At 73.9% G+C, this 57671-nt stretch carries 40 protein-coding genes (2 of these 40 cut by a window edge); 28 read left to right on the forward strand and 12 right to left on the reverse strand.

From position 1 onward, the window contains the following. From CP968_RS32125 to CP968_RS32165, 9 genes are all read left to right on the forward strand, one after another. Positions 1 to 3585: the 3' portion of a non-ribosomal peptide synthetase gene (locus tag CP968_RS32125; protein WP_150521319.1), read on the forward strand. The gene continues 369 nt to the left of window position 1, outside the view; the window shows 3585 of its 3954 coding nt (coding positions 370-3954); the start codon falls outside the window, past its left edge; its stop codon occupies positions 3583 to 3585. Then, positions 3585 to 4250 (forward strand): 4'-phosphopantetheinyl transferase family protein, encoded by a 666-nt coding sequence (locus CP968_RS32130; RefSeq protein ID WP_150521320.1) that lies wholly within the window; start codon positions 3585 to 3587, stop codon positions 4248 to 4250. Before CP968_RS32125 ends, CP968_RS32130 begins: the two co-directional genes overlap by 1 nt. Before the next feature lie 12 nt (positions 4251 to 4262). After that, positions 4263 to 5333, forward strand: a complete 1071-nt coding sequence (locus CP968_RS32135) for a winged helix DNA-binding domain-containing protein (RefSeq protein ID WP_150521321.1) — start codon at positions 4263 to 4265, stop codon at positions 5331 to 5333. 88 nt (positions 5334 to 5421) lie between these two features. Further along, a complete protein-coding gene (locus CP968_RS32140) occupies positions 5422 to 6702 on the forward strand; it encodes an MFS transporter (RefSeq protein WP_150521322.1) in 1281 nt (426 codons plus the stop codon). Positions 6703 to 7035: 333 nt separating this feature from the next. Next, on the forward strand, positions 7036 to 11127 hold the full coding sequence (locus tag CP968_RS32145) for a non-ribosomal peptide synthetase (RefSeq protein ID WP_167536893.1): 4092 nt from the start codon (positions 7036 to 7038) through the stop codon (positions 11125 to 11127). Then, positions 11120 to 14476 carry a non-ribosomal peptide synthetase gene (locus CP968_RS32150; protein WP_150521324.1) on the forward strand — a complete coding sequence of 1119 codons (3357 nt, stop codon included), beginning with the start codon at positions 11120 to 11122 and terminating at the stop codon, positions 14474 to 14476. The genes CP968_RS32145 and CP968_RS32150 overlap by 8 nt, the downstream gene beginning before the upstream one ends. Continuing rightward, a complete protein-coding gene (locus tag CP968_RS32155; protein WP_150521325.1) occupies positions 14476 to 15879 on the forward strand; it encodes a condensation domain-containing protein in 1404 nt (467 codons plus the stop codon). Before CP968_RS32150 ends, CP968_RS32155 begins: the two co-directional genes overlap by 1 nt. Positions 15880 to 15889: 10 nt before the next feature. Next, entirely contained in the window at positions 15890 to 17080 is a 1191-nt protein-coding gene (locus tag CP968_RS32160) for an acyl-CoA dehydrogenase family protein (protein WP_150521326.1), read from the forward strand. Next, positions 17077 to 18237, forward strand: a complete 1161-nt coding sequence (locus CP968_RS32165; protein WP_150521327.1) for an acyl-CoA dehydrogenase family protein — start codon at positions 17077 to 17079, stop codon at positions 18235 to 18237. The genes CP968_RS32160 and CP968_RS32165 overlap by 4 nt, the downstream gene beginning before the upstream one ends. Before the next feature lie 121 nt (positions 18238 to 18358). On the opposite strand, the gene CP968_RS32170 is transcribed toward CP968_RS32165, so the two are convergent. The 6 genes from CP968_RS32170 to CP968_RS32195 all read right to left on the reverse strand — a co-directional run bounded on the left by CP968_RS32170 (position 18359) and on the right by CP968_RS32195 (position 27446). Beyond that, positions 18359 to 18940, reverse strand: coding sequence for a GNAT family N-acetyltransferase (locus tag CP968_RS32170; protein ID WP_150521328.1), 582 nt, complete (start codon positions 18938 to 18940; stop codon positions 18359 to 18361). Positions 18941 to 18966: 26 nt separating this feature from the next. After that, on the reverse strand, positions 18967 to 20040 hold the full coding sequence (locus tag CP968_RS32175; protein WP_150521329.1) for a threonine aldolase family protein: 1074 nt from the start codon (positions 20038 to 20040) through the stop codon (positions 18967 to 18969). Then, positions 20037 to 20726, reverse strand: a complete 690-nt coding sequence (locus CP968_RS32180; RefSeq protein ID WP_150521330.1) for a DUF2461 family protein — start codon at positions 20724 to 20726, stop codon at positions 20037 to 20039. The genes CP968_RS32175 and CP968_RS32180 overlap by 4 nt, the downstream gene beginning before the upstream one ends. After that, the gene (locus tag CP968_RS32185; RefSeq protein ID WP_150521331.1) at positions 20723 to 22129 is read right to left on the reverse strand and encodes a serine hydroxymethyltransferase; all 1407 of its coding nucleotides are present in this window, start codon (positions 22127 to 22129) and stop codon (positions 20723 to 20725) included. The genes CP968_RS32180 and CP968_RS32185 overlap by 4 nt, the downstream gene beginning before the upstream one ends. Then, complete coding sequence (locus CP968_RS32190) at positions 22126 to 25491, reverse strand: non-ribosomal peptide synthetase (RefSeq protein WP_150521332.1); 3366 nt, start codon at positions 25489 to 25491, stop codon at positions 22126 to 22128. Before CP968_RS32190 ends, CP968_RS32185 begins: the two co-directional genes overlap by 4 nt. Before the next feature lie 92 nt (positions 25492 to 25583). Beyond that, positions 25584 to 27446 carry an AfsR/SARP family transcriptional regulator gene (locus CP968_RS32195; protein ID WP_229886433.1) on the reverse strand — a complete coding sequence of 621 codons (1863 nt, stop codon included), beginning with the start codon at positions 27444 to 27446 and terminating at the stop codon, positions 25584 to 25586. 211 nt (positions 27447 to 27657) lie between these two features. Here CP968_RS32195 and CP968_RS32200 point away from each other — a divergent pair, with 211 nt between their 5' ends. Beyond that, positions 27658 to 28020 (forward strand): hypothetical protein, encoded by a 363-nt coding sequence (locus CP968_RS32200; RefSeq protein ID WP_150521334.1) that lies wholly within the window; start codon positions 27658 to 27660, stop codon positions 28018 to 28020. 99 nt (positions 28021 to 28119) lie between these two features. Here the strand turns inward: CP968_RS32200 and CP968_RS32205 are convergent, their stop codons facing one another. The 3 genes from CP968_RS32205 to CP968_RS32215 all read right to left on the reverse strand — a co-directional run bounded on the left by CP968_RS32205 (position 28120) and on the right by CP968_RS32215 (position 33658). Then, on the reverse strand, positions 28120 to 31071 hold the full coding sequence (locus CP968_RS32205) for an AfsR/SARP family transcriptional regulator (protein WP_244330586.1): 2952 nt from the start codon (positions 31069 to 31071) through the stop codon (positions 28120 to 28122). 156 nt (positions 31072 to 31227) lie between these two features. Beyond that, positions 31228 to 31740, reverse strand: a complete 513-nt coding sequence (locus CP968_RS32210) for a MarR family winged helix-turn-helix transcriptional regulator (protein WP_150521336.1) — start codon at positions 31738 to 31740, stop codon at positions 31228 to 31230. A gap of 145 nt (positions 31741 to 31885) precedes the next feature. Continuing rightward, positions 31886 to 33658: an NlpC/P60 family protein gene (locus CP968_RS32215; RefSeq protein WP_150521337.1), complete on the reverse strand. Its 1773-nt coding sequence runs from the start codon at positions 33656 to 33658 to the stop codon at positions 31886 to 31888. Positions 33659 to 33777: 119 nt separating this feature from the next. On the opposite strand from CP968_RS32215, the gene CP968_RS32220 reads away from it, so the two are divergent. The 12 genes from CP968_RS32220 (at position 33778) to CP968_RS32275 (ending at position 48098) form a co-directional block, all read left to right on the forward strand. After that, the gene (locus tag CP968_RS32220; protein WP_150521338.1) at positions 33778 to 34212 is read left to right on the forward strand and encodes a VOC family protein; all 435 of its coding nucleotides are present in this window, start codon (positions 33778 to 33780) and stop codon (positions 34210 to 34212) included. A 242-nt stretch (positions 34213 to 34454) separates the two neighbouring features. After that, the gene (locus CP968_RS32225) at positions 34455 to 35753 is read left to right on the forward strand and encodes an MFS transporter (RefSeq protein ID WP_150521339.1); all 1299 of its coding nucleotides are present in this window, start codon (positions 34455 to 34457) and stop codon (positions 35751 to 35753) included. Next, positions 35750 to 37585, forward strand: a complete 1836-nt coding sequence (locus CP968_RS32230; protein WP_229886435.1) for a S9 family peptidase — start codon at positions 35750 to 35752, stop codon at positions 37583 to 37585. Before CP968_RS32225 ends, CP968_RS32230 begins: the two co-directional genes overlap by 4 nt. Before the next feature lie 240 nt (positions 37586 to 37825). Beyond that, the gene (locus CP968_RS32235) at positions 37826 to 39727 is read left to right on the forward strand and encodes a RiPP maturation radical SAM C-methyltransferase (protein ID WP_150521340.1); all 1902 of its coding nucleotides are present in this window, start codon (positions 37826 to 37828) and stop codon (positions 39725 to 39727) included. Positions 39728 to 39802: 75 nt separating this feature from the next. Next, positions 39803 to 40462 (forward strand): DUF5825 family protein, encoded by a 660-nt coding sequence (locus CP968_RS32240; RefSeq protein WP_150521341.1) that lies wholly within the window; start codon positions 39803 to 39805, stop codon positions 40460 to 40462. A gap of 233 nt (positions 40463 to 40695) precedes the next feature. Continuing rightward, complete coding sequence (locus CP968_RS32245) at positions 40696 to 42000, forward strand: extracellular solute-binding protein (RefSeq protein WP_150521342.1); 1305 nt, start codon at positions 40696 to 40698, stop codon at positions 41998 to 42000. A gap of 14 nt (positions 42001 to 42014) precedes the next feature. After that, positions 42015 to 42986 carry a carbohydrate ABC transporter permease gene (locus CP968_RS32250; RefSeq protein WP_150521343.1) on the forward strand — a complete coding sequence of 324 codons (972 nt, stop codon included), beginning with the start codon at positions 42015 to 42017 and terminating at the stop codon, positions 42984 to 42986. After that, positions 42983 to 43861, forward strand: coding sequence for a carbohydrate ABC transporter permease (locus CP968_RS32255; protein WP_150521344.1), 879 nt, complete (start codon positions 42983 to 42985; stop codon positions 43859 to 43861). Before CP968_RS32250 ends, CP968_RS32255 begins: the two co-directional genes overlap by 4 nt. Positions 43862 to 44075: 214 nt before the next feature. Beyond that, positions 44076 to 45485, forward strand: coding sequence for an MFS transporter (locus CP968_RS32260; RefSeq protein WP_229886437.1), 1410 nt, complete (start codon positions 44076 to 44078; stop codon positions 45483 to 45485). Positions 45486 to 45647: 162 nt separating this feature from the next. Then, positions 45648 to 46493 carry an ABC transporter substrate-binding protein gene (locus CP968_RS32265; protein ID WP_150521345.1) on the forward strand — a complete coding sequence of 282 codons (846 nt, stop codon included), beginning with the start codon at positions 45648 to 45650 and terminating at the stop codon, positions 46491 to 46493. Then, positions 46490 to 47290: an amino acid ABC transporter permease gene (locus CP968_RS32270; RefSeq protein WP_150521346.1), complete on the forward strand. Its 801-nt coding sequence runs from the start codon at positions 46490 to 46492 to the stop codon at positions 47288 to 47290. The genes CP968_RS32265 and CP968_RS32270 overlap by 4 nt, the downstream gene beginning before the upstream one ends. Positions 47291 to 47297: 7 nt before the next feature. Next, a complete protein-coding gene (locus tag CP968_RS32275) occupies positions 47298 to 48098 on the forward strand; it encodes an amino acid ABC transporter ATP-binding protein (RefSeq protein WP_373304071.1) in 801 nt (266 codons plus the stop codon). A gap of 128 nt (positions 48099 to 48226) precedes the next feature. Here the strand turns inward: CP968_RS32275 and CP968_RS32280 are convergent, their stop codons facing one another. Further along, on the reverse strand, positions 48227 to 49933 hold the full coding sequence (locus tag CP968_RS32280) for a carbohydrate binding domain-containing protein (protein ID WP_373304072.1): 1707 nt from the start codon (positions 49931 to 49933) through the stop codon (positions 48227 to 48229). Between the two features lie 451 nt (positions 49934 to 50384). On the opposite strand from CP968_RS32280, the gene CP968_RS32285 reads away from it, so the two are divergent. From CP968_RS32285 to CP968_RS32295, 3 genes are all read left to right on the forward strand, one after another. Next, a complete protein-coding gene (locus CP968_RS32285; RefSeq protein ID WP_150521347.1) occupies positions 50385 to 51215 on the forward strand; it encodes a PP2C family protein-serine/threonine phosphatase in 831 nt (276 codons plus the stop codon). A gap of 77 nt (positions 51216 to 51292) precedes the next feature. Next, positions 51293 to 52291 (forward strand): MASE1 domain-containing protein, encoded by a 999-nt coding sequence (locus tag CP968_RS32290; RefSeq protein WP_150521348.1) that lies wholly within the window; start codon positions 51293 to 51295, stop codon positions 52289 to 52291. 58 nt (positions 52292 to 52349) lie between these two features. After that, positions 52350 to 52661 carry a hypothetical protein gene (locus CP968_RS32295; protein ID WP_150521349.1) on the forward strand — a complete coding sequence of 104 codons (312 nt, stop codon included), beginning with the start codon at positions 52350 to 52352 and terminating at the stop codon, positions 52659 to 52661. A gap of 259 nt (positions 52662 to 52920) precedes the next feature. Here CP968_RS32295 and CP968_RS32300 read toward each other — a convergent pair whose 3' ends face one another. Both CP968_RS32300 and CP968_RS32305 read right to left on the reverse strand, forming a co-directional pair. Then, complete coding sequence (locus CP968_RS32300; RefSeq protein ID WP_150521350.1) at positions 52921 to 54111, reverse strand: MFS transporter; 1191 nt, start codon at positions 54109 to 54111, stop codon at positions 52921 to 52923. A gap of 114 nt (positions 54112 to 54225) precedes the next feature. Next, positions 54226 to 55452 (reverse strand): phospholipase D-like domain-containing protein, encoded by a 1227-nt coding sequence (locus CP968_RS32305; RefSeq protein WP_150521351.1) that lies wholly within the window; start codon positions 55450 to 55452, stop codon positions 54226 to 54228. A gap of 216 nt (positions 55453 to 55668) precedes the next feature. Here CP968_RS32305 and CP968_RS32310 point away from each other — a divergent pair, with 216 nt between their 5' ends. The 3 genes from CP968_RS32310 to CP968_RS32320 all read left to right on the forward strand — a co-directional run. Then, positions 55669 to 56955, forward strand: a complete 1287-nt coding sequence (locus tag CP968_RS32310) for a DUF2264 domain-containing protein (RefSeq protein WP_167536894.1) — start codon at positions 55669 to 55671, stop codon at positions 56953 to 56955. Continuing rightward, the gene (locus CP968_RS32315; RefSeq protein ID WP_341873847.1) at positions 56850 to 57359 is read left to right on the forward strand and encodes a DUF2264 C-terminal domain-containing protein; all 510 of its coding nucleotides are present in this window, start codon (positions 56850 to 56852) and stop codon (positions 57357 to 57359) included. Before CP968_RS32310 ends, CP968_RS32315 begins: the two co-directional genes overlap by 106 nt. 118 nt (positions 57360 to 57477) lie before the next feature. Next, a protein-coding gene (locus tag CP968_RS32320; protein WP_150521354.1) for a MazG-like family protein crosses the window boundary here: on the forward strand, positions 57478 to 57671 show its 5' portion. The gene runs 166 nt beyond the window's last position; the window shows 194 of its 360 coding nt (coding positions 1-194); it begins with the start codon at positions 57478 to 57480; the stop codon falls past the right edge of the window.

Raw genomic sequence — 57671 nt, forward strand, 5'->3', positions numbered from 1 at the left:
GACCTCGCCCCGCGGATACCGGGCGGCGTCCCGCTGGCCGAGGTGCCCACCGCGGGCCGCGGCCGGCCGGACACCGCACCCGCCGTGGTGACCGGTCCGGACACCGTCAGCCACCTCATCTACACCTCCGGCTCGACCGGCACCCCGAAGGCCGTCCTCGAACGCCACGGCGCGCTCACCAACCTGGTCCACTGGACCCGGCGCGCGTACGGCGTACGGCCCGGCGACCGGGCCTCCTGGACGTCCACCCCCGGATTCGCCGTCCAGATCATGGAGTGGCTCGCCTACCTCCCGGCCGGCGCCGCCATCCACATCCCCGAGGCCGGGCAGGCCCAGACGCCGGAGCAGATCCGCGACTGGCTGGTCCGCGAGGGCATCACCCACACCATGCTGGTGGCCGCCCTGGCCGAGCCGGCCTGGCAACTGGAGTGGCCCGCGGACTGCGCGCTGCGCATCCTGGTGACCACGGCCGAGCGGGTGCACAGCTGGCCGCCCGTCGACACCCCCTTCCGGGTCGTGATGACGTACGGCACCACCGAGACCACCAACGTGCTGTCCTGCCTCGACCTCGGCACCGGAACCGACTTCACCAGCCAGGCCACCTCCGACGAGGTGCGCGCCACCCGGCAGGTCCCGGTCGGCGTGCCCATCGCCAACCTCCGCGTCCACCTCCTCGACGACGACGGCCGCCCCGTCGCCGAGGGCGAGGTCGGCCGGCTGCACGTGTCGGGCGCCGGAGTCGCGGCCGGCTACCACGGCCGCCCGGAGCTCACCGCCGCCAGGTTCCATCCCAACTTCCTGCCCGACGACCCGCACCCGGTGCTGTACGAGACCGGGGACCTGGCGCGGCGCCGCGAGGACGGGGCCGTGGAGCTCCTCGGCCGGTCCGACTCCCAGGTCAAGATCCGCGGCTTCCGCGTGGAACTCGGCGAGGTGGAGACGCACATCGCCCGCCTCGACACCATCGCCGAGGCCGTCGTCGTGGTCCAGGAGCGCGGCCCCGGCGACAAGCGCCTCGTCGCCTACGTGTCCCCGGCCGCCGCGGACGGCGCCGCGTCCGCCCTGCCGGACTCGGCCGCCGTGCGCGCCGAGGTCGCCCGCACCCTGCCCTATTACATGGTCCCCGCCTCGGTCGTCGTCCTGCCCGCCCTGCCGCGGCTGCCCAACGGCAAGGTCGACCGGCGCAGCCTGCCCGAGCCGCCGGAGGGCCGCGACGGGGTCGGGGCCGGCTACGAGGCCCCCCGCAACGAGATCGAGGACGGCCTCACCCGGCTGTGGGCGGAGGCGTTCCGCACCGACGGCATCGGCATCCACGACAACTTCTTCGAGCTGGGCGGCCACTCCCTGCTCGCCTTCCAGCTGATCGACGAGATCCGCCGCCGCTACAGCGTCGAGCTGAGCCTCTCCGACCTCTCCACCTGCCCCACCGTCGCCGAACTCGCCGCCCTCGTCACCAGCGGGCGCACCGGCGCGCACGGCTCCTTCGGCGGCCTGCCCGCCATCGTCCCGGACCCCGCCGGACGCTTCGACCCCTTCCCCCTCACCGAGAGCCAGCAGGCCCTGTGGATCGGGCGCGGCGGGCTGGTCGAGCTCGGCAACGTCGGCTGCCACGGCTACTTCGAGTGGGAGAGCGAACAGCTCGACGTCCCCCGCTTCGAGGGCGCCTGGCGCCGGCTCGTCGAACGCCACGACGCCCTGCGCACCCGCGTCCTGCCCGACGGCACCCAGCAGGTGTTCGAGGAGATCCCGGCGTACGAGATCCCCGTCACCGACTTCGGCGCCCTGGCCGAGGACGCCCGTACGGCCGAACTGGCCGCCCTGCGCGAGACGCTGTCCCACCAGGTGCTCGACGGCGACAGCTGGCCGCTGTTCGACGTGCGCGTCAGCCTGCTCGGCGGCGGCCGGGCCCGCATCCACCTCTCCCTCGACTTCCTGGTCGCCGACGCCTGGAGCTACTTCCAGGTCCTCATCCCCGACCTGGTCACCTACTACGTCGAGCCCGGCGCCGAACTCGCCCCGCTGGAACTGACCTTCCGCGACTACGTGCTCGCCGTCGGGGACTCGCTGCGCGACAGCGAGCTCTACCGCCGCTCCGAGTGGTACTGGCGCGACCGCCTCGCCACGCTCCCGCCCGCCCCGGCGCTCCCCGAGCGCCCGGCCGACGCCCCCGAGCTGCCCGTGCGCTTCGAACGCCGCAGCCACGTCGTCGCCCCCGAGCTCTGGACGAGGATCCAGGAACGGGCCCACGCCCGCGAGGTGACCCCGTCCGGGGCCCTCGCCGCCGCCTACGCCGAGATCCTGGGCACCGCCTCCGGCCAGGCCCGCTTCACCATCAACTTCCCGCTCTTCAACCGGCTGCCGCTGCACCCGCAGGTCAACTCCCTGCTCGCCGACACCACCACCACGCTCCTGCTGGCCGTCGAACAGCAGGACGACACCTTCGCCGGACGCGCACAGGCCGTCCAGCGCAGGCTCTGGGCCGACCTCGAACACCGCTACTTCAGCGGCGTGCAGGTCCTGCGCGAGCTGACCCGGATGCGCGGCTCGCTCGCCCCCGCCATGCCCGTCGTGATGACCAGCCTCGCCGGCCACCCGCCGCAGTACGAGGAGACCGAACTCGGCGCACCGGTGTACGGGATCTCCCAGACGCCCCAGGTGTCCCTGGACTTCCAGGTCTTCGAGAAGCCCGACGGCCTCACCTTCAACTGGGACTTCCTGCCCGCCGTCTACCCGGACGGGCTCGTCGACGCGATGTTCGACGAGTTCACCACCCTGCTGGAGTCCCTCGGCGAGGACGAGGCGTGGGAGCGGCACTCCCCGCCGCCCGGCGACGAAGCCGCCGCCCCCGGCCGCACCGAGGCCCGCGACACCGGCGACGCCTGGGAGCGCTACTGGGCCGGCATCCGGCGCACCGGCCGGGGCGGCGACGTCATCTGGGACGCCGACAGCGGAGAGGAGTTCCACTGGCTGCTCGGGCAGGCACAGCGCCACTTCGAGCCGGGCCTGCCGGTCATCGACCTCGGCTGCGGCAACGGCCGCTACAGCCGCGAACTCGCCCCGCACTACCCCTCGGTCATCGGCGTGGACGTCTCCGCCAGCGCCATCGACCACGCCAAGCGCGAGGCGCGCGGCACCGCGAACGTCGACTACCTCGCGATCGACATGACCGACGCCGAACAGGCCGCGGTCCTCGGCGACGGCCCGTACAACATCTTCGTCCGCGGCGTCTTCCACGTCCTGGACCAGGAGGCGCGGGCCCGGCTCGCCGCCGTCGCGGGCCGCCTGCTCGGCAGCGGGGGCACGCTGATCGTCCACGAGCCCGACTACTCCAGCAACTCCTTCGGCTACCTCGGCTTCGTCGGCGGCAAGCGGGGTCGCGCCGAGGACCTCGTCGGACCGCTGGAGGCGGCCGGCGTCCGGCACTCGAACCGCTTCACCCGGCCCGAACTGGCCGAGGCCTTCGGCGCGGACGCCTGGGAGGTCGTCGAGGACGAGGCGATCGAGCTCCACGCCATCGACCCCCAGTCGGACTCCGAGGCGCTGCGGCTGCCCGGCTACTACGCGGTACTGCGCCGCAAGCCCTGATGACGGGCGGCGCACCGGCCGGCGTCGCACTGGCCGGACCGACCGCGGCGGTGCTGGCCCGGGCCGGAGACGTACGGGAGCTGCTGACCCGTACCGAACTGGCCCGGGCCGGCGCCCTGCGCTCGGCGGGCGACCGGGACGACTTCCTGGCCGCCCACGCACTGGTCCGGCTCTGCGCCGGGCGGCTCCTGGGCCGCCCGGCGCACAGCCTCACCGTCGTGCAGAGCTGCGGCCGCTGCCCCCGCCCGCACGGCCGCCCGCGCCTGGCCGAGGCGCCCGGCACCGGGGTGAGCCTCGCGCACACCCCGGGCTGGGTCGCCGCGGCCGCGGCCTCCGGGCCCGTCGGCGTGGACCTGGAGACCGTGGACGGCCGCCCGCCGGACCCGCGGACGACCGCCCTGGCCTGTACGCGGGAGGAACGGGCCGCCCTCGCGGCGGCCGACCACCCGCAGCGCGCGTTCCTGCGCCAGTGGGTGCGCAAGGAGTCCCTGGTGAAGGTCGGGGCCGGCACCCTCGATGAGGCGGCCCGCCTCGACCTTCCGGTGTACGGGCGGGCGCCGGCCCGTTGGCGGGGCTGGCGGCTGCTGGACTGGGACGCGGAAGGAGAACGGGTCGTCGGATGTGTGGCGGCCCGCGAAGAGATGCGGCTGCGGCTGCTCGGCTGAAAGACTGGACCCGTGGAACGACGTACGACCGACCGGCTGCTCAGGGCGCGCGCACAGGCGATCGGGGGCGGGGTCCGGGAGGACACCGTCGCCGCCGTCCTCGACCGGGTGCTGGCCGTGCAGGCCCAGGACCTGCCCGCCGCGGAACTCGGCCTGCGGGTGCGCGCCCGCGGGCTCACCCTCGACGCGGTGCGCCGCGCCACCGACATCGAACGGAGCGCCGTCCGCGGCTGGTTCATGCGCGGCACCCTCCACCTGGTGCCCGCCGCCGACGCCCGCTGGCTGCTCGCCCTGTTCGGGCCGATCTACCTCGCGCTGGCCGCCCGCAGACTGCGCGAACTCGGCCTGGACGAGGCCCTGTGCCGACGTTCCGAGCGGCTGATCACCGACGCGGTCGCCGCCGAGGGACCGCTGACCCGCGCCCGGCTCACCGAGCACCTCACCACCCTCGGGGTCGAGCCGAAGGGCCAGTCCGCCTTCCACCTGATCCGCCGGGCCGCGCTCGCCGGTCGGATCTGCCACGGCCCGCAGCGCGGCGGCGAGGCCACCTTCGTCCTCCTCGACGACTGGCTGCCCCCCGCCGGACCGCTGCCCTTCACCGGCGCCGCGGCCGAGCGGGAGCTCGCCCGCCGTTACCGGCTCGCCCACGGCCCGAGCGACGCCCTCGACTTCGTCCACTGGTCGGGGCTGAAGACCACGGCGGGCAAGAGCGCCTGGGCCGCCGTCCAGGGTCCCGCCGACGCCGGGCCGCCCGTCGATCCCGACCCCGCCGACCCCGACGTCCGGCTGCTGCCGGCCTACGACAACTACCTGGTCGGCTACCGCACCCGGGACCTCGCCGTGCCCGCCGCGCACGAACGCCGGGTGTGGCCCGGCGGCGGCCAGATCCGGGCCACCGTCCTGGTCGACGGCCTGGCCGTCGGCACCTGGTCACGTGCCCGCGGCGGCAAGGAGGTCACCGTCGAACCGTTCCCGGGGACCGAGCCCCCGAGCCCCGCCGCGGCCGCCGCGCTCGCCCGCGAGAGCGCCGACGTCGTGCGCTTCTCCAGCGGATCTCATCGCCTCTCTACGCCCGGCCTATAGTCCGCCGCATTCATAACCGCCCGCTAACCACGGGTCCATAGCGTCACTGCCGTCCCCCCTTCCGTACCCATCAGAAAAGGGCGTCGACATGGCACTCGGTCGGCATTCCGATTTCAATCGCCTGTGGTTCGGGCAGACCGTCAGTAATTTCGGCGACAAGATCTCCCTCCTCGCCCTCCCGACCCTCGCGGTCGTGATCCTCGACGGCGGAGCCTTCGAGGTCGGCGTACTGGGCGCGCTGCGCTTCCTCCCGTTCCTGCTGCTCGCCCCGGTCGCCGGGCTGGTGGCCGACCGGGTCTCGCGGCGCACCGTGATGATCGTCGCCGACCTGGGGCGCTTCCTGGCCCTCGGCACGATTCCGCTGGCCTTCGCGCTCGACTCGGTCAGCATGGTCCACATCTATCTCGTGGCCGCCATCACCGGCTGCCTCACCACCTTCTTCGAGGTCTCCTACCAGTCCTGGCTGCCCCAGCTCATCGGGACCGAGAACCTCATCGAGGGCAATACCAAACTCCAGATCAGCCGCAGCGTCGCCGAAGCGGTCGGAGCGGGCGCCGGCGGCGCCCTGATCCAGTTGCTGGGCGCGGCCCGCGCCATCACCGCGGACGCCTTCACCTTCCTCGTCTCGCTCGTCGCCCTGCTCGTCATCCGCCACCGGGACGTCCGGGAGCGGACGGAGGAGCGCAAGGCCTCGGCGAAGGCCGAGATGAAGGAGGGCATGCGCACGCTGTTCGGCAACCCGGTCCTGCGCGGCCTGTTCACCGCCAACGTCGTGGTCAACCTCGGCGCGGCGATGGGCGACGCCCTGCTGATCGTCTACGCGTACAAGGTGCTCGACCTGAGCCCCGGCCAGGTCGGTGCCGCCTTCGCCGTCATGTCGGTCTTCGTCATCGTCGGCGCGGTCCTCTCCGAGCAGGTCGCCAAGGTCCTCACCGTGGGCCGCGTCCTGGTCCTGACCGCGGTCGTCCTCGGCGTCGGCTACATCCTGGTGCCGACCGGCGGCGCCGTCGGCGGCTTCGTCGGCCTGATCGTGGTCCAGGCCGTGATCGGCTTCGTCTCCCCGATGTTCGACATCCACGTCCTCAGCCTGGTGCAGGGGGTGACGCCCAACGAGCAGATGGGCCGCGTCAGCGGTACCGCCCTCTCCGCGGTGTACGGCGCCCTGTCCCTCGGCTACTTCGCCGGCGGCGCGCTCGGCGAGGCGGTCGGCCTGACGGCCGGTCTCGCGGTGGCCGGCGCGGTCACCATCCTGGGCGGTCTGACGCTGCTGGCCGGACCGGTGGCCAAGATCAAGGAGATGCCCGGCGGCGAGGACGCCGGGCCGGACAGCCCGGCCACGGCTCCGGACGAGGCCAGGATCACCGCCTGAGCGGCGCCCCCGGGACGGTCCGGGGGGCGCGGGAGCGGGTGCCGGTCGAACGGCACCCGCTCCGCACCGCCCGCCGCGTCCCACCCGCCCGAGCGGCGGTCCCCGACGCGACCACGACCACGACCACGACCACGGGCGCGGGCCGGCCCGGTCGCACGCCCCTGCCCGCCCCTTCCGCGCGCCGCACCCGCGGTGCGCGCCCCGGGCACCCGCGGCCGGGGAACGTCCGCCCCGCCGCACCCCGCCGCACCCCGCCCCACCCACCCCGCGCTGCCTTCGCAGCGCCCTCGCCGTATCCCTCTCCCGACTCCCGAAGACGCACGGAGGCTCAAGGTGAGCGAGTCCCTCGCCGAACGCATAGCCGCACTGCCGAAGTCCCGCCGGGCACTGTTCCAGGCCCTCGCTGGCCGCAACGGCGGGCGCTCCGCCGTACGCGAGGACGCCGAGCCGGCCCCCCGTGACCCCGCCGATCCGCCGGTGCTCTCCTTCGCCCAGCGCCGGCTCTGGTTCATCGACCAGCTCCAGCCCGGCAGCCCCGCGTACAACGTGCCGGTCGCCACCCGCATCCGCGGTCCGCTCGACGTCCCCGCCCTGCACGGTGCGCTCCAGGAGGTCGTGGACCGCCACGAGGTCCTGCGGACCGTCTACACCTACCAGGAGGGCGCCGCGGAGGCCGTGCCGCGGGTCGTCGACGGGTTCCGGCTGCCCCTGCCGGTGAGCGAACTGCCCGACGAGGCCGCCGTCCGGCCGTTCTACGACGCGGACGCCGGCGCGCCCTTCGACCTGGCCGGCGCCGTCCCGGTCCGGGCCCGGCTGGGCCGGCTCGCCGACGACGACCACGTCCTGGTCCTCAACCTCCACCACATCGTCACCGACGGCTGGTCGATGCGGCTCCTCTACACCGAACTGGAGCGCGCCTACGCCGCCCGCACCGGCGCCCCCGCCGAGCGCCCCGCCCCGCTCGCCCTCCAGTACGCCGACTTCGCGAGCTGGCAGCGCCGCCGCATCAGCGGCGAGCGCCTGACGCAGCTGACCTCCTTCTGGCAGGAGGAACTGGCCGGCGCCGCGCCCGTGGACCTGCCCACCGACCGCCCCCGGCCGCCCGTCTTCGGGCACGCCGGAGCCTCCCGGTACATCGACCTGCCACCCGAACTCATCCAGCGGCTGAGGCAGTTCGGCAAGTCCGAGGGCGCCACCCTCTACATGACCCTGCTGGCCGGTTTCGCGGCCACCCTGCGCCGTTGGACCGGCCAGGAGGACGTCGTCGTCGGCACCTCCGTCTCCGGCCGCGACCACCCGGCCTTCGGCGAGCTCATCGGCTTCTTCGTCAACACCCTGCCGCTGCGCATCAGAACCGGCGGCGACCCCGGGTTCGCCGAACTGGTCCGCTCCACCCGGCACACCACCCTCCAGGCCTACGCCCACCAGGAGCTGCCCTTCGACCTCATCGTCGACGCCCTCGCCCTGCCCCGCGACCCGAGCCGGCCCCCGCTCACCTCCGTGATGTTCCTGCTCGACGAGACCCCGGACACCGCGCCCGGCCTGGCCGGCGTCGCCACCGAGCCCGTCGACTTCTCCTCGCACGCCACCAAGTACGACCTCATGATCAGCGTGCACGACACCGGGACCGCCGTCCGCGCCCTGGTCGAGTACCCCACCGACCTCTTCGACGCCCCGACCGTGGACCGGCTCCTGGGCCACTTCCTCACCACCCTCGACGGCGCCGTCACCCACCCCGACGCCCCCCTCTCCGCGCTGCCGCTGCTCACGGAGGCCGAGCGCCGGGCCGCCCTGGACGACTGGAACGCCACCCGCGCCCCCTTCCCCCGGGACGCCTGCCTGCACCAGCTCTTCGAGCAGCACGCGGACCGCCGGCCCGACGCCCCCGCCGTGGTCCTCGGCGGCCTCGGCGGCTGGAGCGTCACCTACCGGGAGCTGGAGGAGCGCGCCAACCGACTCGCCCACCGCCTCGTCGAGGCCGGCGCGGGACCCGATCGCACCGTGGCCCTGTGCCTGCGCCGGGGTCCCGCCCTGGTCACCGCGGTCCTCGCGGTCCTCAAGGCCGGCGGCGCCTACGTGCCCCTCGACCCGGACTACCCCGCCGAGCGGCTCGCACTGCTGCTGCGGGACGCGGCCCCGCCGCTCGTCGTCTCCGACTCCGAGCTGATCGGCCGCCTGCCCGTGCCCGCCGGCACGGCCCGCGTCCTGCTCGACGCCGACCGGGCCGCGCTCGCCGAACTGCCCGCGACCCGGCCCGCCGTCCCGGTCACCTCCCGCGACCTCGCCTACGTCATCTTCACCTCGGGTTCGACGGGCACGCCCAAGGGCATCGCCCTGGAGCACCGCGGCGTCGTCAACAACCTCCTCGACCTGAACCGCTCGTACGGCATCGGGCCCGGGGACCGCGTGCTGGCCCTGTCCTCGCCCAGCTTCGACATGAGCGTCTACGAGACGCTCGGCATCCTCGCCGCCGGCGGCGCCCTCGTCCTGCCCGACCCGGCCGCGGCCAAGGACCCGGCCCACTGGGCCGACCTCCTCGACCGGCACGGCGTCACGGTCTGGAACTCCGCCCCCGCCCTCCTCGGCCTCCTCGTCGACCAACTCGAACACGCCGACGGCCCCCGGCTGCCGCGCCTGCGGACCGCGTTCCTCGGCGGCGACTGGATCCCCGTCACCCAGCCCGACCGCATCCGCGCCTTCGCACCGGAGCTCGCCTTCGTGGCGCTCGGCGGAGCCACCGAGGCGTCCATCCACTCGGTGGAGCACCGCGTCGGCCGGGTCGACCCCCGGTGGACCAAACTCCCGTACGGGCGGCCCATGGCCAACCAGCTCGCCTACGTCCTCGACCCGCACGACCGGCTCGTCCCCGTCGGCGTCCCCGGCGAACTGCACCTCGGCGGAGCCGGACTGGCCCGCGGCTACCTCGGCCGGCCCGACCTGACCGCCGAGAAGTTCGTCCACGTCGAACTGGAGCCCGGCCGCACCGAGCGGCTCTACCGCACCGGCGACCTCGCCCGCTACGGCACCGACGGCACCATCGAGCTCCTCGGCCGCACCGACTTCCGGATCAAGCTCAACGGGCTGCGCATCGAACCCGGCGAGGTCGAGAGCGCGCTGCGCGACCTCCCCGGGGTCCGCGAGGCCGTCGTCACCACCCGGCAGTCCGCCGGATCGGCCCGCCTCGTCGCCCACGTCGTCCCCCGGGACGGCGCCGCCCCCGACCCCGCGGCCCTGCGCACCGCCCTGGCCGCCGTCCTGCCCCCGCACTGCGTGCCCGCCGAACTGGTCCTGCTGGACCGGCTGCCGCTCAGCCCCAACGGCAAGGTCGACCGCACGGCCCTGCCCGACCCGCGCGCCACCGCCCCCGCCCCGGCACCGGGCCGGGCCACGGCCGCGGACCCGGACGCCGACCCCGACGCCCTGCGGATCGCCGCCGTCTGGGCCGAGGTGCTCAACCTGCCCGAGGTCGCCCCCGGCGACGACTTCTTCGCCCTCGGCGGCGACTCCTTCGCGGCCGTCCGCGCCGTCCGGGCCGTCGCCGCCGCCCTGCCCGGCAGCGGGGCCGCCGCCCTGCGCGTCGTGGACCTGTTCAGCAACCCCACCCCGGCCGGGCTCGCCGCCCGCAGCGCCGAACTCACCGGCGCCGGCGCCGCGCGGCACCGCCTGCTCCACCGGCTCACCCCCGAACGCCCCGCCGGCACCACCACCCTGACCCTCGTCTGCTTCCCGCACGGAGGCGGCGACGCCATCGCCTACCAGCCGCTGGCCGCACAGCTGCCGCCGCACATCGAACTCGTCGCGGTCTCCCCGCCGGGACACGACCCGCTGCGCCCCGGCCCGATGCTGCCGGTCCCCGAGTTCGCGGAGCTGGCCGCCGCCGAGATCGCCCGCGCCGTCCAGGGCCCGTACGTGGTCTACGGCCACTGCGCCGGCGTCGTCACCGCCCTGGAGACCACCCGCGTACTGGAACGGCTGGGCCGGCGCCCGGTCGCCCTCGACCTCGCCGCGGCCCTCCCCGAGGAGGACCCCGAGTACGCCCTGGAGATGGAACGCGTCTCCGGCGACGACGACCTCGTCGCCTACCTGACCACCATGGACGGCTTCGACGGCGTCCTCGACGACAGCGACCTCACCGCCGTACTGCGCATGGTCCGGCACGACATGACCGAGGCCGCCCGCTTCTTCGCCCGTACCCCCGAAGGCTACGACCGCCCCCTGGAAACCCCCCTCACCTGCATCATCGGCGACGCCGACGACGCGACCGACGGGTACCGGGACGGCTACCGGGCCTGGGGCCGGTACGCGTCCGACCTGCGGCTCGCCGTCATCCCCGGCGGCCGCCACTACTTCGCCAAGCACCTGCCCGACCGGCTCGCCGCCCTGCTGGCCGATCTGCACCGCCACAACGGAGGAACCCATGTCTGACCTCGCCGAGCGGCTCGGCCGCCTGCCCCAGGGACAGCGCTCCCGGCTGCTGGGACGGATGCGCAACCAGATGACGGCCGGAGTAGGCCGCCGCATCGAACTGCGCCGCACCGACCACGGACCCCGCTCCCGCTCCTCCTTCCAGCAGGAGCAGATGTGGTTCGTCGACAAACTCGGCGCCGGCAAGGCCCGCAACAACATAGCCCTCGCGATACAGCTGGGCGGCCCCCTCGACCGGGCCGCCCTGCACGAGGCGCTCAACGCCGTCGTCGCCCGCCACCAGGTCCTGCACAGCAAGCTCGTCGAAATCGACGGCGTGCCCTGGCAGGAGCCCGTCCCCTCCTTCGTCCTCGGCATCCAGAGCACCGACCTGTCGGGCAGCGACGACGCCGAGCGCGAACTCGCCGAGCTCACCGCCTCCTGCGCCGCCGCCCCCTTCGACCTGGCCGCCGCCCCGCCCGTCCGCGCCCACCTGGTGCGCCTCGCCCCCGACCGCCACGTCCTGCTCTGGGTCGTCCACCACGTCGCCTGGGACCCGGGATCCACCCGGATCTTCACCGGCGAACTCACCGCCAGCTACGCCGCGGCCGCCGCCGGTCGCCGCCCCGAAGGCCCCGAACTCGCCGTCGAATACGCCGACTTCGCGGCCTGGCAGCGGGCCAAGCTGGAGAACGACGAGCACGGCCGCGCGCTGGCCGGCAAATGGCGCCAGATCCTGGCCGGCGCCGTCGCCACCGAGGTGATGCCCGACCACCCGCGCGGCCCCGAGACCCGCGGCGACGGCCGCGGCCTCAAGCTGAACCTGGACCAGCACCTGCTGGACCGGCTCACCGCGCTCGCCGACGCCAACAGCACCACCGTCTTCACCACCCTGCTCGCCGCCTTCAACGCGCTGATGCGGCACTGGACCCGCACCGAGGACGTCGTCGTCGGCACCGCGAGCGCCTCCCGGCCGCACCCCGACCTGGAGCAGGTCATCGGCTGCTTCGTCCAGATGATCACCCTGCGCACCGAGGTCACCGACCAGCTCACCTTCCGCGAGCTGGTCACCCGCACCGCCGCCTCGGTCATGGACTCCTTCACCAACAGCGAGCTCCCCTTCGAGCAGGTCGTGGAGGCCGTCCGCCCCGTCCGCGACCCGCTGCGCCACCCCGTCTTCCAGATCGAATTCACCTCGCTGGGACGCTGGGGCACCCACACGGCCGAAGCCGCCGACGTGCGGTTCACCATGGACCAACTACACGACGGCGCGGCCAAGTTCGACATGAGCTTCCTGGTCGGCGAGAACGACGGCCTCGAACTCTCCCTGGAGTACAACACCACCCTCTACCGGCACGGCACCGCCAGCGCCCTGCTCGCCGCCTTCCGCCAGGTCCTGGAACAGGTCGCCGAGAACCCCGACCTCCAGGTCGGCGACATCAGCCTGGTCGAGGAGCCGGCCGCCTCCCGGCACGCCCGCGAGCTCTCCCGCGGCGGCCCCCTCGACGAGGCCGCCTGGACCACCACCCTGGACCGCGCCTTCCGCGAACGCGCCACCATCCACCCCGACGCCGTCGCCGTCCGCCACGGCTCCACCCGCCTCGACTACGCCGCCCTCGACCGCTGGTCGGAGGCGATCGCCCACCGGCTGCGCGACCGCGGCGTCCGGCACGGAGACCCGGTCGCGGTCTGCGTGCCGCGCGGCCCCGCCGCCATCGCCGCCGTGCTCGGCGTGCTCAAGGCCGGCGCCCACTACCTCCCGGTCGACCCCGCCGCACCGGCCGAGCGGACCCGTACCGTCCTGGCCGACGCCAAGGTCCGCCACGCCCTCGTCGACGAGGGGACCCAGCTCCCCGTCCCGCTGGAGCTGGTCAACGCCGGGACGGCCGCCCCCGTACGGGAGGTCCCCTCCCTCGCCCCGAGCTCCGCCCCCGGCGACCTGGCCTACGTCCTCCACACCTCGGGCAGCAGCGGCACCCCCAAGGGCGTCATGATCGAGCACCGCTCGGTCGCCCACTTCTCCCGCACCATCGCCAAGGCGTACGAGATCGGCGCCGAGGACCGGGTCCTGCAGTTCGCCCCGCTCACCTTCGACGTCTCCGTCTTCGAGGTCTTCACCACCCTGCTGGCCGGCGGCTCGCTCGTCATCGCCACCGACGACGAACGCCGCGACCCCGCCCTCCTCCAGACCCGGATGCGCGAGGAGGCCGTCACCGTCGCCGAACTCCCGCCCGCCCTGCTGCCCCTGCTCGACCAGGCGGCCCTGCCCGACCTGCGCCTGGTCTCGGTCGGCGGCGAGGCCTTCCCCGGCCGCCTGGTCGCCGAGTGGACGGCGGGGGAGCGCCGGTTCGTCAACGGCTACGGCCCCACCGAGGCCACCGTCGCCGTCACCCTCATGGACTGCACCGGCAGCTACGACCGCAACCCGCCCATCGGCCGCCCCATGCCCGGCCACCAGGCCTTCGTCCTCGACGAGCGGCTGCGCCCCGTCCCGCCCGGCGTCCCCGGCGAACTGTGCGTCGCCGGCCCCGGCGTGGCCCGCGGCTACCTCGGCCGCCCCGACCTCACCGCCGACCGCTTCGCCGACAACCCGTACGCGGACGGCCCCGAGACCGCTCGCCTCTACCGCACCGGCGACCTGGTCCGCTGGCTGCCCGGCGGCAACCTCGACTTCCTGGGCCGCACCGACCGCCAGCTGAAGGTCCGCGGCCACCGCATCGAACCGGGCGAGGTCGAGGCCGTCCTCACCGGACACCCCTCCGTCCAGCAGGCCGTCGTCGTCGCCCAGCCCGCGGCCGGCGGCGACCGGATGCTCGCCGCGTACGTCACCGTCGAACAGGTCGGCTCCTACGCCTCGGAGGTCGCCGACGCCGAAGGCCTGCGCGCCTACGCGGCCGGCCGGCTGCCCGGATACATGGTGCCGGTGGTCGTCGTCCTGGACGAGCTGCCCCTCACCCCGCACGGCAAGGTCGACACGGCGGCGCTGCCACTGCCCGCCGACCAGTCCTCCACCGGCGGCACCGCGCCCCGCGACGCCGTCGAGGAGCAGATCTGCCGGGACATCCTCACCCCGCTGCTGGAATGGCAGAACCCCGACGTCGAAGGCGACTTCTTCGCCCTGGGCGGCAGCTCCCTCCAGGCCACCATCGTCGTCTCCCGGGTCCGTGCCCTCTTCGGCATCGACATCGCCCTCGCCGACTTCTTCGGCCGCCCCACCGTCTCCGGCCTGGCCGACCTCGTCCGCAACGCGAAGGCCGAGGCCGCCGGCGAGCAGGACCGGCTGCTCGCGGTCTTCGAACAGATCGAGAACATGAGCGACGAGGAAGCCGCCGCCCTCCTCGGCACCCTGCACCACCCGGACGGTCCCTGATGGCCACCGCGGCCGGGTTCGAAGGAGCCCTCGCCGCGCTCCCCGAGGCCAAGCGCGAACTCGCCCGCCTCATGATGGCCGCCCGCCGCCCCGTGCCCGCCCACCCGGCCCCGCGCTCCGGCGCGGGGCCGGTCCCCCCGACCGCCCTCCAGACCCGGCTGCGGCGCCGCGAACGCACCCACCCCGCCGTCGCCACCGGCTCGCACGCCCTCCGGCTGACCGGCCCGCTCGACACCCGCCGCCTGCTGGAGGCCCTCACCGGGGTGCTCGGCCGGCACGAGGCGCTGCGCACCCGGCTGACCGGCGACGCCGACGGCCGGCCGCTGCTCCGGGTCGACGCGGAACCGGTCCTGCGGCTCACCCGGGCCGACCTCACCGGCTTCACCCCGCAGGCCGCGGCCGAGCGGGTCGCCGTACAGGTCGCCGAGAGCGCCTCCACCGTCCTGGACCTGGAGAGCGGCCGCACCAGCGCCTTCCGGCTGCTGCGGCTCGCGCCCGAGGAGCACGTCCTGGTCCTCGCCTCCCACCTCGCCGTCTTCGACGGCTGGTCCTCGGGGGTCTTCCTCGCCGACCTGGCCGCCGGCTACCGCGACGGCCCCGGCCACCTCGCCCCGCCCGAACTCCAGTTCCCCGACTACGCCGACTGGCAGCACCGCTGGCTGGCCGGCCCGGACGGCACCGCCGACCTCGTCCGGCGCCGCGCGGTGTTCGCCGCCGATCCGCCGGCCCCCCGGGCCCCCGGCGGCTTCGAGCGCGGGCACCTGCCCGTCCGGCTCGCCCGGGGCCCCGTCGACGCCGGACTGGAGCTGGGCGCGGCCGAGGGCGCCACCCCGTTCATGACCCTGCTCGCCGCACTGGCCGTGGTGCTGGCCCGCCGGGAGGGGCGCGGCTCGGTCGTCATCGGCACCCCGGCCGCGGGCCGCTTCGCCGGCGCGCTGGAAGGGGCCGTCGGACAGTTCACCACCGTCGTCCCCATCCGGCTCGACCTCACCGGCGGGCCCACCTTCCGGGAGCTGCTGCACCGCACCCGCACGGCCGTCGCCGAGGCACTGGGCCACCAGCGCCTCCCCGTGGACGTGCTCTTCGCGGACGGCGCGCCCCCGCCGTACAGCGTCCTGTTCGCCCTCCACAACTACCCCGCCGTCCCCCTGGACCTGCCGGGCGTCGAAGTCGGTCAGCTGCCCGGGCCGCCCGCCCGGCACCTGGAGCTCTACAGTCCCGACCCGGCGGCCGCCCTCGCCTGCATCGGCCTGGTCGAACGGGACGGCGGGATCGCCGGCACCGCCGAGTACAACCGGCACGCGGCCACGCCCGAGGACGTGCGGGGCCTGCTCACCGGAATCGAGGACGTGCTCGACCGCGCCGTCGCCGCACCCGCATCCCCGCTCACCACCCGGCCCTAGGGAGTTGCCCGTGCTCACCACAGAGTTCTACCGTGCGCCCGCGGACTGCGGGCTCGTACGGAGCGGGGCCGACGTGCCCCGCACCCCCATGCGGGCCCTGCGCGAAGACGTCCACGACATCCTGGTCTCCGCCCCCGTCGCCGAGGCCCGGCGCACCCGCGACCCCCGCCCCGTCCACCGGGCGCTGGGGGAGCGGGGCCTCCTCGCACCCCAGTGGCCCGAGGAGTACGGGGGCCGCGGCGTCAGCCAGGTCGCCGCGGCCGTCCTGGTCGAGGAACTGGCCATGCACGACGTGCCCGACCTGCTGCACACCCTCACCGTGCAGATCGTCGGCTCCACCCTGCTCAACGTGGCGAGCGAGGCCATGAAGGCCCGCCACCTGCCCGGCTTCGCGGCCGGAACGGCCTTCGGGTGCGTGCTCTTCAGCGAACCGCAGGCCGGCTCCGACCTCAACATCCTCTCCACCCGGGCCGTGTCCGACGGCAGGGGCGGCTACAAGCTCTACGGGACCAAGGTCCACTCGCTGTTCGCCCGGCTCGCCGACTACGGCCTGTGCCTGGCCCGCGGCGAGGACGACGCCTTCAGCCTGTTCCTCGTCCCCCTCGCCCAACCGGGCGTCACCATCCGGCAGATCCCCGGCATCGGCGACGACGCCTTCCACGAGGTGACCCTCGACGGCGTCGCGGTGAGCGCCGACGACGTGGTCGGCGAGACGGGCCAGGGCTGGGCCATCGTCGTCAAGACGCTCGCCTTCGAACGCACCGGCCTGGACTACTACGTCAAGGCGCTGCGCTGGTACCGGGCCGCCGTGGAACGGCTGGAGGCCCACACCGACCGGCTGGAGGCCGGCCAGCACGACCAGATCGGCCTGGCCAAGCTCAACGCCCGGCTGCTCGCGGCCGGCACCCTGGTGCGCCGCGTCCTCACCCGCCTCGACCGGGGCGAACTCAACGAGGACGAGGCCGCCGCGGCCAAGTGGTACACCACCGAGCTCGCCGCCGAAGTGGCCTGGTGGGCCGCGGAACTCGACGGCGACCGCAGCATGACCCTCGACGACCCCGAGGTCGACGGGGTGGCACACCCACTCGACGCGGCGATGCGCGAAGCCCCGGGGATGCGCATATCCGGCGGCACCGCCGAAATGATGCTGGAGACGCTGGCCCGGCTGCGTCTCGACTCAGGTGCGGAGGTACGGCCGTGACACGGCAGACGGTCCACGGGAACGGCACGGACGGCGGCGGCACGGGCCGCGGCGGCACGGCGACCCCCGAGCGGTGGCGCGAACGCGAGGACGAGGACTCCCTCTTCCGGCAGCTGCGCCTCACCGTGCGCCAAGGCATGGAGGTCGACGGGACCACCCCCGCCGGCGCCTGGGAGGCCCTGACCCAGGTCGGTGCCTGGGAGTTCGCCCTGCCCATCGAGAAGGACGGCCTCGACCTCGGGCAGGCGGTGCTCGCCATGGTCTGCGAGGAGGCGGGCAACGCCATGCAGCCCGTCCCGCTCCCCGACACCCTGCTCGCCCTCGACCTGATCTCCGGCCTGGGCCCCGTCGGGTCCGACACCGCAGACGGGCTCCTGGACCGGGTGCGGACCGGCGAACTGCCGCTCGCCGTCCCGGGACGGCTGCCCGATCCGCGCGGTACCCTACCGCCCGGCATCACCTGGAAACCGGACGGCGACACCGGCGGCATCGTCCTCACCGGCACCGGCGGCCCCTTCGCGGCGGGCGTCGGTGCGGGCGCGCTGCTGGTCCTGGCCGGCGGCCCCGACGGGCCCTGCGTGGCGCTCGTCGAACTGCCCGCCGCGGACGTGCTCGTACGCCCGCTGCGCGACCACGGCGGCGGCGCCGTCTCCGGCGCCGTCTTCGACGGGACCCGGCTGCCGGCCGGGGCGGTCCTGCTGCGCGGCCTCGCCGCGGAACGGGCCCTGGCCCGCGTCGGACTGCGGGCCGCCGTCCACCAGGCGTCCCTGCTCGCCGGGATCACGGCCGCGGCGCTCACCGCGGTGGTCTCGCGGATCCGCGGCCGGCAGCAGTTCGGCCAGGCGCTGGTCAAGCACCAGGGCCCACGGCTGCGCGTGGCCGGACTCCTGGCCCGGCTGGACGCGGTCCGCTGGGCCGTCGGCGACGCGGCCCGCGACCTCGACGAGGGCAGGCTGACGCCGGGGGAGGCCGCCGGGCTGATCGCCCTCACCGCCGAGACCACCCTCGACGTCACCCGGGACGCCGTCCACCTGCACGGCGCCTCCGGCCTGGTCCGGGACGCCCTGGTCGCCGGCTGCTACCGGCGGGCGGCCTGGGAGGCCCTGCGCTGCGGGCGCCCGGCCCAGCTGTGGGACACCGCGGCGCACACCCCGTAGCAGCGGGGACGGGCGAAGGGGCCCCGCACCGCGGGAGCCCCTTCCCCCGGCCGCCGTCGACGGCCCGCACGGCCCGCCGCGCCCCGACCCCACGGCCGGACCCGGCGGGCCGCACCGCACGTCAGACCAGGTCGCGGCGCATGACCCAGCGGTGCCGCCTGTCGCTCTTGGCCTCCGTGCGCCGCACCCGGCGGAAGCCGGCCCGCTCGAACATGTCCATCGTTCCGACGTACGCGAGCGTCGGATTGACCCGGCCGCCCTCGGGATCCACCGGGTACCCCTCGACGGCGGGCGCGTCGTTCGCCCGGGCGTGCTCGACGGCCCCCTCCAGCAGACCGGAGGCGACCCCCTTGCCGCGGAACTCCTTGCGCACGACGAAGCAGGTCACCGACCACACGGGCACGTCGTCCACCGGTGTGATCGTCTTGGAGGAGGTCAGCCGGTCCAACTGCCGGCGCGGCGCCACGTTGCACCAGCCGGCCACCTCGCCGTCCAGGAAGCCCAGCACCCCGGGCGGCGGATCGGCCTTCTCGGCGAGGGCGCGCAGGTGCTCGCCCCGCTCGTCCGCCGTCATCCGGCCGTAGTCGCCGGTGGACAGCCGCCAGGCCATGCACCAGCACGTGTGGGCGCTCTTCTTCGGCTGGAGCACCTTGCGGACGTCGTCCCACAGATCCGCCGTGGCGGGCCGTACTTCTAAGCTCATGCTGTTACTTCGCTCTCTTCCGCTTCTTACCAGTGTCCTGCGGGCGCGACCAGCCGCGCCTCGCGGACGTGTTCGGTCATCACGTCGACCAGTACCTCGACGGCGCGCCGACAGGCCGCGCCGCCCACGTCCAGATGGGTGACCAGCCGGACCACGTCCGGGCCGGGCGCGGTCACCCGTACTCCTTCCTCAGCGGCTCGTGCGGTGATCGCCTCGGCGCCGGGCACCTCGACGAGGACGATGTTGGTCTCCGGCGGACGGACGGCGAACCCGGCGTCCCGCAGCCCCCGCGCCAGCAGGCCGGCGTGGGCGTGGTCCTCGTGGACCCGCTCCACGTGGTGGTCCAGCGCGTACAGGCCCGCGGCCGCCAGGATGCCCGACTGGCGCATCCCGCCGCCCAGCCCGTGCCGCAGCCTGCGGGCCCGCGGCAGGTGTTCGGCGGCCAGCAGCAGCACGGAGCCGACGGGTGCGCCCAGCCCCTTCGACAGGCACACGGCGAGCGAGTCGACGGTCGCGCCGTAGGCGGCCGCGGACGTCCCCGTCGCGGCCATCGCGTTCCAGATCCGGGCCCCGTCCATGTGCACCGCCAACCCCGCCCGCGCCGTCAGCTCCCTGATGCCGTGCAGGGTCTCCAGCGGATGGACGGTCCCGCCGGCCCGGGTGTGGGTCTGCTCGACCTCCACGGCGCGCGTGCCCAGGGTGTACGGATTGCCGCGCCGCACGACGCCCGCCAGCGCGGCCGCCGTGAGCACCCCCCGCTCGGCCGACACCGTGCGCGTCTGGATGCCCCCGTACCGGGCCGGGGAGGCCTCCTCGTGCGCCAGGACGTGCGCCTCGGCCTCGCACACCAGCTCCTCGCCGGGGCCGACCAGCAGCTGGAGCCCGATCTGGTTGGCCATCACCCCCGACGGGACGAACAGTGCGGCCGGGAAGCCGAAGAGCCCGGCCAGGCGCTCCTCCAGCGCCCGTACCGTCGGATCCTCTCCGAACAGGTCGTCGCCGACCTCCGCGCCGGCCATCGCCGCGCGCATCCCGGGACCCGGGCGGGTCACGGTGTCGCTGCGCAGGTCCACCACGGCCTGCGGGTCGTCCTGGGTCATGACGGTTCGTCCCCTCCTCGTTCGCGTGGCCGCGGAGTCAGTCCCCGGGCGGCCACCCAGTCCAGCAGCGGTCCCACCAGCCGCCAGGTCTCCCGTACGAGCTCCCCGGCGCGCGCCGTGTGCAGCCCGTCCCCGGGCCCGAAGCGGCGCCCCGCGTCGATCGTGCGGTGTCGCAGCAGCTCCAGCCGGGGATGGTCCGCCGGGACCCCCCGAGGCCGCGACGCGAGCCGGTTGCCGCCGAGGGTGAACCCCTGGCCCTCCAGCCGGGCCGCGACCGCCGCCAGGGCCGCGCCGCCGTCCTCCTCCTCGACGGCGGCGCGGTAGCGGGCGACCTCGGCGCCGGCGTACGGGTAGTAGCGCCCGGAGGCGTACAGCCCGTGCCGGTCCAGGTGCACCCACAGGCCCAGGCAGGGCAGCAGGTCCAGGTAGGCGCCCTGGTAGGTCTTGTACGGCGACTTGTCGTGGGACATCCGGGTGTCCCGGACCGGGCCGAGCACCTTCACCCCGCCCGCCCCGGCCACCTCCCCGAACTCCTCGTCCAGCTCGGCGGCCAGCTCCTCCATCGGCGCACGCACGTCCCGCTCGTACCGGTCGCGGAGGTGTCCGTGCCACGCCTTCCTGTCGTTGTCCGCCGCGAGGTCCTCGTACAGGCGCAGTGCCGAGGGCGGGAAGCCGCCGAAGCTCACGCCGGGTACCCCGGCAGGGGGTGGCGCGCGCACAGCTCGGAGACCCGGGCGCGCACCCGGTCGCGGACCGCGTCCGGCAGGACCCCGCCCGGGGTGCGGAGCTCGTCGAGGACGTCCGCCACCAGGTCGGCGCATTCGGCGGCCACCGTACGGTCCATGCCGCGCGCCGCCAGCGTGTTCGTGCCCAGCCGCAACCCGCCGGTCACCCGCACCGGCGTCGTGTCGCCCGGCACCCGGTTGCGGTTGACGACGATCCCGCAGGACTCCAGGGCCTGTTCGGCGACGTCTCCGGTGACCCCGGTGCCGCGCAGGTCGAGCAGCACCATGTGGGTGTCGGTGCCGCCCGTGACCAGCCGCAGGCCCCGGTCCGAGAGCCGCTCGGCGATGGCCTGCGCCCCGTCGGCCAGCCGCTTCGCCAGCTCGGCGAAGTCGGGGCTCGCCACGAAGTCCAGGGCCCGCGCCTTGGCCGCCACCGACGCCAGGTCGGGCGTGCCCTGGGTGAAGGGGAACACCGCCCGGCGCAGCGTCGCGGCCAGGGTGCCGCGCTCCGGCCCGGCCTTGCGGGCGTCGCGCCCGAGCAGGATCAGACCGCCGCGCGGCCCGTACAACTGCTTGTACGTACTGGTGGTGGTCACGTGTGCGTGGTCCACGGGGCTCTGGTGCAGGCCCGCGGCGACCAGGCCGGCGATGTGCGAGATGTCGGCCATCAGGTAGGCGTTGGCCTCGTCCGCGATCTCCCGGAAGCGCGCGAAGTCGATGCTGCGGGGATAGGCGCTGGCGCCGCACACGATGAGCTTGGGGCGGTGCGCCAGGGCCAGTTCGCGGATCTGGTCGTAGTCGAGCAGCCCGTCCGGGGTCACCCGGTAGCCGCGGGCCCGGTAGTAGCGGCCGGTGACCGAGGCGGGGGAGCCGTGGGTGAGGTGGCCGCCGCAGTCCAGGTCGAGACCGAGCAGGGTGTCGCCGGGGCTGAGCAGCGCGGTGATCACGGCGAGGTTCGCGGAGGAGCCGGAGTGCGGCTGCACGATCGCGTCCTGCGCGCCGAAGGCCGCGCACGCCCGCTCGATGGCGAGCCGCTCGATGTCGTCGGCCACCCCGCAGCCCGCGTGGTAGCGGTTGCCAGGGTAGCCCTCGGCGGTCAGGTTGCCCAGCGCGCTGCCCTCGCAGGCCAGCACGGAGGGGTCGGCGACGCTGGAGGCGGCCACCATCATCAGGGTGTCGCGCTGGCGCGCCGACTCCCGTGCCAGCAGCGCGTACAGGGCGGAGTCGCGCTCTCTGAGCCGGGTCGCGGCGTGACCGGCGAAGTCGACCAGATCGGGGTCGGGCGCGGGCCGGGCGGCCGCGGGCGCGGGCAGCGTCCTGTCGTCCGCGGGATCGGTGACGGGCGCGGGCAGGGTGAGGCTCATGACTGTCCCCTCGTGGTTTCGTCCGTGATGACCGTGCTGTGGTGGCCGGACGGGCCGTGGCCCGCCACGGGGCCGGCCGCCCCGTCCGCGTCCTGCTCGTCCTCCTCCATCGCGCCGAACGCCTCGGCGGCCGCGACCGCCTCCGCGCCGTGCCGCTCGTCCGCGGCGATCTTCCCCGCGAGCTCCGAGACCACCGGGTTCTGGAACACCGTCTTGACGGGCACCGGCACCCCGAGCAGGTCCTTCAGCAGCCCGGCCAGCCGGGTTCCGCTGAGCGAATCGCCGCCCAGACTGAAGAAGTTGTCGCCGGGCACCACCCCGTCCAGGCCGAGGATGTCGGCGACCGCCGCGCACAGGACCAGCTCCAGCGCCGTACCCGGCGCGTCCGCGGTCCGTGTGGCGTCCGCGGCGTCGGCGGACTGCTGGCGGCCGGCGGAGGCCGCGAGCTGCAGCCGGTCCACCTTGCCGTTGCGGGTCAGCGGCAGCTCCGCCAGCACGGTGAGCGCCGAGGGCACCATGGAGCCGGGCAACCGCGCGGCGAGCCGCTCCAGCACCGGCCCGGCCGCGTCCGGCGAGCCGGCCACCACGAAGGCGTGCAGGCGCCGCACCCCGTGCGCACTGGCCGGGGCCACCACCACGGCCGCCTCGACCTCGGGGTCCTGGCGCAGCACGGCCTCGATCTCGCCGAGCTCGATCCGGTGCCCCTGGATCTTGACCTGGAAGTCGTCCCGGCCCAGGATCTCGATGCTGCCGTCGGGCAGGTACCGTCCCAGGTCGCCGGTGAGGTAGGCGCGTTCGCCGGTCTCCGGCAGGTGCACGAAGCGCTCGCCGGTGCGCTCCGGGTCGTTCCAGTAGCCGAGCGCGAGGCCGACGTCACTGGCCACGGCCATCTCGCCGACGACCCCGAGGGGCCGTTCGTGCGCGGTGGCGTCCACCACGTAGTACCGCTGGTTGGTGATCGGCTTGCCGTACGGGATGCTCGTCCAGGCCGGGTCCACCTCGCCGATCGGCTGGAACAGCGACCAGCAGATCGTCTCCGTCGGGCCGCCCGAACCCACCACCTCGATGCGCGGGCTCTGCGCCCGCAGCCGGTCGGGCAGCGTCAGCGGGATCCAGTCGCCCGACAGCACCGACAACCGCAGCGACTCCAGCGGCCGGCCCGCGCCGCGCCGCTCGCGCACCTCGGCCTCGCCGACCAGCAGCTCCATCAGGACGGGCACCGAGTTCCACAGGGTGACCCGCTCCGACTCGACCAGATCGGCCCAGACGTCGGGCTCGGCGTGCCGGAACGGCGGTGGGACGACCACGGTGCCGCCCTGTGTCAGCACGCCGAAGACGTCGTAGATCGAGGCGTCGAAGTGCAGGCCGGAGATGGCCAGCAGCCGGTCCCGCGAGCCCACGCCGAAGCGCTCGGCGACGTCGCGGATCAGGTTGACGACACCGATGTGGTCGACCATCACGCCCTTGGGCTCACCGGTCGAACCCGAGGTGAAGATCGTGTACGCCAGGTCGGCCGGGGTCTGCGCGACCTCCGGGCGGGAGGCGTCGCCGGACTCGAAGTCCGTGTCGACGCGGTAGCGGCGGACGTCGGCCGGCCAGTCGATCCGGGACTCCAGCGACGACTGGGTCAGGATCCTGCGTACCCCGCCCTCCGCGAGCAGCCGTGCCAGCCGTTCGGGCGGCACCGACGCGTCCAGCGGCAGGTAGGCCGCACCGGAGGCGAGGATGCCGTACACAGCCGCGTACTGCTCCCAGCCCTTCTCCATCACGACGGCGACCAGCTCGCCGGGGGCCGCACCGTCCGCCCGCAGCGTGCGCCCGATCCGCCAGGCGTAGGCGGCCAGCTCGGCGTAGCTCAGCCGCCGCCCGCCGTCGACCAGGGCCTCGGCCCCGGGCGTCCGCGCGGCCTGCGCCGCGAACAGCTCGTGCAGGGTGGTGTAGGGGATCTGCCCGGAGGTGTCGTTGACCTCGCGGCGCAGCGCGCGCTCGGCCGGCGGGATCAGGTCGAAGCGCCGGGTGTGCAGGGCGTCGGGGTCCTCGGTGAGCCGCTCGACCAGGGACACGTACACGCCGAACGCGGCGTCGACGAAGCCGGGCGCGAACGCGCCGTCCACGAAGTCCCAGATGATCCGCAGTTCACCGGCCAGCTCGCGCAACTGCACGTCCAGCGAGACCTGCGGGGTCTGCGAGATCGAGTAGACCTCCCGGCCCAGGTCGGTGACGGGCCGGCGCACCGGATAGTCGAGCAGGCTGGTGACCACCACGGGCATCCCCGACCGGGCCCCCATGCCGTGCAGCCGGGTCAGTTCGCGCAGCACCCGCACGCCGTTGAAGGCGCCGTGCTCCGCGTCGCGGGCGAGCTGGTCGCGCAGGGCGTGCGCCCGGTCCAGGAACGTCGCGCCCGAACCGTCCGCGGCGAGCATCACGGCGTTGGTGAAGTCGCCGAGCACCCCGGTGATGCCCGGGTGCACGGCCGGCCGCTGGAAGACGGGGTAGTTGAGGGTGAAGTCGGACTCCTCCGCCCAGCAGCGGACCACCTCGGCGAAGGCCGCGGTGAGCAGCACCGACGGGGTCAGCCCCGCCCCGTGCGCCCGGGCCGCGAACCGCTGCCAGTCGGCGGGGGAGAGCCGGTGCTCGCGCCGGTCGAAGCGGACCGGGCCCGCGTCCGCGCCGTCGGCCGCGGCCGGCGAGGGGCCGGTGGGCAGGGAGGGGGCGGGCGGCAGGGTGGGCACCCGCCCGAGCCAGTAGTCGCGGGCGCCGCGGAACGCCTCGGTGTGCGGGAGGGCCTCGGCGCGCCAGCGGGCGTACTCGGGGAAGGAGATGCCGGGCTCGGGCAGTTCGGCGTCCGGGTCCTCGTACAGGTCGACCAGCTCGGGGAAGAGCACCTGGAAGGCGCTGGACGCGTCCAGCACCTGGAGGTCGATCCCGAGGTGGATCCGGCCGGTGTTCCCGGCGCCGGCCAGCCGGATGATCCGCAGGTCGAACAGCGGCCAGCTGCCGACGGGGAAGAGCACGTGGCTCATCTCCTCCCGCAGCGCGGCCAGCCGCTCCCGCGCCGCGTCCTCGGAGAGTTCGCGCAGGTCGATGACCGGTATGTCGAAGGGAAGCGGTTCGGCGGGCACCCACTGGGTGCCGTCGGTCCCGCCGATCGCCCGGAGCATGTCGTGACGGGCGACCACCGTGCGCCAGGCGTTCGCGAAGCGCACGGGGTCGAGGTCGGGACGCTCCCACTCGAAGTATCCGTAGCAGCCGATGCCGCCCAGTTCGACGGCCTCGCCTCGCCCGATCATCAGCGCCTGCTGCGTTTCGGTCATCGGGAAGGACACGGCGCTGTCCGCGCGGGCGGGCAGGAGCTCGGTCATGGTCCAACTCCATTCGGTGGTGCGGGTACGGGTACGGGCCGGGGCCTGGGGGCCCGTGCCGGACGGGCGTCGCGCTGCGGGGCAGGGCGAGGCTAGGGGCGGGGAGTTAGCCGCCGGTTACGCTCGGGGCGGCCGACGGGCTGCTCGGCGGCGGGCGCCGCGGCTTCGCCCAGGGAGAGGGCGAAGAGCCGTACGAGCGGGTGGAAGAGGTAGCAGGGCTGGCCCCGCTCGTCGGCGCCGCTGACCTCCAGCAGCGCCGCGTCGGCGAGCGCCTCCAGCAGCCGTTCGGCCTCGGCCTCGGACAGGTCCAGCCGGGTCGCGGCCGCAGCCGCCGGGAAGGGCGGCGGCCCCAGCGCCGCGAGCACCGGGAACACCTCCCGCACCTGCGGGTCCAGGGTCCGCCAGGACGGCAGCAGCGAGGTGTGGACGTCCAGGTCGCCGAAGTGCAGCTCGCGCAGCCGGGTCGCCGGATCGGACAGCCGGCGGGCGAGCCGGTCAGGGGTGCAGTGCGGCCGTGCGGCGATCCGCGTTCCGGTGATCCGCAGGGCCAGCGGCAGCCCGCCGCAGTGCTCGACGATGCCGGCCGCGGCGCCCGGCGCGCGGGCCAGCCGGTCGGGCCCGGCCGCGGCCGCCAGCAGCTCCAGCGAGTCCCTCGGACCCAGCGGCGCGAGGGCCACGGTGTGGGCCCCGGCCACGGTCGGCAGCGCCGTGCGCCCGGTGACCAGGACGGCGGGCTCGGGGGTGTTGGGCAGCAACGGCTCCAACTGGGCGGCGCCCGAGGCGTTGTCCAGCACGATCAGCAGGTGCCGTCCGGCGGTCCGCTCGCGGTACAGCCGCACCAGGTGGTCCCGGTCGGCGGTGAGGGGCACGTCCCGGGCGGGGCCCAGCGCCCGCAGCAGGTGGAGCAGGACCCGCTCGGGGTGTCGGGGCGTTCCGTCGGGGGAGCGCAGGTCGGCGTACAGCTGGCCGTCGGGGAAGTCCCGCTGGCAGCGGTGCGCCGCGTGCACGGCCAGCGCGGTCTTGCCCAGCCCGGCCATCCCGGTCACCAGGACCCGGCGGGGCCGGTCCGCGCTCCGCCCGTCCGGCGCCAGGGCCCGTCGCAGCAGGTCGAGTTCGCGCTCCCGGCCGACGAAGTCGACGGTGTCCGGGGGCAGGGTCGCGGGGAAGACCGCGCCCTGGCCGGAACCTTTCGCCGGGGCCCCGGCGCGTACGGCCGCCACCGGGCGCGGCTGCCGGTCGAGGGTGCCCTCCAGCAGGGCCCGGTAGGTCGCCTGGAGCTCCTCACCGGGGTTGACGCCCAGCTCCTCGGCCAGCACGGTGCGGCCGTGGTGGTACAGGTGGATCGCGTCCGCCTGCCGCCCGGACCGGCACAGGGCGGTCATCAGCTGGCTGCGGATGCGCTCGCGCAGCGGGAACTCGGCGACCAGGCCGGTCAGCTCCCCGGTGATCTGCTCGTGCCGCCCGAGCGCGAGGTCCGCGGCGATGCGGTGCTCCAGGGTGACCGCGCGGGCCTCCATCAGCCGGGGCGCCTCGGCGTCGGAGAGGTATTCGGTCGCGTTGGCGAAGGGCAGCCCGTTCCAGCGGGCGAGGGCGTCGCGCAGCAGGTTTCCGGCGTTTTCGAAGTCCTGCCGGTGGAGCGCCTCGCGGCCGTTTCGCGCCAGCCCTTCGAATTCGCTCAGGTCCAGCGTGGAATTTCCGATGCACATGGCATATCCAGGCGGCCGGCGGTCGATGAGGACATCGCCGCCGAGTATCTTGCGCAAGCGGGAAACATAGGTGTACAGCTGCGCGCTGACGGTGGCCGGCGGGGCCCAGCCCCACAGGAGCCGGCACAGCCGCTCGTCCGACACCACTTCCTCGCGGGCCACGAGCAGGGCCGCGAGCACGGTGTGCAGCTTCGCCCCGGAGAACGCCGCCCGGTGGCCGTCCCGCCGCACCTCGACTGGCCCGAGCACTCGGAATTCCATCTACCGCCCCATCCGTGATTCATGGGAAGAATCTCTCGAAGGACGCTAGAGGAGGCCGTTGTCGCCTCGATATCGTGGCGATTTCGAGGCCGGTGCGGGCTGCGAAATCGGTGGAACACCGGGGGAAAAGAGGGCGTCCCTAGTGTTCCGTTCATGCCGCAGCGAGCGGCGAAGACGCTCCACCGAGAGGGGTTTCCCGATGCGCAGCACCCGCACCGCGAAGACGGCGAACACGACGGCCGCCTGCCTGGTCGTCCTCGCAGGAATGTTCGCAGGAACGGGGGTCGCGGTGGCCGCGACGGAGGGTGCGCCGGGCACCAGTGCACGGGCCGCGGACATGCCGTGGGGCATCGTCGGCCCGGACGAGACCACGGACATGCCCTGGGGCGCGGTCAAGCCGGGTCCCTCCGGTGACATGCCGTGGGGCATCGTCGGGCCGGGCGAGACCACGGACATGCCGTGGGGCACCGTCAAGCCGGTGGACCCGCACCGCGGCGGCTCCGGCCACCCCGCCGGCCCGCGCCGCCACGGCGACCGCACCCAGGACATGCCCTGGGGCTGACCGCCCCGGCCGCGCCGCACCCCCTCCTGTTCCCTCCCGGCTCCACCCGGCTCCTCCCGCGCGGACCGTGCCGGGCGCCGGGGCGTCCGGCACCGCGGTTCACCCCGCCTGGTGCGCCAGCAGCAGGGTCAGCTCCGCCGGAGTGAAGGACGGCCGCGCCGACCCGTCCCGCATCGCGGCCAGCAGCCGCGCCGCCTGGGCCCGCCAGGGCTGAGCCCCCACCTCGCCGAACGCCGCGCAGGCCCGCCCGAACCGCTCCGCGGCCTCCGTACGCCGGCCCCCGATCGCCTCCACGCACCCGAGGTCGGTCTCCACCCGGGCGTACAGGAAGCGGTCCGCGAGCTCGTCCGTGAGCTCCAGCGCCTGCCGCAGCGTCGACTCCGCCGCCGTCAACAGGCCCTGGCTCCACTGCGCCTGACCGAGCCCGCGCAGCGCGTGCGCCTCCCCGACCCGGTCGCCCTCGCCCCGCGTCAGCCGAAGGACGGCGCGGAACGACGCGGACGCCTCGTCCAGGTCACCCCCGCGCAGCCGCACCTCGGCCAGTCGGTAGACCGACTGCGCCTCCGCCCGGACCGAGCCCGTGCTCCGGCTCAGCGCCACCGCCTGCTCCGCGAGCGGCAGCGCGCCGCCCGTGTTGCCCCGGTCCAGCTCGATCTGCGCCTGGAAACCCAGCAGATGGGCCTCGTTGCCGGTGTCCCCGGACGCGTGGAACCCGTGCAGGGCGGCCTCGCAGTGCTCCAGGGCACGCCCCCAGTCGCCCTGGAACCGGGCGCACATGGCCAGATTTCGCTGTGCCAGCGCGGCGCCGCCGACATCCCCGGCGTTCCGCAGCAGTCGCAGCGCCGCCATGTTCCAGCCCTCGGCCTGCTCGTAGCGCCGCTGGTAGATCGCCAGCGACCCCAGCAGCCGGAGCATCGTGGCCTCGCCCGGCAGGTCGTCGGCGCGCCGGGCCGCGGCGAGCGCCTGCTCCGCGCAGCGCTGCCAGTCCTCCAGGTAGTTCTTCGTCTCGAAGTGAGGCACGGCGCTCTCCGTCAGGTTCCACGCGTACCGCGCCCTGCCCGTCTCCGCGGCGTGCGCCACGAGGTCCGTGACCGCCGTTCGCTCCGACTCGAACCACTCCATCGGCACGGCCAGCAGCTCGTCCGCCTGCGCGGGCAGGAACCCGGGCGCGTCCTGGGGCGGCCGGCCCACCGGGTAGTCCCGCCCGTCCATCCGGCGGTGGGCCTCCTCGGCGAGCCAGAGCCAGGCCGCGAAGGCCCGCTCCAGGGCGGCGTCCGTCTCCCCGGCCGGCTCGTCGGACTCCGCCCGCTCCCGCGCGAACAGCCGCAGCAGGTCCTGGAACCGGTAGCGGGGCGGGCGCCCCGGCTGAGCGTCGGTCACCTCCAGCAGTTGCGCGTCCACCAGGTCCTCGATCAGCTCCTCCGCGTGCCACACGTCGGTGTCCAGCACGGCCGCCCCCGCCCAGGAGGCGAAGTCGGCGGTGCGCAGCAGACCGAGCCGGCGGTACATCCGCGCCGCCTCGGGCGGCAGGTCCCGGTACGTGAGCCGGAAACCGGCGCGCACCCCGCCCTCGCCCGGGCTCAGCACGTCCAGCCTGCACCGCTGGTCGCGCAGCCGCTCGACCAGGTTCCGTACGCTCAGGTTGGGTTTGGCCGCCAGCCGCGCGCCCGCGATCCGAAGCGCGAGCGGGAGGCGGTCGCACAGGGCGCCGAGCTGCTCCACCGCGACCGGGTCGCTGCCGAAGCGTTCGGCGCCGGCGAGCTTGGTCAGCAGGGCGGTGGCCTCGGTCGGCTCCAGCATGCGCAGCCTGATGCTCAGGGCGGTGTAGTCCCCGGTCAGATCGCCCAGGCTCTCCCGGCTGGTGGCCAGCACCACACTGCGCCCGCCTCCGGGGAGCAGGGGTCTGAGCTGGTGGAAGGAGCGCACATTGTCCAGCACGATCAGCGTCCGGCGGGTGCTGAGCAGGCTGCGGAAGAGGGAGGCCCGCTCGTCGCCGTCCACCGGGATCTGGGGCGCACCGATGCCGAGGGCCCGCAGGAACCGGTCGAGCACGGCCGCCGGTGACACCGGGGCGTGCTCCTCGTCGTAACCGCGCAGGTCGGCGAAGAGCTGACCGTCCGGGAACCGGTCGGCGACCTGGCTCGCCCAGTGCACCGCCAGCGCGGTCTTGCCCACGCCACCCACGCCCACGATGGTCGCCAGCGCCGGAGTGTGCGGGTTGTACGGCTCCTTCAGCAGCCGGTCCAGGGCGGCCATCTCCGGCTGCCGACCCGTGAACGCCATGACGTCGGACGGCAGTTGGGCGGGAATGGTGTTCATGGCGGCCGGTGCGGGCGCCGCCGTCGCGGGGGGTCGGGTGAGCTCCGGCGAGTCCCGCAGGATCAGGTCGTGCAACTGCCGCAGACCCGGGCCCGGTTCGATGCCCAGCTCCTCGGTGAGCAGTCGGCGTCCCTGGAGGAACGTATCGAGGGCCTCGGCGCGCTGGCCCGACCGGTAGAGCGCCAGCATCAGGTGTTCGCGGGACTGCTCGCGCAGCGGGTGCCGGGCCACCAGCTCGGCCAGTTCTCCGGTGAGCACCCGGTGCCTGCCCAACTGGAGCATCAGCCCGGCCCGCTCCTCGATCAGGGCGAGCCGCATCTGTTCGAGCCGCACCGCCTCCGACTCCAGGCGCGAACCGGCCGGTTCGTCGAGCGCGGCGCCGCGCCAGATGCTGAGCGCCTCCTCGAACAGCGCGCACGCCTCCTCGGCCCGGCCGTGCCGTGCGGCGTCCCGCCCCTGTTCGGAACGCTCCAGGAACTCCTGTACGTCGATGCGGTGTTCACCCTTGGCCAGCAGGTAGCCCGGCGGTGAGGTGATCAGCAGATCGGTGACCCCGGCCAGCTTGAAGGACTTGCGCAGGGTGGCGACGCAGATGGCGATCTGGTTGCGGGCCGTCGCAGGGGGCGATTCGGGCCACACGGCATCCACGAGCGTGTCCACGGAGACCACGCGGTCGGCGGAGAGCACCAGCATGGACAGGACGGTGCTCTGCCGCCGTCCGTTGACGCGCAAGGGTCCCTCGTCGGTCTGTACGAGCAGCGGTCCCAGCACTCTGAAGACAAAGCGATTCAAAAACTCCCCCGGACATGAAGCCCCCGCCTCAGGCCGGAACGGTACCGCAAAGGGGATTCCCTGGTGCAGTCAACAGTTGGGAAAAAATCGATGGTTTCAGGCCAGGTTGTCGCCGGGGTGTGATCCGGCTCCGACAGGCGTCGCGGCACCCTGCGCGGCGAGCGAGGACAGCGCGCCGGACAGTCCCCACAACGCCTCGGCCGTCCGCCGGACCTCCTCTTCACCCCCCAGCCGCTCGCACAGCCGACGGGTGAGATCGGCCAGGCACGCGTCGATCTCCCGCTTCGCCGCCGCACCCCGCTCGGTGGCCGCCAGGAGCTTCGCGCGCCGGTGGGCCGGGTTGTCCCGGTAGGCCGCGAGCCCCTGGGCGACGAGCACGTCCGCGATGCGCTGGACGCTCTGCCGGGTGGTTCCCACCCGGCGCGCCACCGCGGACACCGACTGGGGCTCCGCGGCGACGGTGCTGAGTATCTGCCAGCGCGCGGCGCTGAGCCCGCTGGGCAGGGCGATCCGGTCGAGCGCCGCCGTGAACCTCCCGTTCAGCCGGAACACCGCCACCGCCGCCCGGCTGAACGCCTGGGCCTCCCCTGGTTCCCCTGTGCGCTCCACGTCGGTTCCCCCTCCGTACGTCCGCCGAGGCGCTGCACCATAACAGCGCCCGGTGACGCGCCACGAGGGCCGTGCCGGAGGGAGCCGGACATCCCGCACCCACCCGTGAACACCGTTGTCCTCAAGCGGAGTCGAGCCGAACGGATCAGATGCGGTGGACGGTGTGGAGCTTCCTGGCGTACGTGCCCGTCCCGTCGAGCAGGGAGGCTCCGCCCAGGTCGGCCATCGTCGGTCCGTTGCCGGTCTTGCGGCTGGAGAGGAAGCGGCGCTTCCCGTCGGCGTCCGGGCCGAGGTAGATCCCGACGTGGTCCACCGTGGCGGTGGCCACCGTGTCGTCGCCCGAGTCGGCGTTGAACAGCACCAGGTCGCCGGGTTGCAGGAGCGGTGCGGCGGGCGGGTTGGTCCCGTCGGTCCGGTCGATCCGGACCCCGGGGGCGAAGTCCGCCATGTGGCGGGACGCGCGCGGCAGGCGGGTCCCGGAGGTGTCCGCACCCGCCGCGACCGGTATGCCCATGTGGTAGCCGTAGACCATGCGCGTGTAGCCCGAGCAGTCCAGGTTGCCCACCTGCCGGGGGGAGGGGCCGGTGGAGGTGCCGTCGGGGAAGGTCCAGCCCAGGTCCATGTACTCGTGGAAGTCCGCGCCCTCGTAGCGGAAGCCGTGCGGGTCCAGGTACCCGTACCCGGCCTCGCCCAGCACCTGGCTGCCCGCGGCCGGGCTGGCGGTCGTCCGCACGGCCGGCGCCCCGGCGAGGAACATGGCCGCGTACGCGAGGACGTCGGGCGCGGGGGAGCCCGCCCAGCCGCGCACGGTCTGCTCCAGGGAGGAGGTCCACGCGCCGTCGAAGGGGGCGGGCAGCACCCGTACCCAGGCGTCGTGCGTGACGGCCGGCGGCTTCTGCCAGGTCGCCGCGTCGACCTGGAACCGGCTCACCGACAAGGTGACCGGCAGGTTCGTGCAGCCCTGGTTGGCGAGTGCGCGCAGCCCCACCCGGCCCTTGGCGAAGGTGGAGTCGGTGACGTCCACCGCCCAGCCGGCCGGTTCGGCGGACTCGGTGCGCCAGGCCTTCACCCGGATGCGGGAGCCCTCCCGGCGCACGCGGACGGTCCATTCGGTGCCCGCCGGCACCTCGGCGGCCAGGGGGGTCGCGGAGGCCAGCTGCGAGACCGCGTCCGCGACCTCCTTCTCCACGCGCAGTTCGACGCCGCCCGACGTCAGGAACGAGAGCCTGGCCCGGTAGTTGTCGTGGGTGCCCTGGTAGCCGAACGACAGGGCGAACGAGCAGGCCTGGCCCGCGGGCACCTTGTCGAACCGGGCGACCGCGCGGACGTCGACGTCGGTGATCTCGTCGTCCCGCAGGGTGGCGTGCCGGCTCGCGTAATCGGTGGTGAGCGCGAGGACCGCGGCGCCCGGGACGACCGAGTAGTCGGTGTCGGCGGGCCCGAGGGTGGACCAGATGCCGCCGCCCGGCGAGGCGCCCCAGTACGTGCGGTCGGCGACCGGCAGCGCCGGATCGGGCAGGGTGCGGCGGAAGTCGTCGACGAACGGCCGCTTGTTCTCCGTGAAGGTGCGCTCCGGTCCGGTCAGGACGACGGTACGGGCCCCCTTCGTCAGCAGCGCCAGCCGCCGGCCGCCGGCGAGGACCTCCGTCCGCTCCGGGCTCCCGGGCAGCACGTTCGTCGTGAGGGCCCCGAGGGAGACCCGCATGTACGAGGACGGGTCGAGCGGGCCGATCGTGACGGAGGAGCGGGGCGAGGTGAGGGAGGCCGCCGGGGCCGCCGGGGCGGCCGCGGGTGCAAAGGCCCCGGTCGGGGCCGTGGATCCGGGCGACGCCGACGCGGGCCGGACACCGAGGGGGATGGCGGCGGCGCCGGCTCCGGCGAGGACCGCGAGGACGTGACGACGGGAGGCATGAGTCATGCGGCCATGATCCACTGCCCCGCCCACCGCCCCGGCCCGCCCCGGACCCACCGGCAGCCGCCGATCCCCGCCCGGCCGGGTTCCGGGCCGCGCGCCGGGCCGCGTGCTAGCTTCCCGTCATGGAGCAGCGCGTCAGCCTCATCACCCTGGGCGTGGCCGACCTCGAACGGGCCCGGTCCTTCTACGGAGCGCTCGGCTGGCGGGGCCAGGAGGTACAGGAGACCGTCTTCTTCCAGGCGGGCGGCCTCGGGCTGGTCCTGTGGAGCCGCGAGGACCTGGCGCGCGACAGCGGTCTCGACGACGGTCGCGGAACCGGCTTCGGAGGCATCGTCCTCGCGCACAACGCGCGCTCCCGCGAAGAGGTCGACGCCCTGCTCGCCTCGGCGCAACAGGCCGGCGCCACCCTCGCCAAGCCCGCCGCGACCACCTTCTACGGCGGGTACGCCGGATGCTTCGCCGACCCCGACGGGCACCTCTGGGAAATCGCGCACAACCCCGGCTTCCCCCTCGCCGAGGACGGCTCGCTGACGATCCCGGACCTCGGCCCCCGCTGAGGGCCGGCCCGGAGCGCCGCCCGTCGGGGAACGCTTCGTGATCCGCCGCCGCACGCGCGTAGATCAATTTCCCGGCACCCCGTAAAAACAGTTCCTTGATCGAGAATTACATTCGAACGCGGGTGTTGTGACGGGTGTCCGCGTTCGATACGATCGCTGCCCTCAACGTCCGTAAGTCCGCGTGTCTCAGGGGGCATTGTGGGTGCGTTCGAGTCGGCCATTCCCGTCGAGCGGAATTCCTGATGGACGAGGCCGAAGAGATATCAAGACCTCTCGGCCCCGACTTATCCAGAGATCCACCGCCGCCTTCGTCGCCACCCCCATCCCCTCCTTTACCCCCGTCGCCCTCCCCGTTCCGCAGACGGGATTTCGCCCTCTTCTGGACCGCGGGCGCGGTCGACGGCCTCGGCACCTGCGCGTCCTCCCTCTTCCTCCCGCTGATCCTGCTCGGCGCCGGATACGCGCCCGGACTCGCCGGACTCGTCGCGTCGGTGGCCCTGGTCAGCGGCCTGGTGGTCTCGCCGGTCGCGGGCGTGTTCGCCGACCGCCGGCCGCGCCGGCCGATGATGTACGGATCGGCCCTGGTCGCGGCGGCCGCCATGGGATCGGTGTTCGCGGCCGTGGCCCTCGGCCACGTCGTCCTCGTGCACGTACTCGTCGCGGCCGCGGTCGAACAGGCCGCCAGCGCCACCTACGGGGCGGCGGCCTCCGGGACCATCCGGCGCCTGGTGCCGCCCGAGGGGTACCCCCGGGCGATCGGCTACCTGCAGGCGCGCGACCAAGCGGTGCAGATCATCGGCCCGACGCTGGGCGGCGTGCTGTACCAGCTGGCGCGCTGGGTGCCGCTGCTCGCGGACGCGGTGTCGTTCCTGCTGGTGGCCTTGTTGAGCAAGGCGATCCGCACGGACCTGACGCCCGGACGCGACGGCCCGCCGCCCGCGTTCGCCCGCGACCTCGCCGAAGGGCTGCGCTTCGTGTGCGCCGAACCCTTCCTGCGCTTCGTGGTGGTGTGGACCGCCGGGATCAACGCACTGCTCGGCGCGCTCTACTTCCACGCCGTGTTCGCCTCCCACGCCCAGGGCGCCAGCCCCTCCTCGATCGGGCTCATCCTCACCCTGGCGGGCGTCGGGGGGCTGCTGGGCGCACTCGCCGCACCGTGGCTGGTGGCGCGGGTTCCGGCCGCACGGATCGTGACGGGAGCGTCCTGGGCCATGGTGCCGACGGCGGCCGGGCTGGCGTTCGCCTCCCGGACCTGGGCCTACGGGCTGCTGCTGAGCGGGGTGTCGCTCATCGTGCCGGCCGTGGCGGTCGTCCTGCAGACCCGGGCGGTGCTGGTCACCCCCGACCGGCTGCTGGCCCGGATGGGGACGGTGCTGGGCACCGCCGGCCAGGGGGTCGCCGTGCTCGCGCCCGTGGCGGCGGGCGTCCTGGTGGCCGCGTACGGGGGCCGGGCGGTGGCGCTGGGCTGCGCGGGAGCGTTCGCCGGCCTCGCGCTGTACGCGACCGCCAGGGCCGGGCTCGTGGTCCGGGAGGCGTCGTGACGCCGGCCCCGCCGAAGGCGGCCGCGCGCGCCTACGGCGTCTACCGGCCCGTGCTGCCGGTGACCGGCCCCCGCCGTCCGGACCGCATGGTCTACACCGGGGACGCCGACGGCCGGTGCGAGATCTTCACGTGGGACCGCTCCACGGGCACGGGACGGCAGGTGACGGACCGTCCGCACGGCACACTGCTGTGCGCGATCGACGCCGACGAGGCCGTGTGGTGGTTCGACGAGGACCGCGGCGGCAGCGGCCGCTGGCGCACCCAGCCCTTCGACGGCGGCCCGGACCGTCCGGCGCTGACCGGCGTCCCGTACGGCCGGCCGGCAGGGCTGGCGCTGGGGGCATCGGGCACCGTGGCCGTCGGCATCAGGAGCCCCGAGGGGTTCGGCGTCCACCTGGGACGGCCCGGCGGCGCGGGCGCCACCGTCCTGCGCACGACGGACTCCGCCACCCTGTGCGACCTGGCGCCGGACGGCCGGCTGCTGGCGGTGTCCGGACCCGCGCACTCGGCCCGCGCCGTGACGCTCCTGGCGCCGGACGGGACCACCGTCGCCGTGCTCTCCGGCACCGTGGAACGCACCTGGGCGCTCGGCTTCGCGCCCGCGCCCGCCCCGACGCCGGCCCGCGGCCCCCTGCCCGTGCCCGGCCGCGCCCTGCTGCTGGTCATGCGCGAGCGGGCCGGCCGCTACCACCTCGGCACCTGGGCCCCAGGGCGCGGTCTGGAACTGCTGCCCTGGTGCTCGTTCGCCACCGAGACGACCGCCCGCTGGTACCCCGGCCCGGGCGGCCCGCGGGTCCTGCTCCGGCAGGACCGGCACGGCCGCAGCCGGCTGTTCACCGCCGACCTGGACCGCCGCGAACTCACCCCGGTGCCCACCCCGGAGGGCAGCATCCTGGACGCGGCGCCGGCCGCGGACGGCGACGTGCACGTCATCTGGACCGACGCGGTGAACGTGCCGCGCGCGCTGTCCCTCTCCGGTGCGCCTCTGCCCGGCCAGAGCCGATGGCGCCTTCCCCGGTTCGGCCACCGCCAGGACCTCTGGACGCCCGGGCCCGACGGCCCCGTGCACACCTTCGTCACCACCCCCGCCGACCGATCCGCGCCGCACCCGCTGGTCTTCCTCGTCCACGGCGGCCCGGCCGACCACGACCGCGACGCCTACGACCCCATGGTGCAGGCCCTCGTCGGCTCGGGCTGCGCCGTGGCCCGCACCAACTACCGGGGCTCGACCGGCTACGGACCCCGCTGGCGCGCCGCCTACTCCGAAGGCGTCGGCCACACCCAGGTCGCCGACCTGGTGCGGGCCCGGGCCGACCTGCTGGAGCGGGGCATCGGCCGCGAGGGCGCCGTCGGCCTGTGCGGCACGTCGTGGGGCGGCTACCTGACGCTGCTGGCCATGGGAACGCGGCCGGACCTGTGGGACGTCGGGGTGGCCGTCAAGCCGCTCGCCGACTGCGTCACGGCGTTCCGGCACTCCACGCCGGCCCTCCAGGCCCTGGACACCGCGCTGTTCGGCGGCACCCCGGACGAGGTGCCCGACGCCTACGCGCACGCCTCGCCGTCCACGTACGCGGCCGCGATCCGCTCCCCGCTGCTGGTGGTCGCCGCGCGCCGGGACGCCAAGTGCCCGCCGGAGCAGGTCGAGGCGTACCTGGCCGTGCTGCGCGCCGGCGGTGTGGCCCACGAGCTGATGTGGCTGGACTCGGGCCACGACGGCTACGACGGCGCCGACCACCTGGCCGTGATCCGGCGGTCCCTCAGATTTCTCGGCCGCGGGCTGCCCGCGGCGCCCGTGCCGGCCGAGCCGTCCCCGCACGCGGAGAGGAGGTGAACATCATGCAGAAGGACATCATCCACGGAGACCCGCTCGAGGGCGACGAGGAGAGCCGCAAGCCGGGCGTGGGCGTCGTCGTCTACCTCCGCTCCGCCGAGGAGATGGAGGACGAGGACAAGTAGCACCGAGGGGCCGGTCCGCACCCCGTGTGCGACCGGCCCCGATCCGCCCCGATCCTCCCCGCCCCGATCCTCCCTCGACCGTTCCGTGCACCGATCACACGAGAAGAGGCCAGCCATGCGCGTACTCCTGGTGAACATGCCCTGGGCCCCGATCGACCTCCCGTCGCTGGCCCTCGGAATTCTCAAGCGCAGTGTCGACGAGCGCGTCCCGAACGGATCGGCGGACGTCCTGCACGCCAATATCGAATACGTGGACTGGATCACCAGGAACACGGAATTCACCCTGGAGGACTATTCCTACTACGCGCTCGGCTCCTATTTCCTGGGCTGCGGCGACTGGGTGTTCTCCTCCGCCCTCTACGACGACCCCCAGTGGCGGGTTCCCGAGTTCACCGAGGCGATGGGCAGCCGGTTGCGCGGCGCCCGGATGGAGATGACCAAGGCGCTGCACGCGACCGCGCCCGATTTCGTCCGCCACATCGCCGAGCGCATCGTCGAACTCGCCCCCGACGTGGTCGGCTTCACCTCGACGTTCCAGCAGAACACGGCCGCCCTGGCGGCCGCGCAGCAGGTCAAGCGGCTCGCCCCGCACATCGCGACGGCCATGGGCGGCGCCAACTGCGACGGCCGGCAGGGCGAGAGCGTCCACCGCAACTTCCCCTTCGTCGACTACGTCCTGCGCGGCGAGGGCGAGGTGTCGTTCCCCGCGCTGCTCACGGCGCTGGACGCCGGCGAGCCGCTGTCGGAGGTGCCCGGACTGTGCTGGCGCGACGCGGACGGCACTTCCGTGGCCAACGCGTTGAACACCAGGCCGCTGCCGCCCGCTTCGATCCTGCCGCCGGACTACGCCGGGTACTTCGAGCGGCTCGCCTCCTCCCGCGCCCGGCACTGGGTCGAGCCCAAGCTGGTGGTCGAGGGCGCCCGGGGCTGCTGGTGGGGCGAGAAGCACCACTGCACCTTCTGCGGGCTGAACGGCTCGTTCATGCAGTTCCGCAGCAAGAGCCCCGACGTGTTCTACGAGGAGATCGTCGAACTGGCCCGCAGGCACCGGGTCCTGGACATGTACGTCGTCGACAACATCCTGGACATGGGGTACGTCAACACGGTGCTGCCGCGCATCATCGACAGCGGGTTCGACCTGCGCATGCACATCGAGATCAAGTCCAACATGCGGCGGGGCCAGCTCCAGACCCTCGCCGACGCGGGCCTGATCTTCGTCCAGCCGGGCATCGAGAGCCTCAACAGCCGGGTGCTGACGCTGATGGACAAGGGTGTGACGGGCGGCCAGAACGTCCGGATGCTCCGCGACGCCGCCACCGTCGGCCTCTCGGTGGCCTGGAACTACCTGCACGGCTTCCCCGGCGAGGACGCCGACGACTACGACGACGTGGTGGACCAGCTGGCCGCGCTGGAGCACCTCAACCCGCCCGTCGGACCGTCCTCCCGGATCGCGATCGAGCGGTTCAGCCCCTACTTCGACAACCCCGGGCTGGGCTTCTCCGAACTGCGCCCCGCCGAACCGTACCGGCTGACGTACGACCTCCCCGACGCCGAGATGTTCGACCTGGCGTACGTCTTCGACGTGCCGCCTCGCGGGATCGCCGAGGACGTCGTCGTCCGCCTCGACGAGGGCATCGCGCACTGGAAGCGGAACTACGCGGGCAGTCGTCTCACCCACTGCGACATGGAGGACCGGATCGTCCTGGTCAGCAGGCGGCGGGCCTTCGACTGGACGCACCTGGAGCTGACCGACCCGTTCGAGCTGGCCCTGTTCCGGCTGCTCGACCAGCCGCACACGGTGAAGGCCGCCGCCCGCAAGCTGCACGGGGACCACCCGGTGGGCGAGGACGCCCTGCGGGAGGTGCTGAAGCGCTGGCGGGCGCTCGGAGTGGTCTTCGAGGACAGCGGGCAGTTCGTCCAGATCGCGCCGCCCGCGCTCAACGAGGAGTTCCTGCGGATCGACTTCATGCGGCACGCCTCCGCCCGCGAGGCCGAACTCGCCGCGACCACCGCCTGACGACCGCGGGCCTCCGCCCACCACCGCCCGACGTCCCACGGCCTCCGCCGACGTCCGCCCCGGGGAGAGACGACGATGACTCCAGCACCCACCGGCACCGCACCCTTCACCGTGACCGCCTCGCGCGACTACGACCCCGCGCTGCGCGAGCTGCCGCACATGTCCCTGGGCCGCTACGAGATCGACATGGGCGGCGGCGAGGCAGCCCGCCGGCTCTTCGCCGCGGGGGCCCGGCACGTCACGCTCCCGCGCCCGGTCGACGTGACGGACGCCGCCGACGCGGCCTGGTCGGTCCGGGCGCTCAGCTTCGTGGGCGACCTGTCCAGCCTGGCCGTCTCGGTCGACTGGCAACTGCACACCGGTCCGGACCCCGACGCCTGGCGGCACTACGGCCACCTCCACCCGCCGACGGCGGTCCTCGGCACGGCCGACCCGCTCGCGACGGCCCGCGCGTGGCGCGCCGCGTACTACATCTGCAAGTGCGTCTTCCGGTACGGCCCGGGATTCATCCAGGTGCGCGACCGGCGCTACGGCGAACTGCGCCGCTTCACCATCGACGAGCCGGACTACCACCGGGCCGTCGAGGCCCTGGCCGACGGCGCCCCCGTCGACGCGATCCCGAAGCCGATCCTGGACGACCTCGTGGGCGAGTCCCTCGTGCTGCGGTTCGGCGACCGTCTCTGGTGGGCCCCGTACCGGGTCCGCCGCTGGTCCGAGGCGCCGCTGGTGATCTGACGCCCCGGCCCGGCCCGAGCCCGCGCCCCCGGACGCCGCCGCGTCCGGGGGCGCGCCCGCGCCGGGCTCCGCCCGAACGCCCGCGCGTTGCGCAGGGTGCTTCGTCCGGTCACAGAGTGGTTGAGACCACTTGTCCCCGTGTTTAAGTCGTTCTAGCCTCCTCCCAGTTGTGCAGTACGGAACAGGCGTTGCGCATGTCGCAACGCGCTCGCCCTCGACTCCTGGGACCGCCCATGAAGCTCCGCTCCCGCATAGCCGTACCCCTCGCCGCGATGGTGCTGGCCGGGCTCACGGCCACCGCCTGCGCCCCCCAGACCTCCGTCAACGGCTCCACGAAGGACGAGAAGTCCGGCACCCTGCGCGTGTGGCTCTTCCAGGAGGTCAACAACGACCCGAAGAAGAAGGTCGTCGAGCAGGCCGTGACCGCGTTCACCCAGCGGAACAAGGACGCCGAGGTCGAGATCGAGTACATCCCGGTCGAAACCCGCGCCCAGCGCATCAAGGCCGCCTTCAACGACCCGAAGAGCGCCCCCGACCTGATCGAGTACGGGAACACCGACACCGCCGGGTACGTCAAGGACGGCGGCCTCGCCGACATCAGCGCGGAGTTCGGCGACTGGCCCGAGGCCAAGGACACCGACCCGACCGCCACGCGGTCGGTCACCGTCGGCGGGAAGGTCTACGGCGCGCCCTTCTTCGTCGGTGTCCGCGCCCTGTACTACCGCACCGACGTCTTCACCGAGCTCGGGCTCCAGCCGCCCCGCACCCAGGACGAACTGGTCGCGACGGCCAAGGCCGTCCGCAAGGCCCGCCCCGAGCTGTACGGGCTGGCCGTCGGCGGCGCCTACACCTACGGCGCGATGCCGTTCATCTGGGCCAACGGCGGAGAACTGGCCGTGGAGAGCGGGGGTGCCCACAAGGCCGCGATCGACAGCCCCGCCGCCCGCAAGGGCATCGAGACCTACACCTCGCTCTTCGGCGACGACAACTGTCCCGCCGCCAAGTGCGCCGCCATGGGGGGCAACGCGACCGTGACCGCCTTCGCCGCGGGCAACGCCGCCATGGCCATCGGCGGCGACTTCAGCCACCAGGCCGTCGAGGCGGGCGCGGTCAAGGGCAAGTACGCCGTCGTCCCGCTGCCCGGCCTCAAGGACGGCGAGATCGCCCCGGCCTTCGCCGGCGGCAACAACATCGGCGTCCTGAAGAGCACCTCCCACCGCACCCTCGCCGTCGACCTGATGAAGCAGCTCGCGGGCAAGGACACCCAGCGGGGCCTCTTCGACGCGATGGGCTTCCTGCCCACCTACACCGACGTCCGCGCCGAGGCCGCCAAGAAGGACCCCTTCGTCGAACCGTTCGTCAGGACCCTCGCGGCCGGCGCCAAGTTCGTCCCGGCCTCCCCGGGCTGGGGCCAGATCGACGCCTCCACCGTCCTGCCCACGATGTTCCAGGAGATCGTCAGCGGCAAGAAGGACGTGGCCGCCGCCTCCGGCGACGCGGCGAAGAAGATGGACGCCGCCTTCTCCAGCGCGGGCTGACCGGGCCCGTCGACATGGCGCACGAAGCGACGGCCACCCGTCCGGAGCAGGTCACCGCGAAGACCGCTCCGGCCCCGGCCCCCCAGCCCGAGCGGGCCCCCGGCGGACGCCACGGCAGCCGCTGGACACCCTGGCTCTACCTCGCACCCGCACTCGTCGTACTCGCCGCCCTGCTGGTCTACCCGATCTACCAGCTCGGCCTGATCTCCTTCCTCGAATACACCCAGGCCCAGGTCAGCGGCGGTGAGCCCACCACCTTCAAGGGACTGGGCAACTACCGGACGCTGTTCTCCGACAGCCAGTTCTGGCAGGTCCTGCTGGCGACGGTCGTCTTCGCCGCCGCCTGCGTGGTCACCACGCTCGCCGCCGGCTGCGCGCTCGCCGTCCTGCTCACCCGCGTCCGCGCGCTGCCCCGCCTCGCCCTGATGCTGGCCGCGCTCGGCGCGTGGGCCACTCCCGCCGTCACCGGATCCACCGTGTGGGTGTTCCTCTTCGACCCCGACTACGGACCGGTCAACCGGCTGCTCGGCCTCGGCGACTTCTCCTGGACCTACGGCCGCTACAGCGCCTTCGCCCTCGTCCTGCTCGAAGTCGTCTGGTGCTCCTTCCCGTTCGTCATGGTGACCGTGTACGCGGGCATCAAGGCGATCCCCTCCGAGGTGCTGGAGGCCGCCGCGCTCGACGGCGCCTCGCAGTGGCGCATCTGGCGCTCGGTCATCGCGCCCATGCTGCGCCCCATCCTGATCGTCGTCACCATCCAGTCGATCATCTGGGACTTCAAGGTCTTCACCCAGATCTACGTGATGACCTCCGGCGGAGGCATCGCCGGGCAGAACCTCGTCCTCAACGTGTACGCGTACCAGAAGGCCTTCGCGTCCTCGCAGTACAGCCTGGGCTCGGCCATCGGCATCGTCATGCTGCTGATCCTGCTGGCCGTCACCCTCGTCTATCTGCGCCTCATGCGACGCCAGGGAGAAGAACTGTGAGCCGCACCGCCACCCTCCCCGCCGCCCCGGCCCGCACCTCCCGGCTCCGTCCGCGCCGTCCCGGGCGGCTGGCGGCCGAGGCCGCCGCGCTCCTCGTCGCGGTGGCCGTGGCGTTCCCGCTGTACTGGATGGTGCTCTCCGCCTTCAAGCCGGCCGGCGAGATCCAGTCCACCGACGCCCGGCCCTGGACGCTGGCCCCGTCGCTCGACTCGTTCCGCCGCGTGTTCGAGCAGCAGGAATTCGGTCGCTACTTCCTCAACAGCCTCTTCGTCGCGGGATCGGTCGTGCTGGCCTCCGCGCTGATCGCCTTCCTCGCGGCCACGGCGGTCACCCGCTTCCGGTTCCGGTTCCGCACCACCCTGCTCATCATGTTCCTGGTGGCGCAGATGGTGCCGATCGAGGCCCTGACGATCCCGCTGTTCTTCCTGATGCGCGACACGGGCCAGCTCAACACCCTCTGGTCGCTGGTCCTGCCCCACATCGCCTTCTCCCTCCCGTTCGCCATCTGGATGCTGCGCGGCTTCGTGAAGGCGGTCCCCGAGGCGCTGGAGGAGGCCGCGTACATCGACGGCGCGAGCCGGACCAGGTTCCTGTGGCAGATCCTCTTCCCGCTCGTCTTTCCCGGGCTGGTGGCGACGAGCGTCTTCTCCTTCATCTCGACCTGGAACGACTTCCTCTTCGCCAAGTCGTTCATCATCAGCGACACCTCCCAGTCCACCCTCCCGATGGCGCTCCTGGTCTTCTTCAAGCCGGACGAGAACGACTGGGGCGGGATCATGGCCGGCTCCACGGTCATGACGCTGCCGGTGCTCGTCTTCTTCGTGCTCGTGCAGCGCCGCCTGGTCTCCGGGCTCGGCGGTGCGGTCAAGGACTGAGGGACGCGGGGACGGTACGGGACCCGCGTGCGGGAGCACGTGCGCGGTTCCCGTACGGGCGTCCGTACCGGCGTCCGCGCGCGGCTTCCCCGGCGCGGCCGGATCCGCGCGCCGTGCCTTGCCCGGGCGGGGGCGCGGACGCATGCTCGGGACCGTTCCCCACCGCCGGGGCGGACCTCCCGCGGACCGCAGGGGACCTCAGACCGGAGCCGCCATGCCCCCGCCCGCCGTCACGCCCCCGCCCCCGCCCGCCGCCCCGCCCCCCTCGCGGGACGAGCGCGGGGCCCGTCGGCTCGCCCTCGTGGGCGGGTCGCTCGGCAACCTCGTCGAGTGGTACGACTGGTTCGTCTACGCCAGCTTCGCGATCTACTTCGCCGACTCCTTCTTCCCCGGCGACAACCCCACCACCCAGCTGATGAACACGGCCGGGATCTTCGCCGTCGGCTTCCTGATGCGCCCGGTCGGCGGCTGGGTCCTCGGCCGCGCGGCCGACCGGCACGGACGCAAGAGCGCCCTCACCCTCACCGTCACCATGATGTCGGCGGCCGCCCTGCTGATCGCCGTCGCCCCGACCTACGACCGGGCCGGGTACCTCGGCGCCCTCGTCCTGCTGCTCGCCCGCCTGCTCCAAGGGCTGAGCATCGGCGGGGAGTACGCGGCCAGCGCCACCTACCTGACCGAGGCCTCGGCCCCCGGCCGGCGCGGGCTCGGCTCGTCCTTCCAGTACGTCTCGATGACCTGCGGCCAACTGCTCGGCCTGGGCATCCTCATCACCCTGCAACACACCCTCACCACGGATCAGTTGGAGGACTGGGGGTGGCGCATCCCGTTCCTGGTCGGCGCGCTCTTCGCGGTCGTCGTCTTCTGGCTGCGGCGCCGGCTCCGGGAGACGGACGCGTTCGAGGAGGAGGTGGCGGCGGCGGGCGAGGCACGCGACGCCCGTGCGCGCGGCTCGCTGAAAGCCCTGTGGGAGCACCGGCGGCAGGCCGGGCTGGTCATGGCGCTCACCCTCGGAGGCACCGTGGCCTACTACACGTACACCACCTACCTCACCAAGTACCTCGTCGGCAGCGCCGGCCTGCCCAAGACCACGGCCACGCTGGTCAGCTTCACCGCGCTCGCCCTCTTCGCGGTGCTCCAGCCGTTCGCCGGGATGCTCTCCGACCGGATCGGCCGTCGCCCGCTGCTGGTCACCTTCGCGGTCGGCTGCACGGTCGGCACCTACCCGATCATGACCGCCCTCGGCTCGGTCTCGTCCTACTGGTCCGCGCTCGGACTGTCCCTGACGGCCCTGGTCATTGTCACCGGCTACACCTCCATCAACGCGGCCGTCAAGGCCGAGCTGTTCCCGACGCGCGTGCGCGCCCTCGGCGTGGCGCTCCCGTACGCCGTCGCGAACGCGTTGTTCGGCGGTACGGCGGAGTACGTGGCGCTGTGGTTCAAGAGCCGCGGGCACGAGACGACGTTCTTCTGGTACGTCTCGGGATGCGCCCTGATCTCGCTGGTGACCTACGTCCTCATGCCCGACACCCGCACCGTCGCCCTCGGCCGCGCCGAGGCCGGGGCGGACCCCTCGGACGACCGGGACCGCCCGGCACGGGCCGCCGCGGACGCCGCGCGCTGAACGGGCCCCGGCCGGGCCGGGGCGTCCGTGGCCGGATCCTTTCGGCACCTTCAGGACGCATCACGCGTGCTCCGCCGCCCCACGCCACCCGTGGCTTACGATCACGAGCGGACGGTCCCGTCCCGCGACCGCGCCGCTCGCCCCCACCCGTGGAGGTCCACCGTGTTCCGGACGGCCAGAGCAGACCGCACCCGCCGCAGCAGCTTCCGCCTCCGGGCCGCCGCCGGCGCCGCCGCGGGAGCCTTCGTCCTGGCGGGCTGTTCGTCCGGCGGCGACGGTCCGGGCGAGGCGGCCGGAGGCGTACCGGTCGTGGAGAAGGGCAAGCTGACCACCTGCACCCACCTGCCCTACCCGCCGTTCCAGTTCGAACGGGACGGCAAGGTCGTCGGCTTCGACGTGGCCCTGGTCGACCTGGTCGCGGCCCGCCTCAAGGTGCAGCAGAAGATCCTCGACACGCCCTTCGAGAACTTCAAGACCGGCGCCTTCCTGAACTCGGGCGAGTGCGACCTCGCGGCCGCCGGCATGACGATCACCGAAGAACGCCTGAAGAACGTCGATTTCTCCGTTCCCTACTTCGACGCCACCCAGGCGGTCCTCGCGACCAGGAAGAGCGGCGTCACCTCCCTCGCCGACCTCAAGGCCAAGGGCAAGAAGCTGGGCGCGCAGTCCGGAACCACCGGCGAGAGCTACGCCGAGGCCCAGGGCTTCGACCCGGTCGCCTTCGAGAGCTCGGACGCGGTGCTCAACGGGCTGCGCACCGGGCAGGTCGACGCGGTCGTCATCGACTACCCCGTCGTCCAGGGATGGCTCAAGGACCCGAAGAACGCTGCCGAGTTCGCCGTCGGGCAGAACATCGAGACCGGTGAGCAGTACGGCTTCTCGGTGAAGAAGGGCAATGGCAAACTGCTCGCCGCCATCGACAAGGCCATCACGGACGCCAAGGCCGACGGCACCTACAAGAAGCTCTACGAGCAGTGGATCGGCCCGCTGCCCCAGGCCGCTCGGTGACCTCCCGGCTGACCCGGCGCCAGCGGCGCCGGGTCGCGCAGGGCGTCCAGTACGCCCTCTTCGCGGCGGTGCTGATCGCGGTCGGCCTGCTCGCGGACTGGGGCCGGCTGCAGAACCAGTTCGCGCAGAAGGACCTCGCGCTGCGCCTCTTCCCGGAGATCATCACCACCGCGCTGCGCAACACGGTGGTGTACACGCTCTCGGGATTCGTCCTCGGCCTGGTCCTCGGCCTGGTCATCGCGATGATGAGGCTCTCGTCGGTGGCGCCCTACCGGTGGGTGGCGAGCGTCTACATCGAGCTGTTCCGCGGCCTTCCCGCCCTGCTGATCTTCATCTTCGTGGGCGTGGCGGTGCCGCTGGCGTTCCCCGGCACCGAGATTCTCGGCGGCACGTACGGCAAGGTCGCGATCGGACTCGGCCTGGTGGCCGCGGCCTACATGGCGGAGACGATCAGGGCCGGCATCCAGGCGGTGCCCAAGGGGCAGATGGAGGCGGCCCGTTCGCTCGGCTTCTCGCACGCCCGCGCCATGGTGTCCGTGATCATCCCGCAGGCGTTCCGGATCGTCATCCCCCCGCTCACCAACGAACTGGTCCTGTTGTTCAAGGACTCCTCGCTGGTGCTGTTCCTGGGCGTGACCCTGGAGGAGCGGGAGCTCACGAAGTTCGGCCGCGACCTCGCCAGCCAGACGGCGAACTCCACCCCGATCCTCGTCGCCGGCCTGTGCTACCTCCTGGTGACCGTGCCGCTCGGTTTCGTGGTCCGGCGCCTGGAGGCCCGTGCGGACAAGGCCGCGTGAGGACGAGATGCCCCAGCAGACGGAAGCGGTGCCCACGATGGCCACGGACCGGCCGGAGATCGAGATCCGGGGACTGCACAAGTCCTTCGGCGACAACCACGTCCTGCGCGGCATCGATCTGGAGGTGGCCCGCGGCGAGGTGGTGTGCGTGATCGGCCCGTCGGGCTCGGGCAAGTCCACGCTGCTGCGCTGCGTGAACCTGCTGGAGGAGCCGAGCGCGGGACGGGTCTTCGTCGGCGGGACGGAGGTCACCGACCCGGACGTGGACATCGACGCGGTCCGCCGGCGCATCGGCATGGTGTTCCAGCAGTTCAACCTGTTCCCGCACGTGGACGTCGCCGGGAACCTGACGCTGCCGCAGCGCCGGGTGCTCGGCACGGACACGGCGCGGGCCGCCGCCGTCGCCCGGGAGAACCTGGCGCGCGTCGGTCTCGCCGACAAGACGGACGCGTACCCGGCCCAGTTGTCCGGCGGCCAGCAGCAGCGGGTGGCCATCGCCCGCGCCCTGTCGATGGGGCCGGAGGTGATGCTCTTCGACGAGCCGACCTCGGCGCTCGACCCGGAGCTGGTCGGCGAGGTGCTGTCGGTGATGCGGGTGCTGGCCGGCGAGGGCATGACGATGATGGTCGTCACCCACGAGATCGGCTTCGCGCGCGAGGTCGCGGACCGGGTCGTGTTCATGGACGGCGGGGTGATCGTGGAGCAGGGGCCGGCGGCGCGGGTGGTGGGCCGCCCGCAGCAGGAGCGCACCAGGAACTTCCTCGACCGCATCCTGAACCCGGCGGGGCCCGGCCCGGACGGGGACTGACGGCGCGGGGGCCCGGCCCCGGACGGACACCGGGCCCGGACCGGGCCCGTACGCCGTCCCTCCGGTGCCGGACGCCCGGACGGGGCCGGCCGGGGTCGGGCACCCCGGCCGGCCCCGCCCGCAGCGCGTCAGCCGGTGAAGCCGGCCGTGATGGAGGTGAACTGCCAGTCGCTCTGCGCGATGCCGGAGCAGTTCTCCTGCAGTCCGCCGCCGGCGCAGCCGCGGTCGCGGTTGACCGACCAGAAGGCCAGGCGCGCGATGTGGTGGGAGTTGGCCCAGTCCCGGATGCCCGTCCAGTTCTGGATGCTGGTGGTCTCCCCGGTGTCGCTGAGGCCGTTCATGCCGGAGATCCCGATGTGGGAGTAGGCGGTGGCGTCGTCCCAGCCGAAGGTGGACTTGAGCTTGGTCTTCAGGCCCTCGGTGGCGCTGATGGTGCTCGCGTACATGTCGGTGGAGGCGTTGCCGAAGTCGAACGGCATGATCGTGAAGACGTCGATCCCGGCGTTCTGCGCCTTGGCCTGCTCGATCAGCCGGTTGCCCCAGGAGGTGGGTCCGGAGGTGCTCGTGCCGAAGGTCAGGATGGTGCGCAGCCCCGGGTTGTTCTGCTTGACGATCTTGAGCGCGCCGAGGATGCGGTCCTGGACCACGGCGTTCTCGAACTCGTCGGTGTTCTCGATGTCGACGTCGACGGCCTTGAGGCCGTAGGCGTCGATCACCTTCTGGTAGGCACCGGCCAGGGCTTCGGGCGTGGCGCAGTTGGGGCCGAGCTTGTTGCCCTGCCAGCCGCCGATGGACGGGACGATGTCGCCGCCCGCCGCGCGGATCGCGTTGATGGTGCTCTGGTCCACGCCGCCGGTCAGCGGGCGCTGGCCGTCCCAGGACGGGTTGCACCCGCCGGAGGACAGGATGAAGGCCATGGTGAACCACTTCGCCCCGGTCGCGTTCATCACCGTGGTCGGGTTCGGCGGGTCGCCCCAGCCGTTGTAGAGGTAGGGCGCGGCCTGTTTGAAGCCGGCCGGCACGGTGCCGTTGTCGGTGGTGACCGTGACGGGGCCCGAGGCGGGGGAGGTGTTGCCGGCCAGGTCGCGGGCGCGGACGGTGAAGGTGTAGGCGGTGTTCGGGTTGAGGCCGGTGACGGTCGCCCCGGGCGTGGCCGAGGTGGCGACCTTGGAGGCGCCCTGGTAGACGTCGTAGCCGGTGACCCCCACGTTGTCGGTGGAGGCGGTCCACGCGAGCGACACGCTGGAGGAGGTCTTGCCGGTACTGGTGGGGGTCCCGGGCGCGGTGGGGGCCACGGTGTCGGCGCTGCCGCCGGGGCCGTCGAGGGAGACGTCGTCCGCGTAGTACGTGCCCTGTCCGTACCAACCGTTGAGGTAGACCTCGGCGCTGGTCTGTGCGGCCCCGGTGGTGAAGGTGACGCTGAGCTTGGTGTAGGCGCCTGCGGACGGGGTCCAGGTGGAGGCGCCGCCGGTCACGCCCAGGTAGACGTAGCTGCCGCGCACCCAGGCGGAGAGGGTGTAGCTGGTGTTCGGCTGCACGGCCACGGTCTGGGCGCACTTGGCGGTGTTCGCGCCGGAGACCGCTCCGGCCAGGGCCTTGCCGCCTCCGTGGACGGGCGAGGCCACCACGGAGCCGAGGCCTCCGGAACAGGACCAGCCGGCCGTGCCGCCGGTTTCGAAGTCGCCGTTCGCCAGGAGGTTGGCGCCGAAGGCGGAACCGGGCGCGGTCAGCACCGCGGCCGCGCCGAGCAGGGTGGCGCCCAGGCCGCAGGCCAGGCGGGTACGGGTGCGGTGGGGGCCGGGGGACCCGGTGCGCGTGCGGGTGCGGATTCGCAAGGAAGTGCCTCCGTGGGGGGAAAGGGCGGCACGGAACGCGGCGTACGGCCGCTGTGGGGGAGGTGCGGGGCGGGGCCCGCGTGCGGCCGTACGGCGGTTCCGGCGTGGAGCGGCGGATGGATTGACCCTTCGGGCCGGGAACCTATTGCGCCGGGCGGGCCCCGGTCAACTGGTCTGGACCAACTTCCCTGGATTGTCCGGAGTGCGCGGACGGCAATGGGAAGGTTTCCCAACTGTGCGGGTTGACGGAGGCGTTGCCGGTCCGGGAACCTGTCATGGACACGGATCGCCGTCGCGGCCCCCGGCAACCCCGCGCGCTCGCCCACCTGGCCGCCGCCACCCGTCCCGGAGCGCCGTGCCCGTACTCGTGATGTGATCAGTGGACGGTCGAAATACGATGAATCGGGGTTTTCGTGCCAGGGCCCTGAAGCGGACGTACTCGGAGCGCTCCATGATCCCCCATAGGTCCTCGCGGTCGGCGACCGCGGACGACTTGCTGACCAGGCTCGGGCGGCTCACCGCCCAGGCCAGGGAAGGCGCCGAGCTGCACCAGGCCCGGGTGGAACTGGCCGAGGCGCTCCAGCGCGAGATCCTGCCCGCCTCCCTGCCCGCCCTGCCCGGACTGCGCACGGCGGCCCGCTACGCCCCCGCCCGGCACGGCCTGAGCGTGGGCGGAGACTGGTACGACGGCTTCGCGCTCCCCTCCGGCGCCCTGGGCTTCTCCATCGGCGACGTGGAGGGCCACGACGTGGAGGCCGCCGCGTTCATGGGGCAGGTCCGCATCGCCGTGCGCGCCGTGGCCGCCTCGGCCGCGGACCCGGGCGAGGTCCTCAGACGGGCCAACGAACTGCTGCTCTCCGTCGACTGCGACCTCTTCGCGACCTGTACGTTCGTACGGTTCGACCCGGTCGCGTGGGAGATCCAGAGCGCCCGCGCCGGCCACGTACCCGGACTGTGGGCCACGGCGGACGGTGCGTACGGCGTCGTGGAGGACGAGGGCGGGCTGCCCCTGGGCATGCTCCCCGGGTCCGAGTACCCCGTGACCCGCCGTCCCCTCACCGCCGCCGGCTCCTTCGTCCTGGTGACCGACGGCGTGGTCGAGGGCCCCTCCTTCCCCATCGAGGGCGGTCTCGCGCGCGTGGCCGAGGTGATCCGCGCCGGCGTGGACACCGAGCCGGGCGCGCTGGCGGCCGAGGTGATGAAAGTGGCCGATTCCACCGGCCACGAGGACGACGCGGCCGTCCTGGTCCTGCGGCACGACGCCGCCCCGCCCCGCACCTGACGCCCCCGTCGGCCGCGGAGGACACCTCCGAGCGCGTGTCACGCTCCGTATCCGGGCGCTGACTGTTGTCTGATGCAGTGATGCGATCCGAGGGCTTGCGACGTCTGTACCCGGCCGTGCTCCGGATCCTCGCCGTGGCCGCCGCCTACTTCGCGGGCGGCCGCATCGGGCTGCTCCAGCACGTGGTGATCGAGGGCGCCACCGTCACACCGCTCTGGCCGCCCACCGGCATCGCCGTCACCTGCCTGCTGGTGCTGGGGATGCGGGTGTGGCCCGGCATCGGGCTGGGAGCCCTGCTCGTGATCCAGTCGCTCAGCCCCCTCGACGTCGTGGGCATCGGCATCGCCGCCGGCAACACCCTCGCGCCCGTGTGCGCCTGCCTGCTGCTCCGGCGGGTCGGCTTCCGCCTCGAACTCGACCGGTTCCGGGACGGCGCCGCCCTGGTCTTCCTCGGCGGCCTCGCACCGATGCTGATCAGCGCCACCGTGGGCGCCTGGATGCTGGAGAGCAGTGACAGCCTGCCCGACGGCGGCTTCTGGACCGTGTGGTGGACCTGGTGGGCCGGCGACGCCATGGGCGTCCTGGTGATCACACCCCTGCTGCTGGTCCTGCGCAGGGCGCGCCTGCCCGTGGACACCTACCGCTGGGCCGAGGCGAGCGCCCTGGCGGTGGCGGCCGTGGGGGTCACCCTGCTGGCGACGCGGAGCGGGCTGGCACTGCTCTTCCTCGTCTTCCCGCTGCTGGTGTGGGCCGCCCTGCGCTTCCAGCTGGCCGGCAGCGCGCCCTGCATGCTCCTGGTGTCCGTACTGGCGATCTCGGCCGCCATCCGCCAGGAGGGGCCGTTCGCCCACCACACGCTCATCGAGGGGATGGCGAACCTCCAGGCGCTCAACGGCTCCGCGGCCCTGACCTCGCTGCTGCTGTCGGCGCTCGTGACCGAGCAGAACACCATCCGGTCGCGGATCGAGCAGGCGTGCCTGGACCTCGCCGAGGTCGTCGACCAGCTCTCGTCCGGGAGGGCGACGCCCCGCTGGCCCGTCGACGACCAGGACCGGCCCCGGACGAACGGCGGGTAGCCGCTCCGCGGGCGGGTAGGCGGTGGGGGCCGGCAACCGTCCATCGAAGGAGCGCGACATGACCGAGACCAGCAAGAACGGCCCGAACGACAAGAACGACAAGAGCGGCAAGAGCGGCAAGAACGGCGGCGGGGAGCACGGACACCCGCGGACCACTCCCTCCGAGGCGGTCGGCGAGAGCGGGGACCAGGAGGCCAGGCGCCAGGCGGACGAGGCCGTCGTCGCAGATCAGTCCGAAGGCGCACGCGCCGGACGCGGCGGGACGCCGGGCCGTTCCGCCAAGGAGCAGAGCCCCGGCATCGGCCGGGAGGAGCAGGTGCGCCCGTACCCGGCGGAGGGCGGGGAGGGCAAGGGCGGAAAGGGCCGCTGAGGCGCGGCGGCCCGGCCCGCGGCCGTGCGGCGGCCGCGCCGGGCCCGGGGACGCGGCGGGAGCCCGCCCGCGGTACGGGAATCCCCGCGGGGCCAGGCGGGTGTCGGGGTGCGGCCCCGTCGCGGCCCTGATGGCCAGGCCGCACCCCGTACGAAGAACCTACCCGCCCGGGCCCGGTCGATGTACCACAGGCCCGTCGGGCCCGTCCCGTCGCCCAGGTCACGGGTGCCGGCACGGCCCCGCGTGCGGGCGGCCGCCGTCAGTCACCGATGCGTACGGGACGGCGCAGCAGGTAGGCGCCCGCGGCGGAGACCAGCACGGCCATGCACGCGATGAACACCAGCCCCGCGCCCTCCAGGCCCATCGGCCCCACCAACACCCCCACGCCGATCACCGGCACCGAGATGCCCGTGTAGGCCACCACGAACAGCGCCGAGATCACCGCCGCGCGCCGGTCCGCCGGCGAGGCCCCGGCCACCGCGGACAGGGCGCCGCGGAACGACAGCCCCTGACCGATCCCGGCGACCAGCGCGCTCGCCACCACCAGCGACAGCAGGTCCCGGTACAGGGCGCCCGCCAGCAGCGCGAGCGCGAGGAAGAGCACCGCGCAGCCCAGCGGCAGCGACCGGCCCACCCCGACCCGGCCGACCAGCAGCTGCCCGGCGGTCGACGCGAAGAAGGCCAGGGCGACGACCAGTCCGCTCACGGCGTGGTTGCCCACGTGCAGGGACTGCGCCAGGAAGCTCGGGCTGACCGAGGTGAACACCCCGAACAGCGCGAACCCCACGAACGAGGCGATCGCCGACGGCCCGAACACCGGCCGCACCTGCCGGGGCAGCGACGGCGGCTGCGGCCGCGCGGTGCGCAGCGGACGCAGATCCCGTACGGTCTCGGGCAGCCGCAGCAGGACCGTGGCCGAGGCCGCCACCAGGGCGAGGTGCACGGCGAACGGCAGGTACAGCGGCCAGACGGCGTACTGGGCGAGCAGGCCCGCGAGCAGCGGACCGCAGCCGAGGCCGCCCATGTTGACGGCGGTCGCCACGAACGTGGCCCGCGACGAGCCGCCGGGCGGCGCCAGCTCCAGCACGAACACCGTGGCCGCCCCCGTGAACAGCCCGGCGGACAGGCCCGACAGCAGCCGGCCGGCGTAGAGCCAGCCCACCGAGTCGGCGCACAGGAAGCAGACGGCGCTCGCCGCCGCGAAACCGAGGCCCGCCAGCAGCACCGGCCGCCGGCCCACGGCGTCCGAGACGTTGCCGGCCAGCAGCAGCACGCCGATGACCCCGAACGCGTACACGGCGTACACGACGGTGATGGTCAGCTCGGAGAAGCCGAACTTGTCCTGGTAGAGCCCGTAGAGCGGGGTCGGCAGCGTGGTGCCCGCCATGCACACGGCGAACACCGCCCCGGCGAGCAGGCACGGGCGCCATCCGGAGCGATCACCGTCCATGGCCGCGACCGTAACCCGGCGCCCGCCCGGAAGCCCGCAGGGCCGGGAGGCGTCGGGAACGGTTCGCCCGCCCGGCGGCAGCGGACGGCCCGGCGGGCCCGCTCGCCGTCCGGGCTACAGGTAGCGGCGGATCGGGAGCACGGCCGCCTCCCGGGCGCGCTGCAGCACGGAGCGCCGCTTCCAGCGGGCCGGGCTGATCGGCTCGCTGTGCTTCAGGTCCTCGTCGTAGTGCCCGTCGAGCGTCGCCGTGAACTCCGCGTCCATCACGGCGAGCATGACCTCTTCGTCGTGGTCGAGCGAGCGCCGGTTGAAGTTCGTCGACCCGATCAGGGAGACGACCCCGTCCATGGTCATGATCTTGGCGTGCATCATGGTCGGCTGGTAGTGGAAGATGCGGACGCCGCACGCCGTGAGCGCCTCGTAGTGGTGCTGGCCGGCCAGTTGGCACACCCGCTTGTCCGTGTGCGGGCCGGGCAGCAGGATCTCGACCGCGACGCCACGGCGGGCCGTCGCGCAGAGCAGGTCGATGAAGTACGTGTCCGGGGCGAAGTACGCCGTCGCCAGGCGCACCCGCTCCTCGGCCGACTCCAGGATCACCCGCATCAGCGTCTGCATGTCCTGCCAGCCGAAACTGGCCGAACCGCGGACCACCTGTACGACGGCGCTCCCGCTCGGCTCGTGGCCGTTGAAGCGGTCCCGCTCGTCGAAGAGCTCGTCGTGGCACTCGGCCCAGTTCTGCGCGAAGGCCGCGGCGATGCCGTCGACGGCGGGGCCGCGCACCTCCACGTGCGTGTCGCGCCACTCGCCGGGATTGCGCGCGTCACCGCACCACTCCTCCGCGATGCCCACGCCGCCGGTGAAGGCGACCTCCTCGTCGATCACGAGCACCTTGCGGTGGCAGCGGTGGTTCTGCTTGAGGGGCGAGAGGTAGAGCGGCTTGCGGAACCAGGCCACCTCGACTCCCGCGTCGCGCATCCGGTCCAGCAGCTCCTGCTCTATGAGGCGGCTGCCGAAACCGTCCAGCAGGAGCCGCACCCGCACCCCCGACCGGGACCGGTCGGCCAGGGTCTCGGCGAACTTCCGCGCGATGTCGCCCCGCCAGTACACGAAGGTCATCATGTCCACGGTGTGGCGGGCGGAGCCGATGGCGTCCAGCATCGCGGCGAAGATCGCGTCTCCGTTGCGCAGCGGACGTACGGAATTGCCCTCGGTCGCCGCGATGCCGATGAGCCGCTCCAGACGCCGGCGTATGCGGTGGATGCGCTCGTCGGGGGTGCCGGGGCCGGTGGTCGTCTTCGTTTCGTGCGTGCCGCCGCTGAGCGGCAGCTCTCGGTCCGTCATGCCGTCGCTCCTCGGGTTTGGCCGATCAACGACGAGGACCCTATACGACGACGGGCCACCGCCTTTACCCGAGCCCTACGCGACGGGGTACGGGGCGGGCGCCGCCCCGACGCCTTGTGCCGCCGTGCGCGCGCGGACCAGCGTGAGCGGGGGAAGCGCTTTCTGTCGGCGTGGTGCGCGGCCGGGCCGCGTTCCGGTGGGGGGTCGGTCATCGAGGTGTCGGGCGCGGAGGCACACCACGCATCCCGGGGTCCCGGTGGACGGCTGCTCTTCGGCGGTGCGCGGCCCCGCACCCGCCGGGAGTTCCAGGAGGCCCTGCTCGACCTGTGCCGCCCCTTCACCGCCGCCGCCGCCCTGGAGGGCCGGCTGGAGGCGGTCGGCCATCCCGGCACCGTCTACCCGCGGCGCACCGCCCGCCTGGAACTGCTCGCCCGGCTGCTCTGGGGACTGGCGTCGCTCGCCGCGGGCGGCCCCGGTTTCGCGGGCTGGGCGGGCGTCCGGGAGCAGATCGCCGCCGGCACCGACCCGGGCTCCGCGGCCCACTGGGGCCTGCCCGGACCGCACGACCAGCGGCTGGTGGAGGCGGCGGCGCTGGGCTTCGCCCTCGCCCTGGCGCCCCACGAGGCGTGGCAGCCGCTGGCCCCCGCCGAACGCCGCCGGCCGGCCGACTGGCTGGGGCAGGCGGCCGCGGCCGCACCGGTGGACAACAACTGGCACCTCGTCCCGACGCTCGTACGGCTCGGTCTCGCGGCCGTGGGCGAGAGCGCTGCGAAACCCCGGCGCCCGGGGACGGCCCGGGGAGAGGCGGCCACCGAGGCGGCCTTCCGCCGGATCGACGACTTCCACCTCGGAGACGGCTGGTACGCCGACGGCCCCGACGGCAGCCCGCCGGACCACTACGGCCCCTGGGCCATCCACTACTACGGCCTCCTGCACGCCGGCCTCGGCGCGATCGACGGTGCGCGCGCCGCGACGGTGCGCGCACGGGCCGCGGCCTTCGCCCCCGAGCACGTCCACTGGTTCGCCGACGACGGAGCGGCCCTCGCCATCGGCCGCAGCCTCACCTACCGCTTCGCGCAGGGAGCCTTCCTCGGCGCCCTGGCGTTCGCGGGCACCCCCGCCATGCCGTGGGGCGTCCTGCGCGGGCTGTGGGCACGGCACCTGCGCTGGTGGGGCGGGCAGCCCGTGCGCGACGGGGACGGCACCCTCTCCGTGGGCCACGCCTATCCGAACCTCCTGATGAGCGAGTCGTACAACGGCCCCGGTTCCCCGTACGGGGCCTTCAAGGCCTTCCTGCCGCTGGCCCTGCCCGAGACCCACCCCTTCTGGTCCCACCCCGAGGAACCCCCGCCCGCACCCGCCAGTGGCGAGTGCGGGAGGAGAACGAGCGCGGGACGGTGGCGGGGACGGCCGTCACCGCCACCTGGAGCCCGTACCCGGACGTACGCGTCTACACCTGGCTGGTGCCGGCGGGGGAGTGGCACGTACGGATCCACCGGCTGACCACCGGGCGGCCGCTGCACACGGCCGAGGCGGGCTTCTGCGTGCCGGCCGAGCCGGGCGGGTCGCCCGCGCGGGAGGCGGCCGCCGGGGCGCGCGCGACGGCCTCGGCGGGCAACCTGGTCGCCGGCGTACGGGACCTCGCGGGCGGGCGGCGGGGCGAGGTGATCCGACCGGACCCCAACAGCCACCTGATGTGGCCCCGCACCCTGCTGCCCACCCTGCGCGGCACGCTCGACCCCGGTGAACACTGGCTGGTCACGGCCTGCTTCGCCGGGACGGAGGCGGGCGGTGAGCAGCGGTTCGCGCAAGGACCGGCCGCGGCGGCCGTCGCGCGGGCGGCCGAACTCGCCTCCCTGCCCGGTCCCGTGCGCGCCCGGCTGGCCGGGGCCCGGTCCGCCCCGTAGCGGGACCCGGACCGGCGGGCGCGAAACGGCGCGCGGCCCCGGCCGCCGCGCCGGTAGGGTGCTGCCCCTGCCCGGCCGCGCCGGGACCGCGTACGGGAACAGGAAGGCACCGCGAACCGTGAGCACGCCCACCCCCTGGGACACCATCAGCGCCCTGGCCGACCGCTTCGACGCCTCCGACACGGCGAAGGGCCTCGCGCCGGAGGAGAGCCACATCCTCCAAGTGCTCAAGATCGGCGAGGAGTTCGGCGAGGCGGCCCAGGCCGTCATCGGAGCCAAGGGCACCAACCCCCGCAAGGGCCACTCGCACAG

It is taken from the genome of Streptomyces subrutilus, from assembly GCF_008704535.1.
In the GTDB taxonomy this organism is placed as follows: domain Bacteria; phylum Actinomycetota; class Actinomycetes; order Streptomycetales; family Streptomycetaceae; genus Streptomyces; species Streptomyces subrutilus.

Coding starts and splice junctions, on each gene's coding strand:
- CP968_RS32285 (WP_150521347.1), top strand. CDS start 50,385: ATGATCCCCCATAGGTCCTCGCGGTCGGCGACCGCGGACGACTTGCTG.
- CP968_RS32170 (WP_150521328.1), bottom strand. CDS start 18,940: ATGAGCTTAGAAGTACGGCCCGCCACGGCGGATCTGTGGGACGACGTC.
- CP968_RS32220 (WP_150521338.1), top strand. CDS start 33,778: ATGGAGCAGCGCGTCAGCCTCATCACCCTGGGCGTGGCCGACCTCGAA.
- CP968_RS32240 (WP_150521341.1), top strand. CDS start 39,803: ATGACTCCAGCACCCACCGGCACCGCACCCTTCACCGTGACCGCCTCG.
- CP968_RS32260 (WP_229886437.1), top strand. CDS start 44,076: ATGCCCCCGCCCGCCGTCACGCCCCCGCCCCCGCCCGCCGCCCCGCCC.
- CP968_RS32190 (WP_150521332.1), bottom strand. CDS start 25,491: ATGACCGAGCTCCTGCCCGCCCGCGCGGACAGCGCCGTGTCCTTCCCG.
- CP968_RS32155 (WP_150521325.1), top strand. CDS start 14,476: ATGGCCACCGCGGCCGGGTTCGAAGGAGCCCTCGCCGCGCTCCCCGAG.
- CP968_RS32245 (WP_150521342.1), top strand. CDS start 40,696: ATGAAGCTCCGCTCCCGCATAGCCGTACCCCTCGCCGCGATGGTGCTG.
- CP968_RS32175 (WP_150521329.1), bottom strand. CDS start 20,040: ATGACCCAGGACGACCCGCAGGCCGTGGTGGACCTGCGCAGCGACACC.
- CP968_RS32215 (WP_150521337.1), bottom strand. CDS start 33,658: ATGACTCATGCCTCCCGTCGTCACGTCCTCGCGGTCCTCGCCGGAGCC.
- CP968_RS32200 (WP_150521334.1), top strand. CDS start 27,658: ATGCGCAGCACCCGCACCGCGAAGACGGCGAACACGACGGCCGCCTGC.
- CP968_RS32150 (WP_150521324.1), top strand. CDS start 11,120: ATGTCTGACCTCGCCGAGCGGCTCGGCCGCCTGCCCCAGGGACAGCGC.
- CP968_RS32305 (WP_150521351.1), bottom strand. CDS start 55,452: ATGACGGACCGAGAGCTGCCGCTCAGCGGCGGCACGCACGAAACGAAG.
- CP968_RS32295 (WP_150521349.1), top strand. CDS start 52,350: ATGACCGAGACCAGCAAGAACGGCCCGAACGACAAGAACGACAAGAGC.
- CP968_RS32275 (WP_373304071.1), top strand. CDS start 47,298: ATGCCCCAGCAGACGGAAGCGGTGCCCACGATGGCCACGGACCGGCCG.
- CP968_RS32130 (WP_150521320.1), top strand. CDS start 3,585: ATGACGGGCGGCGCACCGGCCGGCGTCGCACTGGCCGGACCGACCGCG.
- CP968_RS32185 (WP_150521331.1), bottom strand. CDS start 22,129: ATGAGCCTCACCCTGCCCGCGCCCGTCACCGATCCCGCGGACGACAGG.
- CP968_RS32250 (WP_150521343.1), top strand. CDS start 42,015: ATGGCGCACGAAGCGACGGCCACCCGTCCGGAGCAGGTCACCGCGAAG.
- CP968_RS32225 (WP_150521339.1), top strand. CDS start 34,455: ATGGACGAGGCCGAAGAGATATCAAGACCTCTCGGCCCCGACTTATCC.
- CP968_RS32300 (WP_150521350.1), bottom strand. CDS start 54,111: ATGGACGGTGATCGCTCCGGATGGCGCCCGTGCCTGCTCGCCGGGGCG.
- CP968_RS32140 (WP_150521322.1), top strand. CDS start 5,422: ATGGCACTCGGTCGGCATTCCGATTTCAATCGCCTGTGGTTCGGGCAG.
- CP968_RS32235 (WP_150521340.1), top strand. CDS start 37,826: ATGCGCGTACTCCTGGTGAACATGCCCTGGGCCCCGATCGACCTCCCG.